Here is a 56,627-nt window from a genome sequence, read left to right as displayed (position 1 = left end):
CGAATCCCGTCGGGCCCCGACGCGTCCACGTCCTGCGTGGTCGCCTTTCGGGTGCTCTTGTCGGCCATGGGTCCATCCGACTCCTGTGTGACCGCTGACACAAGGGCGAGGTCGGATCAGGGTGGCGCGTCGGGGTGGATGCTGCGCGTCTCGCGCCGCCGGCTGCGGCTGGTGAACCACGAGGTGGGCCTGATGGGCGGCACCAGCTTGGCGATCGAGAGCGCCGCGTAGGCCACGGTGTTGATGGCGACGAACGTCATCAGCACCAGGAAGGCCTCGGACCGCATCACGCTCTCCGGGATCGGCGAGAAGCCGAGCACGAGCCCGGTCATCGCGCCACCTTCTCGGCCGCCGCGGCGTGCTGCACGTGGGTCCACCTGGCCTGCTTGTTGAGGGAGATGTCGACCACGCCCTTGACGTAGACGAGCTGGAGGAAGGCGTCGAAGAACAGCTCCGGGAAGAGCGCGAGAGCGACCAGCCGTGCCTTCCAGCCGCCCCGCCACACCGTCACGACCCGCTCGGCCATGAAGAGCAGGCCCAGGCCGAGCCAGAACGTGAACCACACCCAGCGGTCGGTGGCCAGCAGCGTGACGCCGAGCAGGGCGAAGTAGGACCACAGCGCGAACACGCCGTACCCGATGCCGAGCTGCTGGGCCCGGTAGCGGATCGTCTGGGGCGTCACCCCGTAGGCGCCGAGGTTCTCCAGGGCGCCGCGCTGCCAGCGCAGCCGCTGGTGCCAGAGCAGGCGCCAGCTCGGCATCAGCTCGGTGACGACCGTGCACTCGGACGGCGACACGGTCAGGGCCCCCAGCGACTTCAGGGCGATGGTCAGCTCGTTGTCCTCGGTGAGCGCTGCGGTGTCGTAGACGTCGCCCTCGATGCCGGGGATCGTCTGCCCGCGCTCGGCGGCGACGGTTCGCAGGGCGCGCGGCCTGAACATCGACGCCGTGCCGGTCAGGACGAACACCTTCCCGCGCCGCCGCCGCAGCTCGCGGCCGTAGCGGATGTACTCGTTGCGCTGGAACTGCCCGATGAGCCCGTGCCCGTCCTCGCCGTAGAACACGCCGCCGACCGCCATCAGGCCGCGGTCGTCGGTGAACCGGCGGATCGCGGAGGCGAGGAACCCCGGGTCCAGCATGGTGTCGGCGTCCATCACCATCACCACGTCGTTCTCGCCCTGGCCGGGGAGCAGGTAGCGCAGGGCCTGGTTGAGCGCACCGCCCTTCTTGTGCGTGTTGCCCACCGTCTCGAAGACCTCGGCGCCGTGGGCGCGGGCGATCTCCACCGTCCGGTCGGTGCAGTTGTCCGCGACGACGACGACCCGGTCCGGGGGCGGCTGCTGCTGGGCCAGGGAGCTCAGCGTGCCCGGGAGAGACGCCTCCTCGTCGTGCGCCGGCACGAGGACCGTGACGGTGACCTCGCCGTCGAAGCGGCCCTTGGTGTCGGCCATGACGACGCGCGGCGCGAGCGGCAGCCCGCGCGAGTTCGTCGACCGCCGGTAGGTGGTGATCACCCGGTACTCGAGGAAGCCCAGGCCGGCTGCGCAGATCAGCGCGACCGCGATCGCCACCAGCAGCACCCGCGCCGACGGCCCCTGGGTGTCGTAGATGACGTGCCAGGCGCCGAAGAGCACGCCCCGGTGCTGCTCGGTCCGCGGACGCTCGGAGTGGGCCACCGCCAACCAGAGCACGAACGCTGCCAGCCCGGTCAGACCCAACACGATGAGCCCGACCCATCGCTCCAGACGGTTCCTCACGACTGTCGAACGTAGCAACCGGCAAAGGGTGACGCCGTTTCGGGGAACTGGGTCGACGAAGGAGGCCGACCGGCAGGGTCAGCGCTGCCCGGGAACCACGTGGGGGCCCTCCGGGGGCAGCCCGGCGAGCACCCGGTCGGCGGGAACCGGCCCGCCGAGCAGGTTCCCCTGGCCGAGGTCGATGCCCAGGCGGCGGGCCGTCTCGAGATGCACAGGGGTCTCGATGCCCTCGACGACGACCGTCGTGCCGAGCTCGTGCAGCATCGCGACGGTGTGGCGCAGCATGACCAGCCCGCGCTCGCCGAGCTGCAGGAACGCCCGGTCCAGCTTGACCCACGTCCACTCGCAGCGGGCCAGCAGCCCCAGCCGCGACGCGCCTGCGCCGAGGTCGTCGATGGCCAGGCCGATGCCGCCGGCGGACAGGAGCGCCAGGGCCCGGTCCTGCTCGGCGCCCCAGGCCTCGATGTCCCCCCGCTCGGTGATCTCGACGACCAGGTTGACCGGAGCCGACCGACACCGATCGACGAGCCAGCGCAGGTAGGCGCTGTCCGGACGGAGCTGTTCGTACTCCAGGTTGAGCGAGATGACGACCGTGCGGCCGAGCCGGCGCGACACGGCCGTCCCTGTCCTCATCGCCTGTTCGGACACCTGCCGCATCACCGGGTCGAGCGCGCCGGTGCGGGTCGCCGAGCTCACGACCCGCTCCGGGCTGACGGTGCCGTGCTCGGGCAGGCGGCCGCGCAGCAGCGCCTCCCAGCCGACCGGCCGGCCGGTCGTGAGGTCGACCACCGGCTGGTAGGCGACGTCGAGGCCCTGCTGCAGCAGGCCGCCGACGATCTCGTCGTCGCTCGGCGGTTCGGTTCCGGGCACGGGGGGAGCCTAGGGCCGGCGTACGGCTAGTGCTGGTAGGTCCCGACCAAGATGGCCCGCGCGGCGGTCTTGAAAGCGAGGTTGAACCCCACGACCGCTGGGGTGACGTCGCCCTCGACCCCGAGGGACTCCTCGGTGACGGCGTGCACCACGAAGTAGTAGCGGTGCACCTGGTCGCCCGGCGGCGGGGCGGCCCCGCCGAAGTCCTTGGTGCCGTAGTCGTTGCGGACGTGGAACGCGCCGTCGGGCAGCGTGTCGTCGCTGGCGCCGGCACCGGTGTCGAGCGAGGTGACGTCGGCGGGGATGTCGACGACGATCCAGTGCCAGAACCCGCTGACCACGGGCGCATCCGGGTCGTAGCAGGTCACCACGTAGCTCTTGGTGCCCTCCGGACCGGGCTCCCAGGACAGCTGCGGCGAGGTGTTGCCGCCTTCGTAGACCTGGGCCTGGTCGAGCGGCTGGCCGGCCGTCACGTCGGTGCTCGTCACGGTGAACGAGGGGACGACGGGAAGGAGCTCGTACGGGTCGGGCTTGACCGGGCGGTCGAGAGACATGGCACTCCTGGGATCGGCTGGATACGTCCTTCCGACGATAGCCACTGACCCCGGGCGTCAGCGAGCCTCGCGTCCGGCCCGGCCGGGGCTCAGTCGGCGGCGCCGGTCGCCCCGGCGCCGCAGGTCACGGGCCAGCCGGCGGTCGCCGTGGTAGAGGATGCCGGCCCAGTCGATCGGTCCCGGCTCGCGCGCCGGGCCGGCGGGCCGCGCCTGCCGCTTCGGCACCATCAGCCAGTTGACGAGGCCGAGGCCGAGGTCGACCACCGAGTTGCCGACGCCGATGTAGGCACGGATGGCGCCGGCGGCCAGCACCGCGTTGAAGACGGCGAAGGCGAGGTTGCCCCAGTCCCCGTGGTGATAGCTCCGCCAGGCGGTGAGCAGCGAGTAGAGGACGATCAGGTAGGGCACGAGCACGAACAGCGCGGGAGCGGCCGTCCGCTTGCGCACCTTCGGGGTCCGGGCGAACGGGATCTTCTCGCCGCTGAACGCCTGCTGGACCGACTTCAGGACGCCGGCCAGGTTGACCGGAAGGAGCACCAGGTTGAAGCCGTAGATCCGGAACACGTCCAGGTAGCGGTGACCGCACAGGCGCAGGTCGCTGGCCATCGCCAGGAAGTAGGGGAGCGCGGCGCCGAGGACGAGCGGGCTGAGCAGCCGGCCGTCGTACGGGTAGAAGAGGAGCAGCAGCAGCCCGAAGCTCGCCCAGGCGATGGACGCCATGTAGTTGAAGCGCAGGCTGAGCTCGGCCAGGCCGATCGGGTTGCCGTCCCGAGCACGCGGACGGCGCTGCAGCCAGAACTTCGGGAAGATCAGCAGGCCACCGTTGGCCCACCGTCGGCGCTGGACGACGAGGGACCCGAAGTCGGGCGGCGTCGCGCTGTAGCTGAGCCGCTCGGGGTAGTTCACGAGCCGCCAGCCGGCCGCGGCGATGTCGACGCTCGACTCGGTGTCCTCGATGACCGTGCGGTCCTGGATGTAGGTCTTGATCTCGTGCCCGCCGACGGTCTCGACCTGCACGATGTCCTCCAGCGCACGCCGCCGGATCACCGCGTTGGCACCCACCCAGAACGTCGCGTCGTAGTAGGTCATCCCCTGGTGGAGGATGTGCTGGATGTCGGTGGTGGCGCCCGCGATCCGCTCGATCCGCGTAGGGGCCCCGCGGAAGGACGAGTACGGCGTCTGGACGATCGCCACGTCGTCGTTCTCGGGCTGCTCGAGGAAGTAGACCAGCCGCAGGCAGTAGTCCCGCAGCAGCTGGGAGTCCGCGTCGAGCGTGAGGACGTACTCGGGCAGCGGCACGTCCCGGTCGCCGGGGAGGGTGGGCTCGCTGTCCGGCACCCTGACCAGCATGACGCCGGCGGGGGAGTCGGTCGGCCGCCAGACGCCGCCCATCAGGCCGAGGTAGGCGTTGATGTTCATCGCCTTGTTGGCCTCTTGGGAGAGCGACGCGTAGCGCTTGCGCTCGAACGACTCCACGCGCGCCTGGAAGATCCACACCAAACGACGGTGCAGCTCCCGGACCCGCTCGGCGGGCACCGGGGCCGCCTGCTCGATCGCGGCGGTGAGCGCGAGGTGGCTCAGGCGCAGCTCGCTGGCGAGCCCGGCGAGCACCTGGTCGACGTAGAACTCCGCGACGTGGTCGGCGACCAGCTCGGCCGCGGCAGCGCGCTCGAGCCACTCGGCGGCGTCGAGGTAGGCGTCGGCCACGTGCCTGACCGACTCCAGCGGGGCGAGCTCGTCGTCGAGGTCCTGGAGCGCGAGCTCGTAGGCGGCGGACGCCGCGGCGTGTGGCTCCGCGAGCCGCTCGTTGATCTCGTCCACCAGCGCGCGCGTGGCGTCGAGCCGCGCGGCCGATGCCTCGTCGGTGGGACTCGGCGGGTCGTCGAGGAGCAGGACCACGCGCAGGTCCGGGTACTCCTGGAGCGCCGCCGACCAGAGCGTCAGCCGGACGACCTCCGGCTCCTCGGCGTAGGAGGGCACGAGAACCGTCAGCGACCCGTGGGCAGCGGTGAAGTGGGCGTCGAGCAGTCCTCGCGGGACGCGCTCGTGGGCGCGGAAGCGGCGCAGCGCGCCCTGGCGGGCGACGAGGTACATGAGCGCGGAGAAGGTCAGCGCGGTCACGACGACGACGTAGGAGATCGCCTCCATCGTGAAGCGGAAGTCGCCGCCGCGGTCGAGGAACTGGCGCAGCACCGTCGAGACGACGTACGCGAACCAGAAGAGCACGGTCGCCACGATGGCGATGCGTCCACGGGTGAGCGTCGCCGTGGTCGGGCGCGCATGGACGATCGACATCGGCTCGGAGCGCCGCTCGGCGCCCCACTGCCGACGCGGCGCCGTCGTCGTAAGGCTCACTGCGACTCCTTCTCGGTGCTGCTGCCCCGGGCACGGTAGTCAACGACGAACCTTCGCGTTCGGTGAACGCGACAAGTGCCTCCCATGCCACACTGCGGACGCTGCCTCTTGTGGGGGAGGTGAGCGAGGGCGAGGGGACCATGGGGCAGTTCGAAGGACGCCGGCTGTCGTTGACACGCACGGCGGTGCTGGTGGTCGCGGTGGGGGCTGTCGTCTTCGCCTCGATGTCCGGCTGGAGATGGTTCCAGGACGCGCGGGCCGCGTCGGACGCCACGGCGTGGTTCGGGGGGTACGTCGACGTCACGGCCACCCCGACCTACGAGTTCGAGGAGCCGTCCGCACGGGCCGGCCGCAACGCGGTGCTGGCGTTCGTCGTGGCGGACCCCGGGTCCGCGTGCGAGCCGTCGTGGGGAGCCGCCTACAGCCTGGACGACGCGGCCCGCGACCTCGACCTCGACCGCCGCGTCGCCCGGCTGCGTCAGCGCGGGGGAACCGTGGCGGTGTCCTTCGGCGGCGCGCTCAACGACGAGCTCGCCGTCGCGTGCACCGACGCCGACGACCTCTACGACGCCTACCGGAGCGTCGTGAAGCGCTACCACGTGCGCACCGTGGACGTCGACGTCGAGGGCACCGCACTCGACGACCGGGCCGCGACCGAGCGCCGCGCGGCCGCCCTGGCCCGCCTGCAGGACAGCGACGACGTGACCGTGTGGCTGACGCTTCCCGTCGACCCGAACGGTCTCACCGAGGCGGGCCGCAGCCTCGTCGCCGCCACCTTGGCGGCCGGGGTGGACGTCGCCGGCGTCAACGCGATGACGATGGACTTCGGGGCCAGCAGGGACGTGGACGACACGGTCGGCGACGCGGCGGCCAAGGCCCTGTCCGCCCTCCACGGGCAGGTCGGGCACCTCTACGACGAGGCCGGGCAGGGGATGGGGCCGGCGACCGTGTGGCGCCACGTCGGCGCCACGGTCATGATCGGCCAGAGCGACGTCGCCGGGGAGGTCTTCGGTCTCGCCGACGCCGAGCAGGTACGCCGCTTCGCGGCCGCCCACCAGGTCGGGCGGCTGTCCCTCTGGTCGCTCAACCGCGACCGCGAGTGCGGCCCGAACTACCCCGACGTCTCCATCGTGTCCGACGCCTGCAGCGGCGTCACGCAGGAGAAGGGGCAGTTCGCCGCCGTGCTCGGCAACACCTTCGACGGAGCGCCCGACCGGAGCCCCTCGATCATGCCGAGCGTGACCCCGAGCGTCACCCCGACCGACGACCCGTCCAGCAGCCCCTATCCCGTCTGGCAGGCGCAGAACGCCTACCGCGCCGGCGAACGCGTCGTCTGGCACCGCAACGTCTACGTGGCGAAGTGGTGGACCTCCGGCGACACGCCTGACGACCCGCTGGTGGCCGACACCGTCTCGCCGTGGCGGCTCGTCGGGCCGGTGCTGCCGGGCGAGACGCCCGAGCCGCGCCCCAGCCTGCCCGCGGGGACCTATCCGGGATGGCGGATCCAGGCGGTTTACCGGGCCGGCGACCGGGTGATGCTCGACGGCATCGCCTACGTCGCCCAGTGGTACACCCAGGGCGAGTCTCCGGACGCCCCCTCGACCGTCGACAAGCCGTCGCCGTGGCGTCCGCTGACCGACCAGGAGGTCCTCGCGGCCATCGCGGGCAGGCCGTCCGCCACCCCCTGACGCGGCCTGACGTCCCCTAGCGCGAGCCGGTGACGCCGCCTCTGGCGTCCGCGAGCTGGGAGGGTGGTCGGGGTGGACCGGCCGCACCCCTGAGAATGGGCACGTGGACCTTCCTCCCTACCCGTCCGGTCTCAGGCTCGCCGGCCGTCGCGTCGTCGTCGTCGGCGGTGGCCACGTCGCGCAGCGCCGCATCCCGGCGCTGATCGCCGCCGGGGCCCAGATCGAGGTCGTCTCGCCGCACGTCACGCCGGCCATCGAGGGGATGCTCGGGTCGGGCGAGCTGCGCTGGACTCCGCGCGGCTTCGAGGCCGCCGACCTCGACGGGGCGTGGTACGTCGTCTGCGCGACCGCCGACACGGGCGTGAACGAGGCCGTGAGCGCGGCGGCCGAGGCGCGGCGGATCTTCTGCGTCCGCTCCGACGACGGCCTCGCGGCGACCGCCTGGACCCCCGCCGTCGGCCGCCACGGCGGGGTCACCGTGGCCGTGCTCAGCAACCGCGAGCCGCGCCGGTCGGCGACGGTCCGCGACGAGATCCTCGCCGGGATGCGTGACGGCACCCTCGACGCCCGCCACGACCGGCCCCGGACGCCGGGCGTCGTCCTCGTCGGCGGCGGCCCGGGCGACCCGGACCTCGTGTCCGTCGCCGGCCGGAAGGCGCTGATGGAGGCGGACGTCGTCGTCGCCGACCGGCTCGCGCCCCGCGAGCTGCTCTCCGAGCTCCCCGCCGACGTCGAGCTCGTCGACGTCGCCAAGCTGCCCCGCGGCCGCTCGGCCCTGCAGGAGGAGATCAACCGGGTCATCGTCGAGCGTGCACTGGAGGGGAAGTCGGTCGTCCGCTTCAAGGGCGGCGACAACTTCGTCTTCGGGCGTGGCTTCGAGGAGGTGATCGCCTGCCGGGAGGCGGGCGTCCCGGTCACGGTCATCCCCGGGCTGACCTCGCCGGTCGCCGTACCCGGCATCGCGGGGATCCCCGTCACCCACCGCGGCGTCACCCACGAGTTCACGGTGATCTCCGGGCACCTGCCGCCCGGCCATCCGGAGTCGCTGACGAACTGGTCGGCGGTCGCCGGTCTCAGCGGGACGCTGGTGCTGATGATGGCGGTGGAGAACGCTCCCGCGATCGCCGCCGCCCTGCTGTCCGCGGGCAGGCCGGTGGCGACCCCGGTCGCGGTCGTGTGCGACGGGACCATGCCGACCGAGCGGACCGTTCTCGCCACGCTCGGCACCCTGGCCACCCGGCTCGAGGAGGAGGCGGTCAGGCCGCCGGCCGTCATCGTCATCGGCGAGGTGGTCCGGGTCGCGCACCCGGAGGCGTTCTGACCCGATCCGCTCGATCGCGGGACTCTTCACGACATCTGGTCATTGACGCGACGGCCGGGCCGGGAGTTGTGTGAGACCCGGCTCTGAGCGAGCCCATGACTCGGGAGGTCTCGGTGTTCCGTCGCGCCACGCCTGTCGCCCTGTTGGTCTCGGCCCTCCTGGCCGTCCCGACCGCCGCCGTCGCGGGTCACGGACACGCCGAACGGCCACCCGCGCCTTCCTCCGGCTCGAGCCACGACCATCCGGTCGTGCTGTTCGGAGCCGACGGCATGCGGCCCGACCTCATGCAGAAGTACGCCCGCGAGGGTCGGATGCCGACGTACGCCTCGCTCATGCGACAGGGCGCGACCGGCGCCAACGGCCTGACGCAGGGCTTCCCGCCCAACACCGGCCAGGGCTGGTACACGCTCGCGACCGGCGCGTGGCCCGGCGTGCACGGCAGCACCAACAACACGTTCTTCGACAACCGGCAGCCGTTCACGGCGAGCGACTCCTTCTCGTTCCACGGCAACGGGGCCGGCCCCGGCACCGACCCGACCAACGTCCTCGAGGCGCAGTCGGTGGCCTCGGCGGCGGAGGCCGCCGGCAAGACCGTCGCCCAGGTCGACTTCACCGGCGGGCTCAACGCCAACATCAACGGCCCGACCGTCGACTACGACACCTTCTACTCCACCCGCGGCGTGCTCGAGACCCCGGCCGACGCGACGAAGCAGGCCGGGGCCGCGAAGTTCGGGCTGAGCTATCAGGTCGCGGCCTTCACCCCGGCGACCGGCTGGAGCAACGTGCCGGCGAGCGCACGGCCGGCGCAGCAGACCCAGCTCCTGGTGAAGTCGAGCTCCGCCGCGGTGAACCCGGATCGCGTCTTCGACGTCTACGTGTACGCCGCCGGGGCCGGTGGCTACGACCGGGCGCTGCTCGTCCCGGCCGGTGACGGCAAGGACGGCGGCCAGGCCGCGGCCACCCTGGTGCCCGGGAAGTACAGCCCGGTCAAGATCACGCTGACCGGCGCCGCCGCGGGCGAGACCGCCGGCTTCTACGTCAAGCTCATGACGCTGGCGCCGGACCTGTCGAGGTTCGGTCTCTACTTCACGTCGGTCACCCGCGCCAACGCCCACTGCGCGACGGCCGCGTGCGACGCCCTGCCGGCCGGTGCGCCTGGAGAGGACAAGCTGGCCAAGTACATCAACGACCACCTGCCGCCCGCCGTCTTCGGCGACTTCGCGCCGGAGGAGTCGGGCCTCGTCGACGAGGACACGTGGTTCGAGCAGACCGTCGGCCTCAACCACGCGTACGAGTCGGCGGTCCTGAAGTACGTCCTCACCGAGCTGCAGCCCGACACCGACGTGCTCCTCGCCGGCACCGACGAGACCGACGAGGTGAGCCACCAGATCATCGGACTGCTGACCCGCACGGCGCCCGACGGCTCGTCGAACCCCTACTACGACCGCGTCAAGGGCACCGGCCCGCGCGACGGTCGGATCCAGCAGCGCGAGGCCTACCTCGCCGGCGCCTACGCGAGCGCCGACGCACAGCTCGGCCTCGTCCGCCGCTACCTCGGCAGCGACGCCGACATCCTCGCCAGCGCCGACCACGGCTTCGCCCCGCAGTGGCTGGCGATCGACGGCGCCCTGCCGCTCAAGCAGCTCGGCCTGCAAGACGTCGAGCAGACCGGCAACTGTCGGCCGGCCGCGGCGAGCGCCCCCGGCGGCACGGTCGCCAAGCAGTGCGAGGCGGGCGGTACGTCCCAGATCTACCTGTCCCTCAAGGGTCGCAACCCGGACGGCGTCCTCCCTGCAGCCGACTACGGCGCGACCGTGCAGCGGATCGTCGACGCCTACCGCTCGCTCACCGACCCGGCGACCGGGCAGGAGATCATCGAGAAGGTGCTGACCAAGGCGCAGATGGCCGACGTCGACGGCTCCGACTCGCTCAACCCGACGCGCACCGGCGACGTCGTCGTCATCGCCAAGCCGCCGTACCAGTTCGACGGGGCGACGGTGGGCACGCTGGTGGCGCCCTCGCTGTTCTTCGGCCAGCACGGCTACCTGCCCGACCAGGTCGACCTGGCGCACAACATCAACATGCACGCCGCCTTCGTCGCCGGCGGGCCCGACGTCGCCCACCGTGACGCCGTCACGGGTGTCCGGGCGGTCGACCTCGCGCCGACGCTGGCGGTGCTCGGCGGCTTCGACCCGCCGCTGCAGGCGCAGGGCCGGGTGCTCACCTCCATCCTGAAGCGCGGCCAGAGGTACGTCACCGGTCAGCTGCTCGGGATCAACGACGTCCACGGCAACATCACCGGGAAGGGCCTCACCCAGACCGACCCGTTCACCGGGGTCAAGGACGCAGCGGGCGGGCTCGGGGTGCTGGCGACCTACCTGAAGCAGGCACGCGCGGAGGAGCGGAACACGGTCACCGTCGAGGCCGGGGACATGGTCGGCGCGAGCCCGCCGGAGTCGGCGCTCCTGCGCGACAAGCCGACCCTCGACGCGCTCGACCTCATGCACGTCGACGTCGGGACGCTCGGCAACCACGAGTTCGACCGCGGTGTCCCGGAGATGCTCAGGCAGGTCAACGGCGGCCGGTCCACCGTCGACCCGAGCGTGCGGTTCGACGGGCTGGACTTCCCGGTGGTCGACGCGAACGTGATCAGCAACGCGACCGGCCGCCCGCTGCTCCGGCCGTACGTCGTCCGGCGCGTCGGCGGCGTCCCCGTCGCGTTCATCGGCGCGACCACGGTGACCACCCCGTCCATCGTCACCACCGGTGGCACCGACGGCGTGCACTTCACCGCCGAGGCCACCGCCATCAACGGGTACGTGCGCCAGCTGCAGCGCCAGGGCGTGCATGCGTTCGTCGCGGTGATCCACGAGGGCGGCACCCAGACCACCTACCCGGTGGGAACCGTCGGCGACCCGATCGCCGCCATCACTCGCAAGCTCGACCCGGCCGTCAAGGTCGTCATCGCCGGGCACAGCCACACGGTCCTCGACGCCAGGATCGGCGGCCGGCTCGTCGTGCAGGCGTCGTCGTACTCGCGGGCCTTCGACCAGGTCCACCTCCTGCTGGACCGACGGGCCGGCACGATCGCGGCGAGCTGGGGCAGGGTGCGGATGGCCTGGCAGGCCCAGCCGCCCCGCTCGACCGACCCGCTCGGCACGCCGGTGACGCCCGACCCGCGGGTGCAGGCGGTCGTCGATGCAGCGGTCCAGGCGACGAACCCGGTCACGCAGGAGGTGATCAACCACGCGGCCGCCGACGTCCCGTCGCAGCGGGAGGGCGGCGCCACCCCGGCGGGGGAGTCGCCCGCCGGAGACCTGATCGCCGACGCGCAGCGCGCCTACGCCGGAACCCAGCTCGCTTTCGTGAACACCGGGTCGGTGCGGGCCGGCCTGCTCGCGGGCCCGGTCACCTACGGGGCACTCTTCACGATGCAGCCGTTCCAGGACGACTACCTCGACACGTTCACGCTCACCGGTGCCCAGGTGTGGGACCTGCTCGGCCAGCAGCTGGCCGCCGGGACCGGTGGGATCATGCAGGTCTCCGGCCTGCACTTCACCTACACCGGGACGCAGGTCGCCGGCTCGATCACCGGCGTCTGGCTCGGCTCGCCGGGAGACAGCTCGACACCGATCCCGGACTCGGACTCGGTGACCTACACGGGCACCGCGAACTCCTTCATGGTCGGCGGTGGTGACGGGTTCACCGTGCTCGAGAAGGCCGGCGACATCGTCCAGACCGCCGACGCCGAGCTGGTGCCGCTCGTCGCCTACGTCCGGGGACTCAGCGATCCCTTCACCTACGCCACCGACGGACGGATCGCGATCGGCTGAGCGGCGGGTCCTGGCAGCGCCAGGCTCACTGCCACTTGAACAGCTTGACGGCCAGTGGCGTGAGCACGACCGTCCACGCGACCATGGCGACGATCTGGACCCACGGGAAGGTGTCGCCGCCGAACCAGCCGTACGACATGAGCTGGGAGGCCGCCCCCACCGGCGTGACACGCGCGACCTCGTAGAGCCAGGTGCCGGGCTCGCTGACGGTGAAGATGCCGGCGGTGAGGAGGAGCGGGAAGATGATGACGTTGCCGATGGCCGTACCGGTCGAGGCCCGGGCCACGCGGGCGGAGATCAAGGAGCCGAGCGCCATCATCGCGGCCATGCCGAGCACGAACCCGAGCACCACCATGGCGACGTTGTCCGGTCGGACGATCTTGAACAGGGCCGACGTGACGACCACGGCGATCAGCGCCCCGGCCAGTGCCATCGCGACGTTGATCATGAAGTGCGCCGCGAACATCGACTGCGGGCGCATGGGGGTGGCCGAGAACCGCTTCAGGATGCCCTTCTCGCGGAAGCCGCCGAAGGTGGCGGGCATGACGAGGAGTGCGGTGATCGCGATCGGCACGGCGAGCATCGCCGGCAGGATGACGTTGATGACCGCGACGCCGTAGAACGGCGTGCCGGCCCAGGTGTCGCCGGTGGCCAGCTCGCGCAGCTCCGGCGCGATCGCCGCCTGGCCGAGGAGCAGCACGGTCGGGAACAGCAGCACCCAGAACAGCTCGCTGCCTCGCAACCAGACCTTCCCCTCCGCCAGGACGAGGCGCCCGAAGCCGCGCGTGCGCAGCGCGGAGATGCCGGCCCGCTGCGAGCGGATCGCGGTGCTCATCGTCGCGCACCCTTCTTGGTGGTCGAGGCCGTCCCGGGCCTGGGCGTGAGGGCGACGAAGACGTCCTCGAGGCTCCGCGCGTCGTCGACGGAGTCGATCAGGTCCTGCGGAGATCCTTCGGCGATGATGCGGCCGTGGTCGATGATGATCACCCGGTCGCACAGTCGCTCGGCCTCTTCCATGAAGTGGGTGACCAGCAGCACGGTGGCGCCGGCCTCGCGCTCTCGTCGGACCACGTCCCACGTCGTACGACGTGCCTGCGGGTCGAGGCCCGTGGACAGCTCGTCGAGGATGGCGATCTGCGGGTTCCCGACCAGCGCCAGCGCGATGGACAGGCGCTGCTTCTGACCGCCGGAGAGGCTCTTGTACCGGGCGTCGCGCTTGTCCCTCAGGTCGAGCACGCTGAGGAGATCCTCGACGTCGGCCGGTGCCTCGTAGAAGCTCGCGAAGAGCGTGAGCGCCTCACGCACGGTGATCTTGTCGTGGAGGCCCGCCTCCTGGAACTGGACGCCGACGTGCTCCCGGATGAGCTCCGGTTGCGCTTGCGGGTCGATGCCGAGGAGGCGGATCTCGCCCCCGTCGGCTCTGCGCAGGCCGGCGACGCACTCGACGGCGGTCGACTTGCCGGAGCCGTTGGGGCCGAGGATGCCGAAGATCTCGCCGGCCGCCACGGAGAAGGAGACGTCATCGACCGCCACCTTCCGGCCGTAGGCCTTCGTGAGGTGGTGCACCTCCAGGATCGGGTTCGACATGGGTCTCCTTGCGCCGTTGCACGTCGATGGGTCGGAAGGCTGCACACACGGAAGAGACCACTCCACGGTACGCCACCGCGGAGCGCGGGCGCCCCTGATCCAACCCGGAGCGGGATCAGGGCCGGTGCTCGAACGGCCCCAGCCGGAGGGTGGTGAGCATGCCGACGTCGAGTGCGTCGTCCTCCCCGGCAGGCAAGCCGGTGATGCGGGCCGGCACCCGGACCGGGACCTGGCCCGACGCGAGCTGGACCACGAGGAGCGAGGCCCGCTCGGCGTCGTGACCGGCCAGCTCGCCGGTCCACTCCACCAGCGCCTGGGCCTGGTCGCCGGGCGCCAGCACCACGGGCTCGCTGACGCCCGAGGTCGACGTACCCCTCTCGACGGTGAGGGTGAAGCGGTGCCCCCGCTCGCCCCGCGCACCGACGCCCGGCACCCCCGCCACGACGCAGGTGCGTGAGGACGCGTTCGTCACGACCAGGGAGGTGTAGCGGTGCCCGAGTGCCGCGTCGAAGCCGGACAGCACGGCCCCGACGTCGGCGGTCCTGCAGCTCTTCGGACCGTCCGGGGTCGAGGCGCGAGTGCGCAGGAGCTTCGTCAGCGCCGCGTCGGACAGCGCGGCGGCCGGCGCCGGCGGCGGGCCGTCGGGAGTCTGGTCCCACCCCGACGAGAGCTCCGACTCGCTCGGTGGGCCGGCGCTGAGCGGCGGCCGATCCGGAGCGGGCGTCGCTGTCCTCCCGGGCGCTGCCGAGGTGTCGGACCCACAGGCGGTCAGCGTGAAGATCGCCCCGAGCGCAGCGGCCGCCACGGCGTAGGTCGGTCCCCGATCGAGCACGCGCGCGACTCTAGGGCGCCGGCGCCGATGGCGCGGAACCCGGGTGGATGGGCACCGAGGGGCATGACTCGGGCCGAAGCGAGACGACTGCTCACCGTCGGGCACGGAACCGCGACGCCGGCGCAGCTGCTGGCGCTGCTCACCGACCTCGGCGTCGAGCTGGTCGTCGACGTACGCCGCTTCCCTGGGAGCCGGCGCGACCCGTCGATGGCTCGGGACGCGATGAGCGCGTGGATGCCGGCGGGAGGGGTGCAGTACGACTGGGAACCCCGGCTCGGGGGCCGCCGGCGACTGCGGTCGGGACAGGACGATGCCGTCGACGACTGGTGGCGCGTGCCTGCCTTCCGCGCGTACGCAGCCCACATGCGTACCGAGGAGTTCAGGCTGGGGCTGGCCGCGCTGCTGGCACGGGCCGGCGGTGCCGCCACCGCGGTCATGTGCAGCGAGACCCTGTGGTGGCGGTGTCATCGCCGTCTGATCAGCGACGCGGTGGTCCTGCTGCACGGGTGGCCGGTGTGGCACATCGGCCACGACGCCGGGCTGACCGCCCACGTCCCGCCTTCGAGCGCGAAGGTGGTCGCCGGAGACCTCTACTACGGCGTCGGCGAGATCGTCGATTGACCGACCGACGAGGCCGATGACGGGATACTGCGAAGGCGCGAGGCGGGGTACCCGGGCTGACGGCTCGAGTGTGGAGGGGGTCACATGCAGAACGGCTACCCGGCTGATGCCGCTGAAGCGGCACAGCGAGCCCAGGAACGCGCGGGCTGGTCGGACCGGATGCTGGTGGCCCAGTGCCTCGTGCACCTGTGGACCCACGAGTCGACGCTCTACGACCAGGAGTGCTTCGCCGCGGTGGCCGCCGGCCTCCGTGGCCTGCCGAGCGACGCCTCGGACTCCGAGCGGGTCGCGGTCGTGACCGAGCGCCTCGAGATGTGTTTCGGATACTTCGGATCCGAGTGGCTCGACGGGGCCCTGGTCCGCCAGCCGTCGTTGACCGCCGAGGAGGCGGAGCGCGTCATCGCCGGATTCCCGGTCGCGCGGCCGGGCGGCCGGGTCACCGACCCGCGGACCGGCCGGCGGGCGCGTGGCGCCATGACGCCCGAGGAGCGCCGCGCGCGCCGGCGCCGAGCGGTGCTGATCGTCGCGGCCACGTGGGCGGTCATGGTCGCGATCGCGGTCGTCGTCGTCCTGCTGACCGCGGTGTGAGGCCGCCGGTCAGCGCCGAGCGGTCACGTAGCAGGCCACGGCGGTCGCGGCGGCGACGTTGAGTGAGTCCACGCCGGCGGACATCGGGATGATCGCGCGCCGCGACGCCGCCTGTTCCCAGTGGGTGGAGAGCCCGTGCCCCTCGGAGCCGAGGACCAGCGCCACCTTGTCGAGGCCGGCGACGGCCGACTCGATGTCGACCGAGTCGGGCGCAAGCGTCAGCGCGACGGTGGTGAAGCCGAGCGACTCGAGCGTGGGGAGGGCGTCGTACCAGTCGGGCAGCCGCGTCCACGGCACCGAGAAGACGGTTCCCATCGCGACCTTGATCGAGCGGCGGTAGAGCGGGTCGGCGCAGCGCGGCGCGAGCAGCACGGCGTCGAAGCCCAGCCCCGCCGCACAGCGGAAGATCGCGCCCACGTTGGTGTGGTCGACGATGTCCTCGAGCACCAGGACCGACCGTGCAGCCATGAGCACGGACTCCAGCGACGGCAGCGGGCGTCGGGCCAGCGAGGCCAGCGCGCCGCGGTGCACGTGGAAGCCGGTCACCTGCTCGGCGAGCGCCTCCGAGACGACGTAGCAGGGCGCGTCGGACGCCTCGAGTACGTCGGCCAGGCCGGCGAGCCACCGCGGCGCCATGAGGAACGACCGCGGCGTGAAGCCGGCCTCGACAGCCCGGCGTACGACCTTGGCGCCCTCGGCCAGGAAGAGGCCCTCGGCCGCCTCGATCGACTTGCGGAGCTCGACGTCGCGCAGGTCGCGGTAGTCGGCGAGCCGCGGGTCGTCGGGGGAGTCGACGTCGACGAGCTCTGCCATCAGGTAGCCATGACTGACATCAGGCGGACTCGGAGGCCGGCCATGAGGGCGGGAAGTCGGCGGCCAGCTTCTCGTGCTCCTTGCGCAGCTTCTTGCGGTTGCGGTCGGAGATCCGGTCACCGAAGACGGTGCCCTGGGTGTGGTCGGTCTCGTGCTGCAGGCAGCGCGCGAGGAGCCCGTCGCCCTCGAACATCACCGGCTCGCCGGTGAGCCCGACGCCGTCGACGCGGGCATGGTCGGGGCGCGCGCAGGACACGAACGCGCCCGGGTAGGACAGGCAGCCCTCGAGGTCGTCGTCGAGGACGCGGTCGCGGCCCTCGGGGAGCGTCACCACGGGATTGCAGACGACGCCGGCCCACCGCTCGCCCGACTCGTCGGGGCAGTCGAAGACGAACATGGCGACGTCCTCGCCGATCTGGCACGCGGCGAGGCCGACCCCGTCGGCGGCGTACATCGTGGCGACCATGTCGGCCGCGAGCCGGCGGAGCGTGTCGTCGAAGACCGTGACCTGCTGCTGCGGCCGGTGCATGACGTCGGTGCCCCAGCGGGTCATCGGGCGGACGGTGCCGCCCTCGGGAAGCGGGCCGTACGGCGTGTGCTCGGGTGCGTTCTCCGGGTCAGGCATGGCCGGCAGCCTACCGGCGCGGACTCGTGTGACCTGCCGCACCCCGGTGACTGTAGACCGGTGTGTAACTCGTAGTTACAGTAGCCGCATGTCCCTCCTGAACAATCTCAAGGGCGGTGGCCGCCACGGCGTGCCGTCCGCAGAGAGCCGCGACCCCATCGGGTACCTCGTGGCAGGTCTCAACCGGCTCGCCCAGAGCGACCTGCTCGACCGGGTGGGGCTGCGCAAGCAGGCAGAGCAGGCGGTCTTCACGACCACGAGCAGCGGCTTCAAGGTGGTCGCCGCCGCCGGGCGCCGGTTCAAGAGGGCCGGCACCAGCGGCAAGCCCGGCGCACGCGTGCCGGGCGCGAGCGGCGACGGCCTCTTCGACCTGACGCCGACCGAGGAAGAGCAGATGCTCGTCGACGTCGTCACCGACTTCGCGACCGAGCTGCTCCGCCCGGCCGCGGCCGCGGCCGACGACGCCTGCAGCACGCCGGAGGAGGTCCTGTCGTCGTCGCTGGAGATCGGGCTGCCCATCCTGGGCGTGCCGGAGTCGCTCGGCGGCATCGCGGAGACGCGTTCGGCCGTCGCCGGCACCCTGGTCGCCGAGGCGCTCGCCCACGGGGACCTGGGGCTGGCCGTCTCGGTGCTGGCGCCGGGCGCGGTCGCCACGGCACTCGCCCTGTGGGGCAGCGACGAGCAGCAGCAGACCTACCTGCCGGCGTTCACCGAGCCGTCCGAGAAGGGCGTGCCGGCGGCGTCGCTCGCGCTCGCCGAGCCGGCGGTGCTGTTCGACGTCCTGGCGCCGAGGACCACCGCCGTGCGGCGGGCGAGCGGCTACGTGCTCAACGGCACCAAGGCGCTCGTCGCCCGCGGCTCCGACGCCGAGCTCTTCGTCGTCGGAGCGCAGCTCGACGGGCGGCCGGTGCTGTTCCTCGTCGAGTCCAGCACGCCGGGCCTGGCCGTCGAGGGCGACCCCGCGATGGGCGTCCGTGCCGCCGGGCTGACCACACTGACGCTCACCGACGTCGAGCTCGCCGAAGGGTCCGTGCTCGGCGAGACCGACGGGTCGACGTACGCCGAGTGCGTGCGCTTCTCGCGGCTCGCCTGGTGCGCACTGGCGCTGGGCACGGCGCAGGCGGTGCTCGACTACGTGACGCCCTACGTCAAGGAGCGGCAGGCGTTCGGCGAGCCGATCGCGCACCGCCAGGCGGTGGCGTTCATGGTCGCCGACATCGCGATCGAGCTGCAGGCGATGCGGCTGGTGACCTACAAGGCGGCCTCGCTCGTCGCCCGCGGCAAGGACGCGACACGGGAGATCGCGCTGGCCCGCAAGCTGTGCGCCGACAAGGGCATGAAGATCGGCCTCGACGGCGTCCAGCTGCTCGGCGGCCACGGCTTCGTCAAGGAACACCCCGTCGAGCGCTGGTACCGCGACCTGCGCGCGATCGGGATCATGGAAGGTGCGGTGCTCGTCTGATGCCGATCAATCTCGACGATCCGAAGCGGTTCCGACCGCTGCGCGAGCAGGTCCACCAGGTCGCGATGAACATGCTGCGGCCGATCTCGCGCAAGTACGACCGCGCCGAGCACGAGTACCCCAAGGAGCTCGACATGCTCGCGGCCATGGCCGACGGGCTGGAGCAGTCGGGGACGTCGGAGGGCGCCGGCGCGGCCGGCGTACGGCGGACCGACGACGGCTCCACCGGCAACCGCAACGGCTCCAACCTCGCCTCGGTGATGACCGTGGCCGAGATGTGCTGGGGCGATGTCGGGCTGCTGCTCTCGATGCCGCGCCAGGGCCTCGGCAACTCGGCCATCGCGAGCGTCGCCGACGACGAGCAGCAGGAGCGGTTCAAGGGCACGTGGGCCTCGATGGCGATCACGGAGCCGGCGTTCGGCTCCGACTCGGCGCAGGTGTCGACGACGGCGGTGAAGGACGGCGACCACTACGTCCTCAACGGCGAGAAGATCTTCGTCACCTCCGGTGAGCGCTCGGACGCGGTCGTCGTGTGGGCGACGCTCGACAAGTCGCTCGGCCGGGCGGCGATCAAGTCCTTCGTGGTCCCGAAGGGCACGCCGGGCCTGAAGGTGGAGCGGCTGGAGCAGAAGCTCGGCATCCGCGCCTCCGACACCGCGGTCATCACGTTCACCGACTGCCGCGTGCCCGCCGAGAACCTGCTCGGCAGCCCCGAGGTCGACACCAAGCAGGGCTTCGCGGGCGCGATGGCGACGTTCGACAACACCCGCCCGATCGTGGCCTCGATGGCGATCGGCTGCGCCCGCGCCGCCCTCGACCTGACCCGCGACCTGCTGGAGAAGGCAGGGGTCGTCGTCGACTACGACCGCCCGGCGGTCACCCAGTCGGCCGCCGCCGCGAAGCTCCTCCAGCTCGAGTCGGACTGGGAGGGTGCCTACCTGCTCATGCTCCAGGCGGCGTGGATGGCCGACAACCAGAAGCCCAACTCCCTCGAGGCTTCCATGGCCAAGGCCAAGGCGGGCCGGGTCGGCTCCGACGTCACGCTCTCCTGCGTGGAGCTGTGCTCGACGGTCGGCTACGAGGAGCACGAGCTGCTCGAGAAGTGGGCGCGCGACTCCAAGATCCTCGACATCTTCGAGGGCACCCAGCAGATCCAGCAGCTGATCGTCGCGCGCCGGGTGCTGGGCATCACGTCGGCCGAGCTGAGGTAGCCCTTAGGGTCGCCGGCATGACACTCCTCGTCGTGTCGGCGACCCCGCAGGAGGCGGCGTACGTCCCCGGCGGAGCCGCGGTGCTCGTCACCGGCATCGGGAAGGTGCCGGCCGCCGCGGCGGTCGCGCGTGCGCTGGCCTCCGACGGCGGCATCGACCAGGTGGTCAACATCGGGTCCGCCGGAGCGCTCCACGACCACCTCGAGGGACTGCACGAGATCGGCAGCGTGCTCAACCACGACCTCTCCGCCGGCCTGCTGCGCCAGCTCGGCGTCGACCCGCAGGAGTGGCTCGACCTGCCCGCCGACGGGCTCCGCCTCGCGACCGGCGACCTGTTCGTGACCGACCCGGTCGTGCGCGCGGGCCTCGCCGCGGTCGCCGACCTCGTCGACATGGAGGGGTACGCCGTCGCGTGGGCCGCGCAGCAGGCGGGCGTGCCCGTCCGGCTGGTCAAGCACGTCTCCGACCGAGCCGACGAGGCGTCGATGGACTGGCCGCAGCTGGTCGACGTCAGTGCCCGGGCGCTCGGGGCGTGGCTCGCCGACCACCTGTGACGGGGCGCCCCGGCGCTCTGACTGTTCGTCGAGGTATGCAGACGAATGCGCACCTCCCCGGCGGAGTTCCGCACGGGAAGTGACGACTCGGCTGCATACCTCGACGAACAGTCACGCCCCCGGGCAGCCACCCGGACGCGCAGCCTCAGTCCTTCCGCTGGTCGCTCGCCTTGCGGAGCGTGTCGGTCTCCTTCTTGATCCGCTTCGTCGTGGACGGGTCCATGAGCGGCTCCGTCCCTGGCTGCTGCAGGTCGGACTCGCCCGTGGCGGGGTTGAACCCCGGTCCCGCGCCCGTGGTCCCGACCGGCGTGGTCACCTCGATGTCCTCGTCCGTCGGCTGTACGGCGGGCGAGGGGATCTCCTCGTCGTCGCCGGCCGCCGTCACGCTCGACGGCTCCGTGACCACCTGCTCGCGCTGAGGCGCCGACTCGGCGGGAGTCTCCGGGGTCTCGACCGATGCCGCAGCGGGGACGTCGGCAGGGACGTCGGCGGGAACGTCGGCGGGGGCCTCAGCCGCGGCACCGCCTCCGGCGTCGCTCGCTGCATCGGCCACCGGATCGCCCTGCCTCTTGGCGGTCATCCGCTGCGCGGCGGGCGCCGGCTCGGCGACCGCCTCGTCCATGTTCACGACGACCGGGTGCTGCTCCGGCCGCAGGCCGCTGACGACCGTCCCGAGCAGGCCGCGACCCATCGCGGCAGCATCGGCGACGGTACGGCGCGGGTGGCGAACCACCTGCAGCGAGACGTGGGTGACGGCGCGCACCGCGCCGAGGGGTGTCTTGACCGGATGGACCATGTGAATCATTCCTCCACTCGGGGATCGCTCCAGTACCCGCTCGGTCCACCCCCACGCGTGGCCCGAAGGCGCGATCAGGGCAGGATCACGGCACCGCCGGACGGGTCGGCGAGCAGGTGCGCGGGCGCCTTCAGGCCGGCGTCCGCGAAGGCGTCGTCGAGGGCGGCGACCACCCGGTCGACCTGCGTCGACGGCACGATCGCGACGATGGAGCCGCCGAACCCGCCGCCGGTCATCCGGGCGGCGTCGGCGCCCGACGCGACGGCGGTCGCCACGGCGAGGTCGAGCTCCGGCGTCGAGATCTCGAAGTCGTCGCGCATCGAGGCGTGGGAGGCGGCGAACAGCTCGCCGAGCCGGGACCAGTCGGCCGAGGCGAGTGCCTCGACGGCGAGCGGCACCCGCGCCGTCTCCGTGACGACGTGCCGGGCCCGGCGCGCGACCCGTTCGTCGGTGAGCCGGGTGACGTCGTCGAGCGTCGCGTCACGAAGGGTCGCGACGCCCAGCGCGCGAGCCGCCTCCTCGCAGTCCTGCCGGCGCGTGCCGTAGCCGCCGTCGGTCAGCTCGTGCGAGACCCGGGTGTCCGTGACCAGCACCCGGCGGTCGTCGAGTGCGAGCTGCACCGTCTGGTGGGCGTGGGCGGTGAAGTCGATGAGGAGCGCGGTACCGGCCTCGGCGAACACCGAGATCGTCTGGTCCATCCCGCCCGTCGGCGCGCCGGCGACCTCGGTCTCGGCCTTGATGCAGGCGTCGACGACCGCGCGCCGGGTCGCGAGGTCGGGCTCCACGCCGAGCAGGCCGAGGACGGCGAACGCGACCGAGCACTCGATCGACGCGGAGCTGGACAGGCCCGCGCCGAGCGGGACGGTGCCGTGGACGTGGAGGTCGAGGCCCGGGACGTCGAACCCGGCCTCGCGCAGCGCCCACAGCACCCCGCCGGCGTACGACGCCCAGCCGGTCACCCGCCCGGGCGCGAGGTCGTCGACGGTGCCGCTCCAGGTGTCGCCCGCCTGTGCGCTGGAGAGCCGGACCCGGTCGTCGTCGCGCCGTACGGCCGCCGCGGCGGTGGCGTGGGGGAGTGCGACGGGGAGGACGAGACCCCCGTTGTAGTCGGTGTGCTCGCCGATGAGGTTCACCCGCCCGGGCGCCCAGCCGACCACGGTGGCGGTGGCCCCGAGGCGGTCCAGCAGGCCGCGCTCGGCGCGTGCGGACAGCTCGGCGGGGGTGGCGGGACTCGGCAGGCTCATGCCGGACAGCGTAGGGAGGTCACCGACGCGAGGAGTTGGCGGTCCGACCGCGGACGATGCCGACGAAGGTCTGGGTGCGCTCGTCGTCGCGATCGACCGCCCATGCCAGCCCGACGGTGGTCGGCTCGACGTCACGCACGGGCAGGTGCACGACGTCCTTGCGGTGGAACAACCGGGCGACCGACATCGGCACGATCGCGATCCCGGTGCCGGCGGCGACCGTCTCCACGGCGTCCTTCTCGCTCATCGGCGGCCAGGCCAGCTGCTCGACCCGAGGCGTCCAGCCGGAGCGATGTGGCAGCACGAGCTGCTCCTCGGCGAGCTCGTCGAGGGTGACCTCGTCCGCGAGCGAGAGGTAGTGCTCGCGCCCAAGGACGACGACCGGCACCTCCTCGTAGAGCTTGATCAGGTGGAGCCCGTCACGATCGACCGGCAGTCGCACGATCGCCATGTCGACCTCGCCGCCCCGCAGGGCCGGCTCCTGCTCCGCCTCGGTGAGCGGGACGACCTCGAGCCGCTCCTTCGAGCGCTCGCGCCAGGTCCGGGCCCACTTGTCGGGCGTCGCCCCTGTCACGAAGCCCAGCCGGAAGGTCACGTCCCCGATCCTAGGGTCAGCCCGTGGCGCCGAACTGCTCGACCCTGATGGCGTCGGCGCGCACGCCCGCCTCGCCGAGCAGCCGCGTCGCGTACGACGCGAAGCCGACGGAGCCGCAGACGTAGGCACGCTCGGCGCCGGCGACGAGCGGCTCGAGCTCGTCGAGGTACGGCGGCGCCGCGACCCGTCCGTCGAGGTTCTCGCGGGTGAGGGCGACGAACGCGCCGGCCGCGCGGAGCTCCTCGGAGTAGGGGAGGGACGCCAGGCTGCGCCCGACGGCGCACACCCGGATCAGGCGCTCGGCGCCGATCCTGCGTGCGTGTCGCAGCATCGAGACGAACGGCACCACGCCGGTCCCACCGCCGAAGCAGACGACGGGTACGTCGCCGCTCCAGGTGAACCAGCCGCCGATCGGCCCCCGCAGCTCGAACACGTCACCCGGGCGGGCCTCGTCGTGCAGGAAGCCGGAGACCTCGCCGCCGGGCAGGCACTCCACCATCAGCTCGAGCAGCGGGTCGCCCGGGTCGGAGGCGACCGAGTAGGACCGCGACGCCGTGTAGCCGTCCTCGGCACGGAGCCGCAGCACGTAATGCTGGCCGGGCAGGTGGTCGACCCGGTCGGGCACGTCGAGCCGCAGCCGCACCAGCCGGTCGTTGCGGTCCATCTCGACGAGGGTGCCGGTCGTCCATCCACCGGCCGGGGCGCGCGTGTCGACGAGCTCGCCGGTCACGGGTCGCCCTGGTAGCGCTGCTCGAGCCACGGGTCGCCGCGGTCGTGGTAGCCGTTCTGCTCCCAGAAGCCCGGCCGGTCGCGATCCATCAGCTCGAGCCGGGTGACCCACTTGGCCGACTTCCAGAAGTAGAGGTGCGGCACCAGCAGCCGGACGGGGCCGCCGTGCTCCACGGGCAGCGGGCGGCCGTCGTACTCCCAGACGAGCCAGGCCTTGCCGCCCCGCACGTCCTCGAGCGGGAGGTTCGTCGTGTAGCCGGTGGTGGAGTGCGCCATGACGAACGCCGCCTCGGGCCGCGGCCGCGCGATGTCGAGCAGCGTGTCGACACTGACCCCGCCGAACGTCACGTCGAGCTTGGACCACGTCGTGACGCAGTGGATGTCGCCGAAGTACGTCGACCCGGGGAGTGCGTGGACGTCGCGCCACGACCACGTGTGGGGGTTCTCGACGAGCCCGTCGACGGTCATCGTCCACTCGTCGGGCACGAGGTGCGGGGTGACCTCGGCGGTCAGCGTCGGCCAGTCGGCGCCGGTGTCGTACTGGCCCGGCGGCAGCCGGTCGGGGCGCCCACGACGGGGACGGCCCGAGAATCCGCGGGTGATCGGCACGGGCTCACGGTATCGGTCCGGGGCCATACCCAGAATGGGTGATCGACCAGCGGTCGACGTAACCGCTCACGAGCGGCCCCGTTAAGACACCAGAGCGGCGGACTGGACGATGGGGCGCCCGGGCCGCCGCTCGCGGATCGGGTCGGTCAGCGATGCGCCAACGCTGGCGCCGCGGCCGGCCCGGTCCGACGCCCGTGAAACCGGCTCAACCCGGCCCGCGGCCTGCCGATCAGGGACGCGTGCCCGACCGTCCGCCCCCGGAGCCCCTGCGTGCCCACGCCTGGGTGGTCCCCGCGCTGTCCGAGTCCGCGGAGCCGGCGGAGGACGAGGCGGCCCTCGACGCGACCGTCGAGGTGACGGTCGACGGCGCGGATGCCGTTCCCGAGATCGTCGAGGCCTTCGACCCGATCGACACCCACGGTGAGTTCGCCCAGCGCGTCCGGGAGCGCGTCCGTGTCGCGCGTTACGTCCACAGCCTGAAGCGGGTCGTCCACTCGCCGAGCGAGCTGGCGCGCGGCCGGGAGATCGAGCAGTCCGCCGCGGTGTGGGTGCCGATCCTGACCTTCGCGGTCACCGCCGTGTGCGCCGTGATCGTGGTGCTCATCGCGACCACGATCGCCGGCCGTCCCGACCACGGGTTGATGTCCGACGCGCTCGTCGCGGCCGCGACGGTCGGGTTCCTCGTCGCCGGGTTCTCGACGCTCGACCGGTCCCAGGACTACTTCGACGCACGCCGCCCGGGTGGGCGGCTCATCCGCACCGACCTCGCCGACGCCTACGAGACCGTCCGGGACGGCGCGGCGGTGCTCGTCGAGCTGGGCGTGCCGCCTGCGGCGCTGTCCCGCGTGGCGGACCTGCTGCCCCAGGCGGAGCGGCTCGTGGACTTCCTCGTGCAGTACGAGGCGGGTGGCGGCGTGGTCCGCCGCCACCCGGCCTACGACCAGCTCATCCTCATGGGCGCCGAGGTGACCGTGCTCACCGACATGGCCGAGGAGCGCCTCGGCCGGCGCTCGTCCCGCCGCCGCGACCGGCAGGTCGACTCCCAGCGCGTCGAGAACGCTGTGGACGAGGAGACCCTGACGCCGTTCGACACACTGGCGGACCTGGTCGCGATGCTCGGTCCGGACCTGCCGGGGCAGCGGTTCCCGACGCCGTACGGGCGCTGACCGGGGCTCAGCTGAGCTGGCCGCCGTAGCTCGGCAGCTTGAAGCCACGCTCGAAGCTCCCGCCGATGAGGTCGGTGCGGCTGTTGCCGACGTTCGCGGTGATCGTCCATCCCCGCCGCGAGATCAGGGTGCGGCAGCGCTGCTTGCTGTGGACGAGGCGCTCTCCGTGCTGGCGGCCGCACATGCCGGTGATGGGGTAGCCCGCTCGTCGCAGGACGGGGCGGACGCCGGGCAGCGTGTCCTGGTAGCGGCCGGTCACGAAGAAGACCCCGTAGCCGAGGCTGCGGGCGTGCTGGGCGAACCGGAGGGTGCGGCGGACCGGGCGGGGCCAGGCGTAGTGGGTGGCGATCGAGGTGTTGTCGATGTCGAGGACGATCGCCAGCCGCGCGTGCGGCTGCTGCACGCGCCGGGCGATGAAGGCGTCCGACCCCCGCATGGCCTGGCGTACGTCGGCCCGCCACACCGCCTTGCTCGGCAGCGCCGCGGCCTCGGCCGGCTGCGCGGCCAGCACCAGGACGATCATGGTCACCAGGGCGAGGAGTGCTCGTGCCATGGCCTCGAGGCTAACGGGTGCACGGGCTTTCCCCGCCAGGTCAGGCCGGGTGTCCGGCCTCGATGTCGGCCGCGTCCTCGAACGTCAGCAGGTCGCCGCCCGGTCCCGCCGCGAGGGCGATCGGCGCGAGCAGGTGACCGATGTGGTCGCCCAGCGGCACCCGCTCCAGGATCCGGCCGACGACGTACCGCGGGCACTCGTCGAGCAACGGCACCCCGCCCGGCCCGTCGTGCCAGCCAACGTCGGCGAACTTGTCCACCTCGTCGCCCGTCTCGCCGCCGAACAGGGCCGCGAGGGGGTGGTCGCGACCGTCGAGCACGTGCACGGCGAGCAGGTCGGCCGTCAGTGCGACGGCCGTCGTCCGGTTGGTCTCGGAGAGGCACACGAGCAGGCGCGGCGGGTCGATGCTGGCCTGCGTCGTGAAGCCGACGAGACATCCCGCCCGCTCCCGGCCGTCGGTGGTGGTGACGACGAAGACGGGGTAGTCCAGACCCTCGAGGAAGGCGTCGAACGCCTCGGTGTCGAGGGATGTCGGTGAGGTGGCCACCCGCCGATCGTGACACGCCGGTCCAGAGACGGCGGTTTCATCCAGGCTCCCGCGGGGCACGTCTTCGGTGGCCTGCGCGGGTGCGGGCGCAAGCGGGGTCCCCGCGTCAGGGACGACCGGCAGGGTGCCGGCCGGGTGCGAGGGCGCCCGCGGAGGTAACCCGATGAAGCGAATGGCGAGCACCGTCGCCGTTGCGGCGCTGGTGCTGGGAGGGACCGCCTACGGCAGCAGCGCGCTGACGCACGGGCGGTCCGACGACGAGGCGGCCCTCGCGGCCGCACGGAAGGCGCCGAGCCGGGGCATCGAGGCCCGGGTCAACGCCCTGCTGGCGCGGATGACGACCCAGGAGAAGCTGCAGCAGGTGCAGCTGCTCTCCGACGGCCAGATCACCGACGCCGACGCGAAGGCGGGCGTCGGCGGGGTATTCAGCCTCACCGACCCGGCGAAGATCGACCACTACCAGCACATCGCGGTCGAGCAGTCACGACTGCACATCCCCATCCTGTTCGCCTACGACACGATCCACGGCTACCGGACCGTCTTCCCGGTCCCGCTGGGCGCGGCGAGCTCCTTCGACCCGTCGGTCGCGAGCACCGACGCCTCGATCGGCGCCCGTGAGTCCGCGACGGTCGGCATCAAGCAGGTCTACAGCCCGATGGTGGACGTCTCGCACGAGCCGCGCTGGGGCCGCATCGTCGAGGGCAACGGCGAGGACCCGTACCTCGGCTCGGTGATGGCGGCCGCCCGCGTCACCGGCGCCCAGGGGCCGCGCTACAGCGCGCCCGACAAGGTGGTGACCAGCGTCAAGCACTTCGTCGCCTACGGCCAGCCCGAGGGCGGCCGCGACTACAACACCACCGACATGTCCGAGCAGCGGCTGCGCAACCTCTACCTGCCGCCGTTCAAGGCGGCGGTCGACGCCGGCGCCGACACGGTGATGTGCTCGTTCAACGCCATCAACGGCGTGCCCGGGTGCGCCAACAAGCACACGGAGACCGACATCCTCAAGCACGAGTGGGGCTTCGACGGGTTCATCGAGAGCGACTACACGGCCGTCGCCGAGACCCGCGCCTGCCCGCCGGTGAAGCCGGACTCGGGCCCGTGCGGCCACGGCACGGCCGCGGACGGTCCGGAGGCCGGAGCCAACGCGCTGATGGCCGGCACGGACTCGGAGATGGTGAGCACCAACATCCGCGACTACGGCGCGCAGCTGCTGGCGAGCGGCCGCATCAGCAGGTCGCGGCTCGACGACGCCGTACGCCGGATCCTGCGGGTGAAGTTCCGCGCCGGCCTCTTCGAGCACCCCTACGTCGACCAGACCCGCGCGACCGACCCGGCGAGCTTCGTCACCGCCTCGGACCGGGCGGCTGCCCGCAGGGCGGCCGGCAGGTCGATGGTGCTGCTGAGGAACCAGGGCGGCACGCTCCCGTTCAGTGCCGCGAAGAAGACGGCTGTCATCGGCCCGCTGGGCGACGACCAGCACGACATGCTCGGTCCGTGGTGGGGCCAGGGACGTGACGCGGACGCCGTGTCGCTCTACACCGGCCTGAAGGCCCAGAACCCCGACACGACGTTCACCCAGGGCTGCACGCGCAAGAACGTCGACCCGCCGGACGCCCAGGACGACGACGCTTGCAGCAGCGCCGACCTCGCCGCGGTGACCGCGGCTGCCCGGTCGGCCGACCAGGTCGTGCTGGCGCTGGGGGAGACGCGGGAGATGAGCGGCGAGGCCAACTCCCGCTCCGACATCTCCCTGCCGGGCGACGAGCAGAAGATCATCGACGCCGTGAAGGCGACGGGGAAGCCCTTCGCCGTGGTCCTCTTCAACGGCCGGCCGCTGACCCTCGAACCGGTCGTGGCGTCCTCGCCGGCCATCCTCGAGGCGTGGTTCCCGGGCATCGAGGCTGGCAATGCGGCCGCCGACGTCCTGTTCGGCAAGGTCGACCCGGGCGGCAAGCTCCCGGTGTCGTTCCCGCAGCGGGTCGGGCAGATCCCGATCTACTACAACCACGAGCCGACCGGTCGCCCGTGCGACGTCACGCAGAAGTACGTCTCGCGCTACCGCGACCTGCGCACGTGCGACCCGTTGTTCCCGTTCGGCTTCGGGCTCAGCTACACGACGTTCGAGGTCTCGAACCTGACCCTGAGCCGCACGTCGGTGAGCCCGCACGGTCGCCTGACCGCATCGATGAAGGTCACCAACACCGGCAGCCGGGCCGGTGACGACGTCGTGCAGCTCTACCTGCACGACCCGGTGGCCAGCATCTCCCAGCCGGTCCGTCGGCTGCGGGGCTTCGAGCGGGTCACGCTGGCGCCTGGGGCGTCGCGGACCGTGACCTTCACGGTCGACCGCAGCGACTTCGGCTTCTACGACAACAACGGCAGGTACGTCGTCGAGCCGGGGCAGATCGACCTCTACGCCGGTGACTCGTCGACGGCGACCCTGACGAAGTCGTTCACGGTCACCGGACACTGACCGGCCGGCCCGCCACGCTCGAGCGCCTCGGCCACCCCTGGGTGGTCGAGGCACTCGAGCCTGACCGACCCACCCTGAGAATTGGCCAATACCCGCCTCGGATGTGTTGTGCTGGACCCTGTCTCGGGGACCATGTGGTATCCCGTCCATCCATCTCGGAGCACCTCATATGACACTCGACGCGCCGCACGACCAGGACCAGGTGAGCGACCACCTGATCGAGCTCGGCCGGATCGGCAAGGTCGTCGGCAACGCGCTCCTCATGCTCGGCGAGGCAGTTCTCGCACCGACCCTGATCCTCTACGTCGCGATGCGCACGGTCGGCGCCGTGCCCGGGCTCGTCGGCGTGATCGCGTGGTGCCTGCTGACCGTGCTGGTGCGCCGTGCGGTCGGCGCGCGGCTGCCCTCGACGATGCTGATGATGCTGGGGGTGCTGGTGCTGCGCACGGGGCTCGCGCTGGCCACCACGAGCGTCTGGATCTACCTCCTGCAGCCGGTGGCGGCCTCGCTCCTGATGAGCATCGTCTTCGCCGGCTCCGCACTCCTCGGCCGACCGATCACCCAGCGGCTGGCGCAGGACTTCGTGCACCTCCCCGAGCGACTGCTGGTCGACCCGCGGGTGCGGCGGATGTTCATCGAGGTCGCCCTGATCTGGGGTCTCTCGCGGGCGCTGGATGCGGCCCTGAGCCTCGGCTCGCTGCACTTCGGCGCCGACTTCGCCGTCCTGGCCCGCGGCGCGCTCTCCATCGGGCTCACCGCCCTCTCCATCGGCGCCTGCACCTACTGGGGGTGGCGTCGCATGCGCGCGATCCCGGGCGTCCGGTTCAGCTTCGGCGCCTCGACGGTCGCCGCCTGAGGCGTCGCGCCACGACGAAGCGAAAGGGCCCCGGATCAGTGATCCGGGGCCCTGCATTCGCGTGCGCGAGGGGGGACTTGAACCCCCACCCACTATACGTGGACTAGCACCTCAAGCTAGCGCGTCTGCCTATTCCGCCACCCGCGCGAGTGCGATGAGAACGTTAGCAGCGTGACGTCCGGGACACGAATCGGGGCCCCTCCCAGTCGCCTTCCCATCGATAGTGTCCGGGTGTGCTGACCTGGATCCGCGGCTACCAGCGCGCCTGGCTGCGGGGCGACGTCCTCGCCGGGGTCACCGTGACGGCCTACCTGGTGCCGCAGGTGATGGCCAACGCCGAGCTGGCCGGCGTACCCGCCGTCGCCGGTCTGTGGGCGGCCATCGGCGCCCTGCTCGGCTACGCGCTGCTCGGCACCGGCCGCCTGCTGTCGCTCGGCCCCGAGTCCACGGCGGCGCTGATGACCGCCACGTCGCTCGCCGCCGTGCCGGCTGACGAGCGGCCCGCGTTCGCCGCCGCCCTCGCCGTGGCGACGGCCGGCTGGTGCCTCGTGGCCTGGCTGGGGCGGCTGTCCGCGCTCGCCGACCTGCTGTCCAAGCCGGTGCTCGTCGGCTACCTCACCGGCATCGCGCTCATCATGATCCAGTCGCAGCTGGGCGATGTGCTCGGCATCGACGTCGAGGGCGACGGCTTCTTCCCCGAGGTCTGGTACGCCGTCACGCACCTCGGGGACGCCCATGGACCGACCGTCGTGCTCGGTCTCAGCGTGCTCGTCGCGATGCTGCTGGCGGCGTGGCGCTGGCCGAAGGCGCCGGTGGCGCTGCTCGGGATGCTCGGCGCGACGGCCGCCGTGGCGCTCCTCGACCTGCGCGACCGCGGCGTCGAGGTCGTGGGCGAGATCCCGGCCGGCCTGCCACCGGTCAGCGTGCCGCACATCCCGCTCGACGACCTGCGCCAGCTGCTTCCAGCGGCGCTCGGCGTCGCGTTCGTGACCTTCACCGACACGATCCTCACCGGGCGAGCGTTCGCCGAGGGCCACGTGCAGCCGGACCCGCGCCGCGAGCTGTTGGCGCTCGGCGCGGCGAACCTGGGCGCCGGGCTGCTCCACGGCCTGCCGTCCAGCAGCAGCGGCTCGCGGACGGCCATCGCGGCGGCCGTCGGCGGGCGGTCGCAGCTGGCCGGCGTCGCCACGCTGGTCGGCACGATCGCCGCCGTACTGCTCGCCCGTCCGGTGCTCGAGCAGTTCCCGACGGCGGCGCTCGGCGCCGTCGTCGTCTACGCGGCGGTCCGGTTGGTCGACGCGCGCGAGCTCATCCGGTTCGGGCGCTTCCGGACCAGCGAGCTGGTCCTCGCGCTCGGGACGACCGGTGCTGTCCTGGTCACCGGTGTCCTCGAGGGCATCCTGGTCGCGATCCTCCTGTCGGTCGCTGACCTGCTCCGCCGGGTCGCGCGCCCGCACGACGCGGTCCTCGGCTTCGTCCCCGGGATCGCGGGCATGCACGACGTCGACGACTACCCGCTGGCCGCGCCGGTGCCCGGCCTCGTCGTCTACCGCTGGGACTCGCCGCTCTTCTTCGCCAACGCGGAGAACTTCCGCACCCGGGCACTGGCCGCCTACGACGAAGCGAGCTCCCGGCCCGGCGGCGTGCGCTGGTTCGTCCTCAACTGCGAGGCGATCGTCGAGATCGACGTGACCGGCTCCGACGCCCTGGAGGACCTGCGCCGCGAGCTGACCGACCGGGGTGTGGTCGTCGGCCTCGCGCGCGTCAAGCAGGAGCTGCTCGGCCAGCTGGCCACGACAGGCCTGCCGGAGCGCATCGGCGCCGAGCTGGTCTTCCCCACGCTGCCCACGGCCGTGGCGGCCTACCGCGTCGCGACCGGTGGGTAGGTTGGCCCCATGGCTGAGCCGATCGAAGCGTCCGTCGACCCCGCCGGAGAGGTCGTCGACCTGTGCCGTGAGCTGATCCGGATCGACACGAGCAACTACGGCGACGGATCGGGGCCGGGGGAGCGGAAGGCGGCCGAGTACGTCGCCGCGCTGCTCGACGAGGTCGGGATCGAGTCGCACCTGCACGAGGCGTTCCCGGGCCGCACCAGCGTGATCGCGCACTGGGGCGGGGCATCGACCGGCTCGACCGGGGGCCAGCGGACGGACGGACTGCTCGTGCACGGGCACCTGGACGTCGTACCGGCCGAGGCGTCGGACTGGCGGTTCGACCCGTTCGCGGCGGAGGTCCACGACGGCTACGTCTGGGGCCGGGGCGCGGTGGACATGAAGGACTTCGACGCGATGGTGCTCAGCGTCGTCCGTGCGCGGCAGCGGGCCGGGCGCGTGCCGGAGCGCCCGATCACGCTCGCCTTCCTGGCCGACGAGGAGGCCGGCGGCCACCAAGGCTCCGAGCAGGTCGTCCAGGACCTGCGCGACCGGTTCGACGGGATCACCGAGGCCGTCGGTGAGGTCGGCGGCTTCTCCACCACGGTCCGCGGTCGGCGGATGTACCTCATCGAGGCCGCCGAGAAGGGCATGGCCTGGATGCGCCTGACCGCCCGCGGGACCGCCGGGCACGGGTCGATGATCAATCGCGACAACGCCGTCACGCGACTCGCGGCGGCCGTGGCACGGATCGGGGCGCACGAGTGGCCGGTCCAGCTCACGCCGACGATGGAGACGCTGCTCGCGTCGGTCGCCGAGCTCGCCGGCACCGAGGCGACGCCTGACAACGCCGAGGACCTGGTCGCCGAGTTCGGCCCGGCCGCCCGCATGATCGGCGCCACTCTCCGGCACGTCGCCAACCCGACCATGCTGGGCGCGGGCTACAAGGTGAACGTCATCCCGACCGAGGCGATCGCGCACGTCGACGGCCGCTTCCTGCCCGGCCACGACGACGAGTTCTTCGCCACGCTGGCCGAGCTCTGCGGCGAGGGCGTCGACATCGACTTCATCACCAACCAGCGGTCCTGGGAGTCGCCGTACGCCGACACCGCGATCTCGGACGCCATCAGCAGGTCGCTGCTGGCCGAGGACCCCGACGCGCTGGTCGCGCCCTACCTGATGTCGGCCGGCACCGACGCGAAGCACTTCGGCAAGCTCGGGATCCGGACATACGGGTTCGCCCCGCTGCGCCTGCCGGAGGACCTCGACTTCACCGCCCTCTTCCACGGCGTGGACGAGCGGGTGCCGGTCGACGGGCTCGAGTTCGGTGCCCGGGTGTTCGACCGGTTCCTCGATCTCGCCTAGGCGGTCCTGACCGCTCGGATGATCTTGCGCCGCAGGATCACCCGGCGCTTGCCGTCATGGCCGATCCGCACCCGGTCGAGCACCCAGCCGCCCTGCTCCGCGCGCTCGACGAGCAGCTTCCGGACGACGTTGCGGGGGAAGTCGCGCGGATACGTGACCGTGTCGAACTCCCATTCCACTCCGGGGCGGGGCGGGCGGCGGTCGACTGCGGTCATCTGGTTCCTCCTCGTGCCTACTCTGCGGAGACGTCGTCGAGTGCGGCGGCGAGCTCCGGGGGAAGAGTGAGCTCCTCGACGGCGAGGGCCACCCTCAGCTGCTCGGCGGTCCGGGCACCGATGATCGGCGCCGTCACGCCGGGGCGGTCGCGCACCCACGCGAGCGCCACCTGCAGTGGTGCCCAGTCCAGCCCGTCGGCCGCCTTGAGCACCGCTTCCACGATGCCACGGCCCCGGTCGTCCAGGTAGGAGTCGACCCGCCCGGCGAAGTCGCGATCGGCACCGCGGGAGTCCGACGGCGTCCCGGTGCGGTACTTGCCGGTGAGCACGCCGCCCGCCAGCGGCGACCAGGCCAGGAGGCCCATCCCGTTGGCGGCCGCGGCCGGCAGGACGTCGTACTCGATCTCGCGGGCGAGCAGCGAGTACTGCACCTGGGTCGACGCGAGCGTCGCCCGGCCGGGCACGGCCCGCTGCCAGGCGGCGGCCTGCGCGGTCTGCCAGCCGGCGTAGTTCGAGATGCCCACGTAGGACGCCCGGCCCGAGGTGAGCGCGAGGTCGAGGGCGGTCAGGGTCTCCTCGATCGGGGTCTCGTCGGACCAGACGTGGACCTGCCACAGGTCGACGTGGTCGGTGCCGAGCCGCTTCAGCGAGGCGTCGAGCGCGCTCAGCAGGTGGCCGCGAGAGGTGTCGATGGAGCGCTGCCCGCCGCGCCGGGAGATGCCGGCCTTGGTGGCGAGCACGATCTCGTCACGCGCGACGACGTCGCCGATGAGCGCGCCGACCATCGACTCGGCGCGGCCGTCGACGTACCCGGCCGCCGTGTCGACGAGCGTGCCGCCGGCCTCGGCGAAGGCGATGAGCTGGTCGCGGGCCTCGTGCTCGTCGGTGGCTCGACCCCACGTCATCGTGCCGAGTCCCAGGCGGGAGACCTTCAGACCGGTGGCGCCGAGGGAGCGATGCTGCATGGGCGAGAAGATAGTCCCCGTCTCCGGCGGTCAGCCGCGCGGCTCGCGGGTCCTCATCAATTCCTCAGGCTCCGGCCCCTAGGCTCTGTGCCCGACAGCACTGCCGCCGACGCGGCATGCCCATCGGAAAGGCGGCACATGAACTACCTCGAGGCCGTGATCCTCGGCGTCGTGGAGGGCCTCACGGAGTTCCTCCCCGTCTCCAGCACCGGTCACCTGACCATCGCGGAGAAGATGCTCGGGCTGGAGATCGACGACGAGGGCGTGACCGCGTTCACCGCCGTCATCCAGATGGGGGCGATCGCCGCGGTGATCGTCTACTTCTTCAAGGACATCGTCCAGATCGTCGCCGGCTGGTTCCGCGGGCTGGTCAAACCGGAGCTGCGGGGCACGCTCGACCACCGGATGGGGTGGTACGTGATCGTCGGCTCGATCCCGATCGGCATCGTCGGCTTCCTGGCGAAGGACGTCGTCTCCGGACCGCTCCGCTCCCTGTGGTGGGTGGGCATCGGGCTCGTCGTGTGGAGCGGCGTGATGGTGTTCGCAGAACGGGTCGGTCGGCAGACGCGGGGCGAGAAGCGGCTCTCGATGCGGGACGCCATCGTCATCGGCCTGGCCCAGTGCATCGCGCTGATCCCCGGCGTCTCCCGCTCGGGCGCCACCATCTCGACCGGCCTCATGCTCAACCTCGACCGCGTCACCGCGACCCGGCTGAGCTTCTTCCTCTCGATCCCCGCGCTCACCGCGGCCGGCCTCTACGAGCTCAAGGACATCCCCGGCTCTGGCATCGGCCTCGGCCCGACGCTCGTCGGCACGCTGGTCTCCTTCGTCGTCGCGTACGCCGCCGTCGCCTGGCTCCTGAAGTTCGTCGCCCACCACTCGATCGTCGCGTTCGTGCCCTACCGCGTCGTGCTCGGTGGCCTGCTGCTGGTGCTGCTCGCCAGTGGGGTCATCACCGCGACGTAGGGGCTCGCCGCCGTTGGGCGGTGACTGGTCAAGCGTCCGGGCTCGGCTGACGGTCGATGGCTCACCGCCCGGCCCGGCCTACAGCCACCCCGACTTCTTGAAGAAGACCCAGAGCCCGACGACCGACGCCGCCATCAGCAGCAGCGCCCCGGGATAGCCGAACGACCAGCCGAGCTCGGGCATGTGCCGGAAGTTCATGCCGTAGACCCCGGCGATGAAGGTCGGTACGACGACCAGCGCGGCGCCCGCCGAGATCTTGCGCATGTCGTCGTTCTGCTGGACGGAGATCTGCGCCAGGTGTGCCTCGAACGCCGACGACAGCAACGACTCGAGGCCCTCGGCGAGCTCGCTGGCCTGGTTGAGGTGGTCGAGGATGTCGCGGAAGAACGGCTGGATGTCGGGGTCGACCATGGGCACGGCCCCGGTGGAGAAGCCGCGGATCGGCTCCTTGAGCGGGACGACCGCGCGGCGGACCTCCGCCAGCTCTCGCTTGAGGGTGTAGATCCGGGCGGAGTCGCTGGTCCGCTCGGTCGAGAAGACCGACGTCTCGACCTCGTCGACGTCCGTCTGGAGGTCGGCGAGGACGCTCATGTAGCCGTCGACGACCCGGTCCGCGACCGCGTAGACGGCGGCGGACGGACCCTGCGCGAGCTTCCACGGGTCCGCCTCGACGCCGTGCCGTGCGGTCTCCAGGGTCGCCCCGCGGCCGTGCCGGACGGTGATGACGAAGTCCTCGCCGACGAAGAGGTTGATCTCGCCGGTCTCGACCTGGTCGTCGATGTCGACGTACCAGAGCGTCTTGAGGACGAGGAAGATGCTGTCGCCGTACCGCTCGAGCTTGGGCCGCTGGTGCGCGTTGACCGCGTCCTCCACGGCCAGCGGGTGGAGCTCGAAGGCCTCCGCGACCTCGCTGAGCTCCCGCTCGCTCGGGGCGTAGAGACCGAGCCAGACGAAGTCGCCGGGTTCCTTGATGCCGGCCCGCATCTTGTCGTACTCGTGGGGGTGGCACCCGAGATCGACCCGGCGGCCGCCGGAGTAGAGGGCGCTGTCGACGATCACGTGGTCAACGCTATTCCACCGGTGCGCGCTGGCTACGCTGGCGCGCATGGCCACGGTGATCCTCGTCCGACACGGCCGCACGACCGCCAACGCGTCCGGGACGCTGGCGGGCCGGCTCCCAGGCGTCAAGCTGGACGAGGCGGGCGCCGGACAGGCAGTGCGGACCGGGGAGCGGCTCGCCGTGGTCCCGCTCGCCGCCCTCGTCACCAGCCCGCTCGAGCGCTGCCGGCAGACGGCCCGTGAGATCCTCGCCCGCCAGGCGCACGACCCGTCCCGCGTCACGGAGAAGGGTCTGTCCGAGTGCGACTACGGGGAGTGGCAGGGCCGGCCCCTCAAGGAGCTCGCCAAGGAGCCGCTCTGGAAGCTCGTCCAGTCGCAGCCGTCCGCGGCCGTCTTCCCCGGCGGCGAGTCGATGCAGGCCATGCAGGCCCGCGCCGTGGCCGCCGTACGTCGGCACGACGCCCTCGTCGAGGCGGAGCACGGTCCCGGGGCGGTGTGGGCGGCGGTCAGCCATGGGGACGTCATCAAGTCGGTGCTCGCCGACGCGCTGGGGATGCACCTCGACCTCTTCCAGCGGCTCAACGTCGACCCCGCATCGGTCTCGATCATCCGCTACACCGCCTCGCGGCCGTTCGTCCTGGCGACCAACACCCACGCCGGCGACCTGTCCTGGCTGGCGCCACCGAAGAAGGACGGACGCCGCCGGCGGGCGTCCGGAGGACCCTCCGGCGACGCGGCCGTGGGTGGCGGCGCGGGCCCCTCCTAGCACCGCCTAGGGTTGTCGCATGCCGTCCGTCGTCCACAGCTTCGACCCGCCCGAGCGCTTCGTCGCGGGCACCGTCGGCGAGCCGGGCTCGCGCACGTTCTTCCTGCAGGCCAAGTCCGGCCGGCAGATGGTCAGCGTCGCGCTCGAGAAGCAGCAGGTCTCCCTCCTCGCGGAGCGGGTCGACGAGCTGCTCGACGAGGTGACCGGCCTGGCGGAGGGTGTCGTGCCGGCGGTCGCGCCGTACGAGCTCGACGACAACGACCCGCTCGAGCAGCCGATCGAGGAGGAGTTCCGCGCCGGCACCATGACTCTCTCGTGGGACCCGGGCGACGAGCGCGTCGTCATCGAGGTCTTCCCGGTCGACGACGCGGTCGCGTTCGTGTCCGAGACCGAGGAGGGCGAGCAGCAGATCGAGGTCGAGGAGCCCGAGCCGGAGGAGGTGCTGCTCATCCGCATCACCCCCGGACAGGCCCGCGCCTTCGCCAAGCGCGCCCAGCAGGTCGTCTCCGCCGGACGTCCGGACTGCCCGTTCTGCGGTGGACCGGTCGACCCCGCGGGGCATCTGTGCCCGCGGGCCAACGGCTACCGTCGCCGGGATCCCTGAGCGGCGGGTGACGACCGGGTGAGCGCGGAGCTGTGCGAGGGGGACCTGGTCCTGCGCGGACGCGTGCTGCCCGCTTCGAACCTCACGTTCGTGGGCGCCCTCCGCTCGACGTCGGGGGAGGATCTCGAGGTCGTCTACAAGCCGATCCGCGGCGAGCGGCCGCTCTGGGACTTCCCGGAGGGCAACCTGGCCCACCGCGAGGTGGCCGCCTACCTCGTCTCCGAGGCGCTCGGCTGGGACGTCGTGCCCGAGACGTGGTTGCGTGAGGGCCCGCACGGCACCGGCATGGTCCAGCGGTGGTGCCACGTCGACGAGACCCAGGCCGCGGTCACGATCGTCCCCGAGGGCGAGGTCCCGGCCGGCTGGTGCCACGTCTTCGACGGCTACGGGGCCGACGACGAGCCCGTCTCGCTCATCCACGAGGACACCGCGGCACTGCGCCGCATCGCCGTCTTCGACGTCGTCGTCAACAACGCCGACCGCAAGGGCGGACACGTGCTCGAGATGCCCGACGGCCACCGCTACGGGATCGACCACGGCATCTGCTTCCACAGCGAGCCCAAGCTCCGCACCGTGCTGTGGGGCTGGGCGGGCCAGCCGCTGACGGCGCAGGAGCGGGACGGCGTACGCGGGCTCCGGACCCGGCTCGACGGCGACCTCGGTCGCGCGCTCGAGCCCTACCTGTCGGTCTGGGACGTCGAGGCGCTCGCCGACCGCTGCGACGCGCTGCTCGCCCGAGGCGTGCTGCCCCAGCCGGGGACCGGCTGGCCGTCCGTCCCGTGGCCCCCGTTCTGAGGCTTAACAACACCCCGCAAGTAGAGTTCGCGTCATGCGCGCCTGGACCACTCCCGACGTTCCGTCCCTCGCCGTCCGAGGCCCGGAGGTCGCGCTGCACGACACCGCGTCCGGTGCGTTGACCCCGGTGGTCCCACAGGATCCCGACAACACCGCGCGCCTCTACGTCTGCGGCATCACGCCCTACGACGCCACGCACATCGGTCACGCCGCGACGTACGTCGGCTTCGACCTGCTCAACCGGGCCTGGCGCAACGCCGGCCACTCGGTGGTCTACGCGCAGAACGTCACCGACGTCGACGACCCGCTGCTCGAGCGTGCGGACAAGGTCGGCGTCGACTGGGTGGAGCTGGCCGAGCGGGAGACCGAGCTCTTCCGCGAGGACATGGAGGCGCTGCGGGTCCTCGCGCCGACGTACTACACCGGTGCCGTCGAGTCGATCCCGCTCGTCATCGCCCTCATCGAGCGGCTGCAGGCCGCCGGCGCGGTCTACCGGGTCGACGACGACCTCTACTTCTCCGTCACCGCCGACCCCGACTTCGGCGCCGAGTCGAACCTCACCCGCGAGCAGATGCTCGAGATCTTCCCCAACCGGGGCGGCGACCCGGAGCGGGCCGGCAAGAAGGACCCCCTCGACTGCGTGCTGTGGCGCGCCGAGCGACCCGGCGAGCCGTCGTGGCCGTCGCCGTTCGGCCCCGGCCGGCCCGGCTGGCACATCGAGTGCGCGGCGATCGCCCTCGAGCACCTCGGCGGCTCCTTCGACGTCCAGGGCGGCGGGTCCGACCTCGTCTTCCCGCACCACGAGATGTCGGCCGGCCACGTCCACGTCGCCGGCGACGCCTTCGCACGGGTCTACGCCCACGCCGGGATGGTCGCCTACGACGGCGAGAAGATGTCGAAGTCGAAGGGCAACCTGGTCTTCGTCTCGGCGCTGCGCAACAGCGAGATCGACCCGATGGCGATCCGCCTGGTCCTGCTGCGCCACCACTACCGCTCCGACTGGGAGTGGACCGACGCGCAGCTCTTCGACGCGGTCGACACCGTCGGGCAGTGGCGCAGGGCGCTCTCGCTGGGCCGCGGCGCACCCGCCGGCCCGGTCGTTGAGGACGTGCTCGAGGTGCTCGCCGCGGACCTCGACGCCCCGGCGGCGGTCGAGCTCGTCCAGGGCTGGGTCGACGCGACGCTCGGCAGCGACGGCCTCGCCGACACCAGCGACCCCACCGCTGCGGCGACGATCCGCGACCTGCTCGACGCCGCCCTCGGCCTGCGGCTCTGAGCCGGGGCCTGAGCCAGGCTCGGGGCCACGCTCGGGGCCAGGCCGGGGGCCTAGCCGTCTTCCTGGCGGCGTTTGAGGTAGCGCTCGAACTCCCGGGCGATCGCCTCGCCTGACGCCTCGGGAAGATCGGTGGTGTCCCGTGCCTCCTCGAGACCGCGGACGTACTCGGCGACGTCCTCGTCGTCCTCGGCCAGCTCGTTGACGCCGCGCTCCCAGGCCTGCGCGTCCTCGGGCAGGTCGTCGAGCGGGATCGACACCTCCAGCAGCTCCTCCAGGCGCGTGACCAGCGCCAGCGTTGCCTTGGGGCACGGCGGCTGGGCGACGTAGTGCGGCACGGCCGCCCAGTAGGACACCGCCGGCATGTCGATCTGCTCGCAGGCGTCCTGGAAGACGCCGACGATGCCGGTCGGGCCCTCGTACGACGACATCTCCAGCTTGAGCCGGTCGACGATGTCGGGCTCCGTCGCGGTGCCGGAGACCGGGATCGGCCGCGTGTGCGGCGTGTCGGCGAGCAGCGCCCCGAGCGTGACGACGAGCGCACCGCCCAGCTCCTCGACGGCGGCCAGGATCTCGGCGCAGAACTGCCGCCAGCGCATGTTCGGCTCGAGCCCGCGGATCAGGATGACGTCGCGGTCGAGATCCGGGGGAGAGGCGATCGCGATCCTCGTCGTGGGCCAGGTGATCCTGCGCATGCCGCGCTCGTCGCTGCCCGTGTAGGGGCGATTGACCTGGAAGTCGTAGTAGTCCTCGGGATCGATCTCGCCGATGACCCTGGCGCTCCACACCTTCATCAGGTGGTCAATCGTCGCGGAGGCGGAGTCCGCGGCGTCGTTCCAGCCCTCGAACGCGGCGATCACCACCGGGTCCACGAGCTCGGAGGTCTGCTCGATCTCGATCACGCATCCACCCTAGTCGCGCCGGGATTCACCATCGGGGAACGGGCGGTGGAAGGATCGGGTGGCGATATCACCATTCGGCGACCCGGTCCACGAGGTGGACGGCATCCGTAGCCTGGAGTGCGCCGGATCCCTGAGAGGAGCCCCATGACCGAGCCGACGCGTGATCATCGTCCCGATGCGACCGAGGCGCTGCGCGCCACGATGCGCGAGCGGATCATGGTCATCGACGGCGCCATGGGCACCGCCATCCAGCGGGACCGGCCCGACGAGGCCGGCTACCGCGGCGAGCGGTTCAAGGGCCACCAGAGCGACCTGATCGGCAACAACGACCTGCTGACGCTCACCCAGCCGGACATGATCGCGGCCATCCACCGCGAGTACCTCGAGGCGGGCGCCGACATCCTCGAGACCAACACGTTCAACGCCAACGCGGTCTCACTCGCCGACTACGGCCTCGAGGAGCTGGCCTACGAGCTCAACCACGAGTCGGCCCGGCTCGCGCGCCGCGTGGCCGACGAGTTCGCCACGCCCGACAAGCCGCGGTACGTCGCCGGCGCACTCGGACCGACGACGCGGACCGCGAGCATCAGCCCCGACGTCAACGACCCGGGCGCGCGCAACGTGTCGTTCGAGCAGCTGGTGGCGGCGTACACCACGGCGGCCCAGGGCCTCGTCGACGGCGGCGCCGACCTCCTCCTCATCGAGACGATCTTCGACACGCTGAACGCCAAGGCGGCGATCTTCGCGGTCGAGACCCTCTTCGAGACCGAGGGCCGGCGCTGGCCGGTCATCATCTCCGGCACCATCACCGACGCCTCCGGCCGGACCCTGTCCGGCCAGGTCACCGAGGCGTTCTGGGACTCGGTCCGGCACGTCAGGCCCCTCGCGGTCGGCCTCAACTGCGCGCTGGGCGCCAAGGAGATGCGCCCCTACATCGCCGAGGTGGCCCGCCTGGCCGACACGTTCGTGTCGTGCTACCCCAACGCCGGGCTGCCCAACGCCTTCGGCGAGTACGACGAGGGGCCGGCCGAGACCGCCGGCCACCTGCACGACTTCGCCGGTGCGGGGTTCGTCAACATCGTCGGCGGCTGCTGCGGGACGACCCCCGCCCACATCGCCGAGATCGCCAAGGCGGTCGACGGCCTGCCGCCCCGTCAGCCGAGCACCGTGGAGCCGGCCATGCGGCTCTCGGGCCTCGAGCCGTTCACGGTCACCGAGGACAGCCTGTTCGTCAACGTCGGCGAGCGGACCAACATCACCGGCTCCGCGCGGTTCCGCAACCTGATCAAGGCCGGCGACTACGACACCGCCCTCTCGGTCGCCGCGCAGCAGGTCGAGAACGGCGCCCAGGTCATCGACGTCAACATGGACGAGGGCATGATCGACGGCGTCGCCGCGATGGACCGCTTCCTCAAGCTGGTCGCGTCCGAGCCGGACATCAGCCGCGTCCCGGTGATGATCGACTCCTCCAAGTGGGAGGTCATCGAGGCGGGCCTGCGCAACGTCCAGGGCAAGCCGATCGTCAACTCGATCTCCCTCAAGGAGGGCGAGGAGAAGTTCGTCGCGCAGGCGCGCCTGTGCCGCAAGTACGGCGCGGCGGCCGTGGTGATGGCGTTCGACGAGGACGGCCAGGCCGACAACCTCCAGCGCCGCCAGCAGATCTGCCAGCGCGCCTACGACATCCTCACCCAGCAGGTCGGGTTCCCGGCCGAGGACATCATCTTCGACCCCAACGTGTTCGCGGTCGCGACCGGCATCGAGGAGCACGCCACCTACGGCGTCGACTTCATCGAGGCGGTCCGCTGGATCAAGCAGAACCTGCCCGGCGCCAAGGTGTCGGGCGGAATCTCCAACGTGAGCTTCTCGTTCCGCGGCAACAACCCGGTCCGCGAGGCGATCCACGCGGTGTTCCTGTTCCACGCGATCGAGGCCGGCCTCGACATGGGCATCGTCAACGCCGGCGCCCTGGTCACCTACGACCAGATCGACCCTGAGCTGCGCGACGCCATCGAGGACGTCGTCCTCAACCGCACCGACGACTCGCTGGCCGCCACGGAGCGCCTGCTGGGCCTGGCCGAGCAGCACCGGGGGAGCGGCGAGCAGCAGGAGGCGGCGGCCGAGGAGTGGCGCGACCTGCCGGTCGGCGAGCGGATCACCCACGCCCTGGTGAAGGGCATCGACGGGTTCGTCGAGGACGACACCGAGGAGCTGCGCCAGGAGATCGCCGCGCGCGGCGGCCGCCCGATCGAGGTCATCGAGGGCCCGCTGATGGACGGCATGAACGTCGTCGGCGACCTGTTCGGCGCCGGCAAGATGTTCCTTCCCCAGGTCGTCAAGAGCGCCCGCGTCATGAAGAAGGCGGTCGCCTACCTCATCCCGTTCATCGGGGAGGAGAAGGCGACCAACCCCCAGCTGGCGACCCAGAAGGAGTCGAACGGCACCATCGTCATGGCGACGGTGAAGGGCGACGTCCACGACATCGGCAAGAACATCGTCGGCGTCGTGCTCCAGTGCAACAACTACGACGTCGTCGACCTCGGCGTCATGGTGCCTGCTCAGAAGATCCTCGACACCGCCGAGGAGGTCGACGCCGACATCATCGGCCTCTCGGGCCTCATCACGCCGTCGCTGGACGAGATGGTCAACTTCGCCTCCGAGATGCAGCGGGTCGGCCTTGACATCCCGCTGCTCATCGGCGGCGCGACGACCTCCCGGGCGCACACGGCGGTCAAGATCGACCGGGCGTACGACGGCCCGGTGGTGTGGGTCAAGGACGCGTCCCGGTCCGTCCCGACCGCCGCGGCGCTGCTCAGCGCCGAGCGGCGTCCGGCCCTGATGGCCGAGGTCAAGGCCGACTACGACGCGCTGCGGGCCCGGCACGCGCAGAAGTCCGAGCGGCCCTCGCTGACCTTCGAGAAGGCCAAGGCCAACGCGACGCCGATCGACTGGTCGTCGTACGTCCCGCCGGTGCCGAAGACGCCCGGTGTGCACACGCTCTCCGACTACGACCTGGCCGAGCTGCGGGAGTTCATCGACTGGCAGCCGTTCTTCAACTCCTGGGAGATGAAGGGCAAGTTCCCCGACATCCTCAACAGCCCCACCCACGGTGAGGCCGCCACGAAGCTCTACGAGGACGCCCAGGCGATGCTCGACACGATGATCGCGGAGAAGTGGGTGAGCGCCCACGGCGTCTACGGTCTCTTCCCGGCCGCCTCGACCGGCGAGGACGTCATCGTCTATGAGGACGACCGTGCCACGGAGCGAGCCCGCCTATTCGCACTGCGCCAGCAGGGCGAGCACCGCGAGGGGATCCCGAACCGGTCGCTGGCCGACTACGTCGCACCGGTAGACGCCGGTCTCGAGGACTGGGTCGGGGCCTTCGCCGTGACAGCCGGCATCGGGCTGCCCGAGAAGGTCAAGGAGTTCAAGGACGCCCTCGACGACTACTCGGCGATCCTGCTGGAGTCGCTCGCCGACCGGCTGGCGGAGGCGTTCGCCGAGCGCCTGCACCAGCGGGTGCGCACGGAGTTCTGGGGCTACGTCTCCGAGCCCGACAAGACGAACGACGACCTCATCGCCGAGCGCTACCAGGGCATCCGGCCGGCGCCGGGCTACCCGGCCTGCCCGGAGCACACCGAGAAGCGCACCATCTGGCAGCTGCTCGACGTGGAGGCCGCGACCGGCATCGAGCTGACCGAGAGCATGGCGATGTGGCCCGGCGCCTCGGTCTCGGGCGTCTACTACAGCCACCCGCAGTCGCAGTACTTCGTCGTCGGCCGGATCGGCCGCGACCAGGTCGCCGACTACGCGGCCCGCAAGGGCTGGACGCAGGCGGAGGCCGAGCGGTGGCTGTCGCCCAACCTCGGCTACGACCCGGAGGACTGATGCCGGCACAGGCCGAGGTCGGACCGGAGCAGTCCGCGAAACCGCCCGCCGCCGTCCTCTGGGACATGGACGGGACCCTCTGCGACACCGAGCCGTACTGGATCGAGACCGAGTTCGCGCTCGCGGAGCGGTTCGGCGCCGAGTGGAGCAAGGCCGACGCGCTCGAGCTCGTCGGCAACGACCTGCTCGAGTCGGGCCGCTACATCCAGCGGCGGATGGGTCTGGCGATCTCTCCCGAGGAGATCGTCGAGCTCCTGCTCGACGGCGTCGTCGAGCGGATCGAGCGCGCGATCCCGTGGCGCCCCGGGGCCCGCCAGCTGCTGGACTCGCTGCACGAGGCAGGCGTGCGCTGTGCCCTGGTCACGATGTCGTGGCAGCGCTTCGTGGCGCCGGTCCTGCGGCAGCTCCCGCCGGAGACCTTCCACGTCGTCGTGACCGGCGACCAGGTCGCGTTCGGCAAGCCGCACCCCGAGCCCTACGAGACGGCGGCCGCGGCCCTGGGCGTCGCTCCCGGCGACTGCCTGGCCATCGAGGACTCCAACACCGGCGCGAAGTCGGCGGAGGCAGCCGGCTGCACGGTGCTCGTCGTCGAGAACCACGTCCCGGTGCTCGAGGGGCCGCGCCGCGTCTTCCGCGACACGCTGGAGGGGCTCACCGCCGACGATCTGGGAGCCCTCCTGCTGCGCTGAGCGGCGGTCGGGCATATCCTCTCCACTGAGCCTGTTCCTCAGGCGCACCCGACCAGGGGCTCACAAGGCCAGGAGCCGCGTTCTCGCGGCCGCTCGTCGGGACCATTGCTCGACAGCCCGCACGGGCGACGTCGTCGCGAGGAGTTCGGACCCCGTCGACGACGGGACAACGCAGACGTCACGCGTTCGCGTGACACAGGAGGAGTTCGCTTGGCCGCTCAGGGTCAGCGCCAGTCCGGCCGTACGCGGTCCGGCCAAGGCCGTCAGGCACAGGGCCGCGGCCGGCGCCAGCACGACGACGCCGGTCTCATCCCCGTGCTCGCCAAGGCGGTGCGCGAGGTCGAGTCCGGGGTGCAGCGCGGTCGCTCGGAGCGCACGCGGTTCCAGGTCGTCGCGCTGCTGGTCCGCGAGGAGCGCGCCCGGCTCAAGGCCGACCCCGACCTCTCCGAGAACTCACGTGCCGCCGAGCTGAAGCGGCTCGACGGCATCGCGAGCATCCTCGCCCAGACGGCGGCGCGTGACACCTCTCTGTTCGCGCTGCTCGCGGAGGACGCGGAGCAGACCGACGGGACGGTGCGGCTCAAGCGCGAGCTCCAGCTCGCCGCCGGGCTCGAGCCGGACCCGGAGCCCCGGGAGCCGGTCAGGCAGTTCTCGTCCGTCGTACGGACCGAGCGCCAGGTGGTGCCGCAGTCGGTGGCGCGCGCCCAGCTCATCACCCCGTTCATGGCGCCCGACTTCACGGCCGCCCCGCCGCGCGCCGAGTCCCGCCGCCTCGTCGGGTGGGAGCTCATCGGCCCTCTGCTCAACTCCTTCGAGCACCCGGCTCCCGGCGTCTCCTCGTGCATGGAGCTGCCGACCTCGCGCCCGTCCGTCCTGCTCCCGCCCGGGATGTCGCTCATGGGCCACCAGTCGCAGCTGATCGCCTCGGTGGCCGAGGGACACCGCACGTTCCTGCTGGCGGACGAGCCGGGCCTCGGCAAGACGGCCCAGTCGCTGCTCGCCGCCCAGGCGGCCGACGCGTACCCCCTCCTCGTCGTCGTGCCCAACGTCGTCAAGACCAACTGGGCCCGCGAGGCGAGCCGCTGGACGCCCACCAAGACCGTCAGCGTGGTGCACGGCGACGGCGACGACGTCGACGGGTTCGCCGACATCATCGTGCTCAACTACGAGATCCTCGACCGCCACGTCGGGTGGATCGGCGACCACGGCTTCCGCGGGATGATCGTCGACGAGGCGCACTTCATCAAGAACAAGAAATCTCAGCGCTCCCAGCACGTGCTCGAGATCGCCGAGCGGGTCCGCCAGCGGGTGGCCCGGCCGCTCATGATGGCGCTGACCGGGACGCCGCTCATCAACGACGTCGAGGACTTCCTGACGATCTGGCAGTTCCTCGGCTGGGTCACCGACAAGTCGCCGCGGCCGGCGTTGATGGCGAAGCTCGAGGAGACGGGGATGACACCCGCCGACTTCGGCTTCTACCCCGCCGCCCGCCAGGCGGTCGTCGACATGGGCATCGTGCGCCGTCGCAAGGTCGACGTCGCCGCCGACATCCCCGCCCGGCGCATCGCCGACCTGCCCGTCGAGCTCGACGACGCCGACAGCCGCTCCATCAAGTCCGCGGAGCGCGAGCTCGCCGTCCGTCTGGTCAAGCGCTACGACTCCGCGATCGAGGCACGCCGGGAGCACCGGGGCGTCGAGGTCGACGGCATCGACCACGAGCTCGTACGGCGGGTCGCCGGCTGGGAGCTCTCCGACGGCGACGACTCGACGGCCGGCGACAACATCTTCGCCATGGTGCGCCGCATCGGCCAGGCCAAGGCCGGGCTGGCCGCCGACTACGCGGCCCAGCTCGTCCGCAGCGCCGGCAAGGTGGTGTTCTTCGCCAAGCACCTCGACGTCATGGATGCCGCCGGCGCGGTCTTCGCCAAGCGCGACATCCGCTACACCGAGATCCGTGGCGACCAGAGCTCCTCGGCGCGGACGAAGGCCATCGACGCGTTCGTCAAGGACCCCGAGGTCGGCGTGATCGTCTGCTCGCTCACGGCTGCCGGCGTCGGCATCAACCTCCAGGTGGCGTCCGACGTCGTCCTCGCCGAGCTCTCGTGGACCGACGCAGAGCAGACCCAGGCGATCGACCGCGTCCACCGCATCGGCCAGACCGAGCCCGTCACCGCCTGGCGGATCATCGCCGCCCAGACGATCGACGCCCGGATCGCCGAGCTCATCGACAGCAAGGCCGGCCTGGCCGCCGTGGCGCTCGACGGTGCGACCGAGGAGCAGGTCACCACGACCGACATCCGGCTCGAGGCGCTCGTCACCCTGCTCACCGAGGCGCTCGTGGCCCGGGGGGACGCCTCCGCCGAGCGGTGAGCCATCAACCGTTGGTGCGGGCGGTTCGGTTGACCACTCACCGCCCACCCGGCGCAAAACGAAAAAGACCTACGACGCCATCTCGATCAGCGTGCGGACGGTGTTGAGGTTGCGCGCGGTGGTCGGGATCTTGCCGAGCGCCCGCAACAGCTGGGCGTCCTTGAGCTGGGCCCGGCCGGCGCCGGCGGCGTAGCGCAGGTGCAGCTCGCGTCCGACGACCTGCCACCGGTCGTCGCCTGTGGGTACGGCGGCCGCTGCCTCCACCGCCTCCGCGGTCGGGGCGGACAGCATGAAGGAGATGTAGGAGTACTTCGGCTCGAGCACCTCGAAGGGATGGGCGTCGAGCGCGGCGACCATCTCGTCGCGGGTCCGCGAGATGGCCTCGCGGAAGTAGCCGAACCGCTCCTGGATCGTCGACTCGAGGGCCCGGTCGAACGCGTCCGGGTCGCCGGGCACGTCGGCGACGAGGTTGCCCGAGGCGATGTAGGTCGCGACGTCGCTCGCGCCGAGGTCGGCGGCGATCGCCTTGAGGTCGCTCATCGGCAGCTTGGCGCCGCCCACGTTGACGGCCCGGATGAGGACCACCCGTCGGGTCACGGCGCCGGCGCCGGGTTCGCGCTCGCGAGCGCCGCGGTCGCAGAGGGCAGCGGGGGAGGTGTACCGCCGAACGCCGGACACAGGCTCTGGTGCGAGCACCAGGCGCAGAGCCGGCCGGGGTTGGGGCGCCAGTCGCCGGACTCCTGAGCGCGCCGGATGGCCTCCCAGATGGCCTCCACCTTGCGCTCGGTCGCGCGCAGGTCGCCCTCGTCCGGCTGGTAGCGCAGGATCTCGCCGTTGCCGAGGTAGATCAGCTGCAGCATCGTCGGTACGACGCCACGGGTCCGCCACAGCACGAGGGCGTAGATCTTGAGCTGGAACAGCGCCTTGGCCTCGAACATCTCGCCGGGGGACCGGCCGCTCTTGTAGTCGACGATCCGGACCTCGCCGGTCGGCGCGATGTCGAGACGGTCGATGAAGCCCCGGAGCAGCAGCTTGGAGTCGAGCACGGCCTCGACGTAGAGCTCGCGCTCCGCCGGCTCGAGCCTGGTCGGGTCCTCGAGCGTGAAGTAGCGCTCGATCACGTCGCGGCACGAGGCCAGCCAGCGGCCGAGCTCGTCGGCCTCGCCGAAGAGCTCGGCGATCTCGGGCTCCGCCTCCCGCAGGCCGTCCCAGGCCGGCCTCAGCAGGTCGTGCGCCCTGACGACGGTCCGGTCGGCGGCCGGCAGGTCGAAGAGCTCCTCGAGCACCTTGTGCACCACCGTGCCGCGGACCGCGTCCACCGAGGGCGGCTCCGGGAGCTTGTCGATGGTGCGGAAGCGGTAGAGCAGCGGGCAGGCGAGGAAGTCGCCGGCCCGGCTCGGCGAGAGAGCGCCCAGCACGTCGACGCCGTCCACCGGGGTGGACAGCTCCTCGGCGGGGGAGACGCTCGTGGTGCTCATGACCAGCACCCTAGGCGAGCCCGGGGACAACCGAGCGCAACCGGCTCGGGGTGTGCCGGGTCCGGCGGTCGTCGTCCCGATAGGCTCGCTGCGTGTCGTCGCCCTCCCAGATGCCCGGGCCGGGCTCCGAGCCCACGCCGCGCCCGCCGGGCACGTTCAAGGTCGGCACGCTCGCCGGCGCCGACGTCCTGGTGTCGAGCTCGTGGTTCCTGGTCGCCGGGATGATCGCGATCCTCGTCGCCCCACGTGTCGACGAGGTCGAGCCGGGCCTCGGCGCGTGGAAGTACGTCGCCGGGCTCGCGTTCGCCGTCATCCTCTACGGCTCCGTGCTGCTGCACGAGGCGTCGCACGCCGCCGTGGCCCGCCACTACGGCTACCCGGTCAGCTCCATCACCATCCACTTCCTCGGCGGCGCCACCGCGATCGAGGGCGAGGCACGCCGGCCGCGCGAGGAGTTCTGGATCGCGGTCGTCGGCCCACTCACGTCGCTGGCCATCGGGGGAGTGGGCGTCGCGCTGCACGCCCTCGAGCCCACCGGGCTCCTGCTGATGGCGGTCGAGGGCCTCGCCTGGGCCAACCTGTTCGTCGGCGTCCTCAACCTGGTGCCCGGCCTGCCGCTCGACGGCGGCCGGGTCCTCAAGTCGGCCGTCTGGGGGATCACCCGCAACGTCCACCGCGGCACGATCGCCGCCGGCTGGATGGGGCGCGTCGTGGCCGTGCTCGTCCTGTTCTGGCCGATGTTCCAGAGCGACGTCCTCGGCTGGCGGGTCGGCATCTTCGACTACGTCTTCGCGTTCATCGTCGCCATGTTCCTGTGGAGCGGAGCGTCCGCGGCCATGGCGTCCGCACGGCTCCGGAGCCGGCTGCCGATGCTGGTGGCACGCAAGCTGGCCCGGCGTACGCTCGCCGTCCCGGACGACCTGCCGCTGGCCGAGGCCGTACGCCGTGCCCAGGAGGCGCAGGCCGGCAGCATCGTGACCGTCACCAGCGACGGACGGCCGGTGGGCGTCGTCAACGAGGCCGCGCTGCTCGCGACCCCGGAGGACCGGCGGCCGTGGGTCGCCACGTCGAGCGTGGCTCGCACGCTGACCGCCGGCCTGGCCCTCCCCGCCGACATCGACGGCGAGCAGCTCATCCAGGCGATCACCCAGACACCGGCCGCGGAGTACCTGCTCATCGAGCCCGACGGCTCGATCTACGGGGTGCTGTCGACGGCCGACGTGGATGCGGCATTCCGCGCCGGCGGCAACTAGATTCCGGGGTCATGCCGGAGACCCCTGACACGCCAGGCGCGACGAGCGACGTCCCCCAGGAGGCGTGGTCGGGCGTCCACCGCGGCCCGCTGCGGGCCGGCGAGTGGGTCCGGCTGACCGACGCCAAGGGACGCAAGCACAACTTCGAGCTCGTCCCCGGCAAGCGGTTCTTCTCCAACAAGGGCCACCTCGACCACGACGAGCTCATCGGCCGTGAGGAGGGCTTCACGGTCACGTCCTCGGTCGGCGGGGAGTACCTCGTCTTCCGCCCGCTGCTCAGCGAGTTCGTCGTGTCCATGCCGCGGGGCGCGGCCGTGGTGTACCCGAAGGACGCCGCCCAGATCGTCGCGCTGGCCGACATCTTCCCGGGTGCGCACGTCGTCGAGGCCGGCGTCGGCTCCGGCGCGCTCACCTGCTCCCTGGTCCGCGCGGTCGGGCCCTACGGCCGGGTCCTGTCGTTCGAGCGGCGCGAGGAGTTCGCCGACGTCGCCCGCAAGAACGTCACCCAGTTCTTCGGTGCCGAGCCGCCGTCTTGGACGCTCACGCTCGGCGATCTCGCCGAGGAGCTGCCCGCGACCGGGGCGCGGTGCGACCGGCTGATCCTCGACATGCTGGCGCCGTGGGAGTGTGTCGACGCGGCGGGCGACGCGCTGCGCGCCGGCGGCATCCTGTGCGCGTACGTCGCCACGACGACCCAGCTCTCCCGGTTCGTCGAGACCGTCCGCGTCCACGGCGGCTTCACCGAGCCGCAGGCCTGGGAGTCGCTCGTGCGCGACTGGCACGTGGAGGGCCTCGCGGTCCGGCCCGGCCACAAGATGATCGGGCACACCGCCTTCCTCGTGACCGCCCGGCGACTCGCGCCTGGGGAGCGGCCCCCGCGCAAGACCCGGCGCCCGGCGCCGGGCGCCTACGGCCCGGACTACACCGGACCCCGGCCGGCGGACGCCCCGGTCGCCGTACCGCCGCCGGACGAGACGCCGGAGGACTGATCACCGGTGACGTGGGTACCTCAGCCTTCCGGCTGATCCCGGCCCGTGTCCGAATGGTGACGACACTGCGGAATCTCCACTTCCGTAGCCCTCGCCCGCGGGTAGGGTCGAGGTGCACAGGAGGTGGCGCAGATGTCGACATCCGATGGTTTCTCTGCAGCGAGCGGGCGTGACCGCCACGAGCTGGAGGGTCAGGTGCGGTTCCTCGAGGCCGAGGTCCGCGACCTGAGGCAGCGCCTGGGCGAGGTGCCCGGGCAGTCCCGTGGGCTCGAGCTCCGGCTCGCCGACGCACAACGCTCGCTCGCGGCCGTGACGGCCCAGAACGACCGGCTGGCCCAGACCTTGCGCGAGGCGCGCGACCAGATCCTGAAGCTCAAGGAGGAGGTCGACCGGCTCGCCCAGCCGCCGGCCGGCTTCGGCACGTTCATCGCCCGCAACGACGACGACACGATCGACGTGTTCACCGGCGGACGCAAGCTGCGGGTCAACGTCTCTCCCAACGTCGACCTGGACGCTCTCCACCGCGGCCAGGAGGTCATGCTCAACGAGGCGCTCAACGTCGTCGACGCGCTCGACTACGAGACGGTCGGCGAGGTCGTGATGCTCAAGGAGCTCCTCGCCGACGGCGAGCGTGCGCTCGTCATCGCCAACGCCGACGAGGAGCGCGTCGTGCGGCTGGCGAAGCCGCTGCTCGACGACCCGCTGCGCGCCGGCGACTCACTGCTGCTGGAGCCGCGCTCGGGCTATGTCTACGAGAAGGTCCCGAAGTCGGAGGTCGAGGAGCTCGTCCTCGAGGAGGTCCCCGACATCGCCTACGAGTCGATCGGTGGCCTCGGCAACCAGATCGAGGCGATCCAGGACGCGGTCGAGCTTCCCTACCTCTACCCGGAGCTCTTCAAGGAGCACCAGCTCAAGCCGCCCAAGGGCGTGCTGCTCTACGGTCCTCCGGGCTGCGGCAAGACGCTCATCGCCAAGGCGGTCGCCAACTCGCTGGCCAAGAAGGTCGCCGAGCGCACGGGCGCCGAGGGGAAGTCCTACTTCCTCAACATCAAGGGCCCCGAGCTCCTCAACAAGTACGTCGGCGAGACGGAGCGGCACATCCGCCTGGTGTTCCAGCGGGCGCGTGAGAAGGCGTCCGCCGGCACGCCCGTGATCGTGTTCTTCGACGAGATGGACTCGCTGTTCCGCACCCGCGGCACGGGCGTGTCCTCCGACGTGGAGAACACGATCGTCCCCCAGCTGCTGTCGGAGATCGATGGCGTCGAGGCGCTGGAGAACGTCCTGGTCATCGGCGCCTCCAACCGCGAGGACATGATCGACCCGGCCATCCTGCGTCCCGGGCGCCTCGACGTGAAGATCAAGATCGAGCGTCCCGACGCCGAGGGCGCCCGCGACATCTTCAGCAAGTACCTCACGTCCGACCTGCCGCTGCACCCCGACGACCTCACCGAGTTCGGCGGCTCCACCCAGGCGACCGTCGAGGCCATGATCCGGGCGACCGTCGAGCGGATGTACCAGGAGTCCGAGGAGAACCGCTTCCTCGAGGTCACCTACGCCAACGGCGACAAGGAGGTCCTCTACTTCAAGGACTTCAACTCGGGCGCGATGATCCAGAACATCGTCGACCGGGCGAAGAAGATGGCGATCAAGGCCTTCCTCGACGCCGACGCCGACGACAGCCAGAAGGGCCTGCGCGTCAGCCACCTGCTGCAGGCCTGCGTCGACGAGTTCAAGGAGAACGAGGACCTGCCCAACACGACCAACCCCGACGACTGGGCCCGCATCTCCGGCAAGAAGGGCGAGCGGATCGTCTTCATCCGCACCCTCATCACCGGCAAGCAGGGCACCGAGCCGGGTCGGTCGATCGACACCGTCTCCAACACCGGGCAGTACCTCTAGCCCACGCCGAACCACCCGAAAACGGTGGCTCCTGCGCACGCGCGCCGGAGCAGGATGAGCCATTCCGGCCCAGGAGGCAGCCATGTGGTTCATCGGGATGTTCATCATCATCAGCGCCGTCTTCGCGTTCCTCGCGTGGAGGATGGATCAGAAGCACAAGACGTCGGTCGACATGGGCTACCACGCCGGCGTCGACAAGCAGATCGCCGAGACGGTGTTCGGCGACGACCGGTGGGACCGCGGCCCGGGCGGCGAGCTGCGGCCATGACGCCGATGCGCGCGACGTCCTGACGCGTGGCCGGCGTGGACCCGCGAGCCGACGCTCTGGAGCGCGCCCACCGGCACGCCGTGGACTGGCTGTCGTCGCTCGTCAAGCGCCCGGTCCCGCCCTCGGCGACCGCCGACGAGGTGGCCGACGCGCTCGGCCGCGAGCTTCCGGACGGCCCCACCGACCCGGGTGAGGTCGTCGACCTGATGGCCGGCGCCTGCGAGGCCGGCCTCACGGCGATGCCGTCGGGTCGGTTCTACGGGATGGTCATCGGCGGCAGCGCCCCCGCCGCGCTCGCGGCGGACTGGCTGGTCGCCGCCTGGGACCAGAACAGCGCGATGCGAGCTCTGACACCGGCGACCGCAGCCCTCGAGGAGGTCGCGGCCGCGTGGCTGCTCGACCTCCTCGGCCTCCCCGCCGACGCCGCGGTCGGGTTCCCGACGAGCGCGACCACGGCGAACCTGACCTGCCTGCTCGCCGCGCGCGACCGGGTGCTGCGCGAGGCCGGATGGGACGCGGCCACCCAGGGCCTGACCGGTGCGCCGCGGGTGCGGGTGCTGGTGGGCGCCGAGGTGCACGAGAGCGTGCTCTACGCGCTGCGCTACCTCGGGCTCGGCGCCCCGGAGACGGTTCCGGCCGACCGGCAGGGCAGGCTCGACCCGGACGCCCTCGTCGCCGCCCTGCGCCCGGGCGAGCCGACGATCGTCGTCCTCCAGGCGGGCAACGTCCACTCCGGCGCCTTCGACCCGTTCGGTCCGGCGATCGCGGCCGCGCAGGCAGCGGGCGCCTGGGTGCACGTGGACGGCGCGTTCGGGCTGTTCGCCGCGGCGGCGCCGAGCCTGCGGCACCTGACCGCCGGGATGGAGGACGCCGACTCGTGGACGACCGACGCGCACAAGACGCTCAACGTCCCCTACGACTGCGGGATCGCTGTCGTGCGCGACGCCGCGGCGCTCCGCGCGGTGACCGGCAAGACGGGTGACTACCTGCCGTTCGGGGCCGTCGCCGAGCCGACCGACCGCGTCCCCGAGCTCTCCCGCCGGGCGCGCGGCGTCCCGGTCTGGGCGGTGCTCCGCTCGCTGGGGCGCAGCGGCGTCGCTGACCTGCTCGAGGGGTTCTGCCGCCACGCGTCGCTGACCTGCTCGAGGGGTTCTGCCGCCACGCGTCCCGGTTCGCCGACGGCATCCGCACGCTCCCGGGTGCCGAGATCCTCAACAACGTCGTCTACACGCAGGTGTGCGTGGCGTTCGGCGACGACGAGCGGACGCAGGCCGTCACCCGGGCGGTCCTCGCCGACGGCACGGCTTGGATGTCCGGCTCGCGCTGGCGCGGCCGTGCGGTCCTCCGGGTCTCGGTCAGCAACTGGTCCACCACCGACGACGACGTACGCCGGGCCCTGGACGCCCTCACCCGAGCGGCTGCGTCCGTCTGAGCCGTGAGGGCGCCGCCGCGGTCACAGCGCGCGGCCGAGCAGCAGGCTGCCCGCGTCCTCGACCAGGGTCTCGAACCCGAGGTGCCGGTAGAAGCCGATCGCGCGCTCGTTGGCGCGGGCGACGCCCAGATGGACCCCGCGCGCGCCCTCCACCGCGAAGCGGGCCAGGATCCGGTCCATCAGCAGCCGGCCGACGCCACCGCCCTGCGCCCGGGGGAGCAGGTCGATGTGGAGGTGGGCGGGGTAGGCGCTCACGACCCGGTCCGGCGCGAGCGGGGGATCGTGGATGAGCCGCCGCAGCCGGTCGTCGGGGGACCGTACGTGTGCGCCCGGGTCCGGGTGGGTGGCTCGCAGTGCCGGCCACCAGCCGGCCTCGCAGGCGGCCTCGAACGCCCTGGTGTCGGCGGCCCCGAGGACGTAGCCCGCGACGCCCTGCTCGTCCACGGCGACGTAGCCGAGACCCTCGGGGAGCGCGAGGTAGGGGCCGGCGTAGACGGCCCCCAGCAGGACCGGGTCCGTGTAGAGCGGCGTGGCGTCGGCGCCGGAGTCGCCCGTGCGCAGGCAGATGTCGTAGCAGTCAGCCCGGTCCTCCGGTCCCGCCTCACGCATCCGGAGCGCCACCTCAGGCCGCCTCGGTCACGTCCGCCACCGTCGCGCCGAGCGCCTCCAACAGCTCGCCGGCGTCGACGGTGAGTCCCACGCCGTGGGCGCCCCCGCCGATCGAGATCGTGCCCGCGACCAGCGTGTCGGCGACCACCGGCCAGCTCGTCGAGGCGCCCAGCGGCGTGATGGTGCCGCGCTCGTAGCCGGTCACCTCGAGCGCGACGTCGGCGGGCGGCATGGACAGCCGGTTCACGCCGAGCAGCGCGCGCAGCTTCGGCCAGGCGATCTCGCGCCCGCCCGGCACGAGGACGAACCGGTAGTCGCCGTCGGACACGCGGACGACCATCGTCTTGACCAGCTGGCGCGGCTCGATCCCGCGCGCAGCCGCGGCCTCCTCCAGGGACCTGACCGGTCCGTGGCGGGTCACCTCGAAGGAGAGCCCGAGCTGCTCGGCCGCGGCGGCCGCCCGGGCCGCGCCATCACTCGTCATGCCGCCAGTCTGCCGGGCCGTGCCGTCAGACGTCGCGCAGGAACCACACCTTCGCCATGTTGAACACGCCGAAACAGGCCAGCCCGATGGCCACCGCCAGGAGCAGGTAGGGGCCCGCGGGCGCGTCGCGCAGGGTCGTGAGCGCCTCGTCCAGACCGCCCGACTTCTTCGGGTCGTGGGTCGCGGCCGCCCACACGACGAGTCCACCGACGATGCCGAAGGCGATCCCGCGGGCGACGTACCCGGTCC

The 56,627-nt window shown here is 72.0% G+C and carries 53 protein-coding genes and 1 tRNA gene (2 of these 54 running past the window's edge); 26 read left to right on the top strand and 28 right to left on the bottom strand.

The features are described 5' to 3' along the window. The 6 genes from QDS12_RS16325 to QDS12_RS16300 form a co-directional block, all read right to left on the bottom strand. Positions 1–68, bottom strand: the start of a protein-coding gene (locus QDS12_RS16325; protein WP_279880804.1) for an elongation factor G-like protein EF-G2. It extends 2,017 nt beyond the left edge of the window; the window shows 68 of its 2,085 coding nt (coding positions 1–68); it begins with the start codon at positions 66–68; the stop codon falls past the left edge of the window. A gap of 48 nt (positions 69–116) precedes the next feature. Continuing rightward, the gene (locus QDS12_RS16320) at positions 117–332 is read right to left on the bottom strand and encodes a hypothetical protein (protein ID WP_279880803.1); all 216 of its coding nucleotides are present in this window, start codon (positions 330–332) and stop codon (positions 117–119) included. Continuing rightward, complete coding sequence (locus QDS12_RS16315) at positions 329–1,756, bottom strand: glycosyltransferase family 2 protein (protein WP_279880801.1); 1,428 nt, start codon at positions 1,754–1,756, stop codon at positions 329–331. The genes QDS12_RS16320 and QDS12_RS16315 overlap by 4 nt, the downstream gene beginning before the upstream one ends. 78 nt (positions 1,757–1,834) lie before the next feature. Further along, entirely contained in the window at positions 1,835–2,626 is a 792-nt protein-coding gene (locus QDS12_RS16310; protein ID WP_279880799.1) for an EAL domain-containing protein, read from the bottom strand. A 26-nt stretch (positions 2,627–2,652) separates the two neighbouring features. Then, a complete protein-coding gene (locus QDS12_RS16305; protein WP_279880797.1) occupies positions 2,653–3,180 on the bottom strand; it encodes a YbhB/YbcL family Raf kinase inhibitor-like protein in 528 nt (175 codons plus the stop codon). 57 nt (positions 3,181–3,237) lie between these two features. Further along, entirely contained in the window at positions 3,238–5,535 is a 2,298-nt protein-coding gene (locus QDS12_RS16300; protein WP_279880795.1) for a glycosyltransferase family 2 protein, read from the bottom strand. Positions 5,536–5,654: 119 nt separating this feature from the next. On the opposite strand from QDS12_RS16300, the gene QDS12_RS16295 reads away from it, so the two are divergent. From QDS12_RS16295 to QDS12_RS16285, 3 genes are all read left to right on the top strand, one after another. Further along, positions 5,655–7,223, top strand: coding sequence for a hypothetical protein (locus tag QDS12_RS16295; RefSeq protein WP_279880793.1), 1,569 nt, complete (start codon positions 5,655–5,657; stop codon positions 7,221–7,223). 103 nt (positions 7,224–7,326) lie between these two features. Continuing rightward, a complete protein-coding gene (gene cobA, locus QDS12_RS16290; protein WP_279880791.1) occupies positions 7,327–8,544 on the top strand; it encodes a uroporphyrinogen-III C-methyltransferase in 1,218 nt (405 codons plus the stop codon). Positions 8,545–8,639: 95 nt separating this feature from the next. After that, positions 8,640–12,377, top strand: a complete 3,738-nt coding sequence (locus tag QDS12_RS16285; RefSeq protein WP_279880788.1) for a 5'-nucleotidase C-terminal domain-containing protein — start codon at positions 8,640–8,642, stop codon at positions 12,375–12,377. Positions 12,378–12,402: 25 nt separating this feature from the next. On the opposite strand, the gene QDS12_RS16280 is transcribed toward QDS12_RS16285, so the two are convergent. The 3 genes from QDS12_RS16280 to QDS12_RS16270 all read right to left on the bottom strand — a co-directional run bounded on the left by QDS12_RS16280 (position 12,403) and on the right by QDS12_RS16270 (position 14,796). Beyond that, entirely contained in the window at positions 12,403–13,212 is an 810-nt protein-coding gene (locus QDS12_RS16280) for an ABC transporter permease (RefSeq protein WP_279880786.1), read from the bottom strand. After that, complete coding sequence (locus tag QDS12_RS16275; RefSeq protein ID WP_279880783.1) at positions 13,209–13,964, bottom strand: ABC transporter ATP-binding protein; 756 nt, start codon at positions 13,962–13,964, stop codon at positions 13,209–13,211. The genes QDS12_RS16280 and QDS12_RS16275 overlap by 4 nt, the downstream gene beginning before the upstream one ends. A gap of 115 nt (positions 13,965–14,079) precedes the next feature. Next, positions 14,080–14,796: a DUF4232 domain-containing protein gene (locus tag QDS12_RS16270; protein ID WP_279880781.1), complete on the bottom strand. Its 717-nt coding sequence runs from the start codon at positions 14,794–14,796 to the stop codon at positions 14,080–14,082. Positions 14,797–14,859: 63 nt separating this feature from the next. On the opposite strand from QDS12_RS16270, the gene QDS12_RS16265 reads away from it, so the two are divergent. Next, positions 14,860–15,417 carry a DUF488 domain-containing protein gene (locus QDS12_RS16265; RefSeq protein WP_279880779.1) on the top strand — a complete coding sequence of 186 codons (558 nt, stop codon included), beginning with the start codon at positions 14,860–14,862 and terminating at the stop codon, positions 15,415–15,417. 84 nt (positions 15,418–15,501) lie between these two features. Beyond that, positions 15,502–16,005, top strand: coding sequence for a hypothetical protein (locus QDS12_RS16260; protein WP_279880776.1), 504 nt, complete (start codon positions 15,502–15,504; stop codon positions 16,003–16,005). A gap of 9 nt (positions 16,006–16,014) precedes the next feature. On the opposite strand, the gene QDS12_RS16255 is transcribed toward QDS12_RS16260, so the two are convergent. Then, the gene (locus QDS12_RS16255; protein WP_279880773.1) at positions 16,015–16,818 is read right to left on the bottom strand and encodes an RNA methyltransferase; all 804 of its coding nucleotides are present in this window, start codon (positions 16,816–16,818) and stop codon (positions 16,015–16,017) included. Between the two features lie 19 nt (positions 16,819–16,837). Further along, complete coding sequence (gene def, locus QDS12_RS16250) at positions 16,838–17,443, bottom strand: peptide deformylase (protein WP_279880771.1); 606 nt, start codon at positions 17,441–17,443, stop codon at positions 16,838–16,840. Between the two features lie 88 nt (positions 17,444–17,531). Here def and QDS12_RS16245 point away from each other — a divergent pair, with 88 nt between their 5' ends. The 3 genes from QDS12_RS16245 to QDS12_RS16235 are packed head-to-tail and all read left to right on the top strand — an operon-like array spanning position 17,532 to position 20,670. After that, positions 17,532–18,905 carry an acyl-CoA dehydrogenase family protein gene (locus QDS12_RS16245; protein WP_279880769.1) on the top strand — a complete coding sequence of 458 codons (1,374 nt, stop codon included), beginning with the start codon at positions 17,532–17,534 and terminating at the stop codon, positions 18,903–18,905. Beyond that, on the top strand, positions 18,905–20,116 hold the full coding sequence (locus tag QDS12_RS16240) for an acyl-CoA dehydrogenase family protein (RefSeq protein WP_279880766.1): 1,212 nt from the start codon (positions 18,905–18,907) through the stop codon (positions 20,114–20,116). Before QDS12_RS16245 ends, QDS12_RS16240 begins: the two co-directional genes overlap by 1 nt. Before the next feature lie 17 nt (positions 20,117–20,133). Further along, entirely contained in the window at positions 20,134–20,670 is a 537-nt protein-coding gene (locus tag QDS12_RS16235) for a nucleosidase (protein WP_279880764.1), read from the top strand. 145 nt (positions 20,671–20,815) lie between these two features. Here QDS12_RS16235 and QDS12_RS16230 read toward each other — a convergent pair whose 3' ends face one another. From QDS12_RS16230 to QDS12_RS16210, 5 genes are all read right to left on the bottom strand, one after another. Continuing rightward, a complete protein-coding gene (locus QDS12_RS16230) occupies positions 20,816–21,466 on the bottom strand; it encodes a hypothetical protein (RefSeq protein WP_279880761.1) in 651 nt (216 codons plus the stop codon). Between the two features lie 74 nt (positions 21,467–21,540). Beyond that, entirely contained in the window at positions 21,541–22,710 is a 1,170-nt protein-coding gene (galK, locus tag QDS12_RS16225) for a galactokinase (protein WP_279880759.1), read from the bottom strand. Positions 22,711–22,729: 19 nt separating this feature from the next. Beyond that, positions 22,730–23,305: a LysR family substrate-binding domain-containing protein gene (locus QDS12_RS16220; protein WP_279880757.1), complete on the bottom strand. Its 576-nt coding sequence runs from the start codon at positions 23,303–23,305 to the stop codon at positions 22,730–22,732. Between the two features lie 16 nt (positions 23,306–23,321). Continuing rightward, positions 23,322–24,035: an FAD-binding oxidoreductase gene (locus QDS12_RS16215; protein ID WP_279880755.1), complete on the bottom strand. Its 714-nt coding sequence runs from the start codon at positions 24,033–24,035 to the stop codon at positions 23,322–23,324. Continuing rightward, positions 24,032–24,643: a sulfite oxidase-like oxidoreductase gene (locus QDS12_RS16210; RefSeq protein WP_279880752.1), complete on the bottom strand. Its 612-nt coding sequence runs from the start codon at positions 24,641–24,643 to the stop codon at positions 24,032–24,034. The genes QDS12_RS16215 and QDS12_RS16210 overlap by 4 nt, the downstream gene beginning before the upstream one ends. A gap of 239 nt (positions 24,644–24,882) precedes the next feature. Between QDS12_RS16210 and QDS12_RS16205 the strand changes: the two genes are divergently transcribed. Next, positions 24,883–25,809, top strand: a complete 927-nt coding sequence (locus QDS12_RS16205) for a hypothetical protein (RefSeq protein WP_279880749.1) — start codon at positions 24,883–24,885, stop codon at positions 25,807–25,809. 7 nt (positions 25,810–25,816) lie between these two features. On the opposite strand, the gene QDS12_RS16200 is transcribed toward QDS12_RS16205, so the two are convergent. Together QDS12_RS16200 and QDS12_RS16195 are read right to left on the bottom strand one after the other, a co-directional pair. Continuing rightward, complete coding sequence (locus QDS12_RS16200) at positions 25,817–26,362, bottom strand: HAD family acid phosphatase (RefSeq protein WP_279880747.1); 546 nt, start codon at positions 26,360–26,362, stop codon at positions 25,817–25,819. A 40-nt stretch (positions 26,363–26,402) separates the two neighbouring features. Then, positions 26,403–26,909: a flavin reductase family protein gene (locus tag QDS12_RS16195; protein ID WP_279880745.1), complete on the bottom strand. Its 507-nt coding sequence runs from the start codon at positions 26,907–26,909 to the stop codon at positions 26,403–26,405. 163 nt (positions 26,910–27,072) lie between these two features. Here QDS12_RS16195 and bglX point away from each other — a divergent pair, with 163 nt between their 5' ends. Together bglX and QDS12_RS16185 are read left to right on the top strand one after the other, a co-directional pair. Continuing rightward, the gene (gene bglX, locus QDS12_RS16190; RefSeq protein WP_279880743.1) at positions 27,073–29,385 is read left to right on the top strand and encodes a beta-glucosidase BglX; all 2,313 of its coding nucleotides are present in this window, start codon (positions 27,073–27,075) and stop codon (positions 29,383–29,385) included. 169 nt (positions 29,386–29,554) lie between these two features. Further along, positions 29,555–30,241 (top strand): hypothetical protein, encoded by a 687-nt coding sequence (locus QDS12_RS16185; protein WP_279880741.1) that lies wholly within the window; start codon positions 29,555–29,557, stop codon positions 30,239–30,241. A 62-nt stretch (positions 30,242–30,303) separates the two neighbouring features. Here the strand turns inward: QDS12_RS16185 and QDS12_RS16180 are convergent. Next, positions 30,304–30,388: transfer RNA gene (locus QDS12_RS16180), tRNA-Leu, on the bottom strand. A gap of 86 nt (positions 30,389–30,474) precedes the next feature. Between QDS12_RS16180 and QDS12_RS16175 the strand changes: the two genes are divergently transcribed. Together QDS12_RS16175 and QDS12_RS16170 are read left to right on the top strand one after the other, a co-directional pair. Beyond that, positions 30,475–32,127: a SulP family inorganic anion transporter gene (locus tag QDS12_RS16175; protein ID WP_279880739.1), complete on the top strand. Its 1,653-nt coding sequence runs from the start codon at positions 30,475–30,477 to the stop codon at positions 32,125–32,127. A gap of 9 nt (positions 32,128–32,136) precedes the next feature. Further along, positions 32,137–33,477: a M20/M25/M40 family metallo-hydrolase gene (locus QDS12_RS16170; RefSeq protein ID WP_279880737.1), complete on the top strand. Its 1,341-nt coding sequence runs from the start codon at positions 32,137–32,139 to the stop codon at positions 33,475–33,477. On the opposite strand, the gene QDS12_RS16165 is transcribed toward QDS12_RS16170, so the two are convergent. Both QDS12_RS16165 and QDS12_RS16160 read right to left on the bottom strand, forming a co-directional pair. Then, complete coding sequence (locus QDS12_RS16165; protein ID WP_279880735.1) at positions 33,474–33,692, bottom strand: DUF5703 family protein; 219 nt, start codon at positions 33,690–33,692, stop codon at positions 33,474–33,476. The two genes, QDS12_RS16170 and QDS12_RS16165, sit on opposite strands and share 4 nt — an antisense overlap. A 17-nt stretch (positions 33,693–33,709) precedes the next feature. Next, the gene (locus QDS12_RS16160; RefSeq protein WP_279880732.1) at positions 33,710–34,657 is read right to left on the bottom strand and encodes an aldo/keto reductase; all 948 of its coding nucleotides are present in this window, start codon (positions 34,655–34,657) and stop codon (positions 33,710–33,712) included. A 138-nt stretch (positions 34,658–34,795) separates the two neighbouring features. On the opposite strand from QDS12_RS16160, the gene QDS12_RS16155 reads away from it, so the two are divergent. Beyond that, positions 34,796–35,623, top strand: coding sequence for an undecaprenyl-diphosphate phosphatase (locus QDS12_RS16155; protein ID WP_279880729.1), 828 nt, complete (start codon positions 34,796–34,798; stop codon positions 35,621–35,623). 78 nt (positions 35,624–35,701) lie between these two features. On the opposite strand, the gene corA is transcribed toward QDS12_RS16155, so the two are convergent. Further along, positions 35,702–36,682: a magnesium/cobalt transporter CorA gene (corA, locus tag QDS12_RS16150; RefSeq protein ID WP_279880728.1), complete on the bottom strand. Its 981-nt coding sequence runs from the start codon at positions 36,680–36,682 to the stop codon at positions 35,702–35,704. A 46-nt stretch (positions 36,683–36,728) separates the two neighbouring features. On the opposite strand from corA, the gene QDS12_RS16145 reads away from it, so the two are divergent. From QDS12_RS16145 to mshC, 4 genes are read left to right on the top strand one after another with little or no spacing between them, the layout of a single operon-like run. After that, positions 36,729–37,448 carry an MSMEG_4193 family putative phosphomutase gene (locus tag QDS12_RS16145; protein WP_279880727.1) on the top strand — a complete coding sequence of 240 codons (720 nt, stop codon included), beginning with the start codon at positions 36,729–36,731 and terminating at the stop codon, positions 37,446–37,448. 19 nt (positions 37,449–37,467) lie between these two features. Further along, positions 37,468–38,052, top strand: a complete 585-nt coding sequence (locus tag QDS12_RS16140; RefSeq protein WP_279880725.1) for a DUF3090 domain-containing protein — start codon at positions 37,468–37,470, stop codon at positions 38,050–38,052. Positions 38,053–38,070: 18 nt separating this feature from the next. Continuing rightward, positions 38,071–38,847, top strand: coding sequence for an SCO1664 family protein (locus tag QDS12_RS16135; RefSeq protein WP_279880724.1), 777 nt, complete (start codon positions 38,071–38,073; stop codon positions 38,845–38,847). A 34-nt stretch (positions 38,848–38,881) separates the two neighbouring features. Further along, positions 38,882–40,123 (top strand): cysteine--1-D-myo-inosityl 2-amino-2-deoxy-alpha-D-glucopyranoside ligase, encoded by a 1,242-nt coding sequence (gene mshC / locus QDS12_RS16130; protein WP_279880723.1) that lies wholly within the window; start codon positions 38,882–38,884, stop codon positions 40,121–40,123. A gap of 50 nt (positions 40,124–40,173) precedes the next feature. Here the strand turns inward: mshC and QDS12_RS16125 are convergent, their stop codons facing one another. Continuing rightward, positions 40,174–41,022, bottom strand: a complete 849-nt coding sequence (locus QDS12_RS16125; RefSeq protein WP_279880721.1) for a PAC2 family protein — start codon at positions 41,020–41,022, stop codon at positions 40,174–40,176. 144 nt (positions 41,023–41,166) lie between these two features. On the opposite strand from QDS12_RS16125, the gene metH reads away from it, so the two are divergent. From metH to QDS12_RS16110, 3 genes are all read left to right on the top strand, one after another. Continuing rightward, on the top strand, positions 41,167–44,907 hold the full coding sequence (gene metH / locus QDS12_RS16120) for a methionine synthase (protein ID WP_279880719.1): 3,741 nt from the start codon (positions 41,167–41,169) through the stop codon (positions 44,905–44,907). Beyond that, the gene (locus QDS12_RS16115) at positions 44,907–45,596 is read left to right on the top strand and encodes an HAD family phosphatase (protein ID WP_279880717.1); all 690 of its coding nucleotides are present in this window, start codon (positions 44,907–44,909) and stop codon (positions 45,594–45,596) included. The genes metH and QDS12_RS16115 overlap by 1 nt, the downstream gene beginning before the upstream one ends. Before the next feature lie 210 nt (positions 45,597–45,806). Beyond that, positions 45,807–47,966, top strand: a complete 2,160-nt coding sequence (locus QDS12_RS16110) for a DEAD/DEAH box helicase (RefSeq protein WP_279880715.1) — start codon at positions 45,807–45,809, stop codon at positions 47,964–47,966. A gap of 69 nt (positions 47,967–48,035) precedes the next feature. On the opposite strand, the gene QDS12_RS16105 is transcribed toward QDS12_RS16110, so the two are convergent. Next, entirely contained in the window at positions 48,036–48,563 is a 528-nt protein-coding gene (locus QDS12_RS16105) for a DUF1697 domain-containing protein (RefSeq protein WP_279880713.1), read from the bottom strand. Beyond that, a complete protein-coding gene (locus QDS12_RS16100) occupies positions 48,560–49,444 on the bottom strand; it encodes a RecB family exonuclease (RefSeq protein ID WP_279880711.1) in 885 nt (294 codons plus the stop codon). Before QDS12_RS16100 ends, QDS12_RS16105 begins: the two co-directional genes overlap by 4 nt. Before the next feature lie 92 nt (positions 49,445–49,536). Here QDS12_RS16100 and QDS12_RS16095 point away from each other — a divergent pair, with 92 nt between their 5' ends. The 5 genes from QDS12_RS16095 to QDS12_RS16075 all read left to right on the top strand — a co-directional run bounded on the left by QDS12_RS16095 (position 49,537) and on the right by QDS12_RS16075 (position 55,292). Next, positions 49,537–50,697: a site-2 protease family protein gene (locus QDS12_RS16095; RefSeq protein ID WP_279880709.1), complete on the top strand. Its 1,161-nt coding sequence runs from the start codon at positions 49,537–49,539 to the stop codon at positions 50,695–50,697. Positions 50,698–50,708: 11 nt separating this feature from the next. Next, entirely contained in the window at positions 50,709–51,686 is a 978-nt protein-coding gene (locus QDS12_RS16090; RefSeq protein WP_279880707.1) for a tRNA (adenine-N1)-methyltransferase, read from the top strand. 132 nt (positions 51,687–51,818) lie between these two features. After that, the gene (arc, locus tag QDS12_RS16085) at positions 51,819–53,585 is read left to right on the top strand and encodes a proteasome ATPase (RefSeq protein WP_279880705.1); all 1,767 of its coding nucleotides are present in this window, start codon (positions 51,819–51,821) and stop codon (positions 53,583–53,585) included. Between the two features lie 82 nt (positions 53,586–53,667). Further along, a complete protein-coding gene (locus QDS12_RS16080) occupies positions 53,668–53,853 on the top strand; it encodes a hypothetical protein (protein ID WP_279880704.1) in 186 nt (61 codons plus the stop codon). Between the two features lie 35 nt (positions 53,854–53,888). After that, positions 53,889–55,292 carry a pyridoxal-dependent decarboxylase gene (locus tag QDS12_RS16075; protein WP_279880703.1) on the top strand — a complete coding sequence of 468 codons (1,404 nt, stop codon included), beginning with the start codon at positions 53,889–53,891 and terminating at the stop codon, positions 55,290–55,292. Positions 55,293–55,306: 14 nt separating this feature from the next. Here the strand turns inward: QDS12_RS16075 and QDS12_RS16070 are convergent, their stop codons facing one another. The 3 genes in view from QDS12_RS16070 to QDS12_RS16060 are tightly spaced (at most 25 nt apart) and all read right to left on the bottom strand, a layout consistent with a single transcriptional unit that may run on beyond the window. Beyond that, on the bottom strand, positions 55,307–55,894 hold the full coding sequence (locus QDS12_RS16070; RefSeq protein WP_279880702.1) for a GNAT family N-acetyltransferase: 588 nt from the start codon (positions 55,892–55,894) through the stop codon (positions 55,307–55,309). A 13-nt stretch (positions 55,895–55,907) separates the two neighbouring features. After that, positions 55,908–56,378, bottom strand: coding sequence for a YbaK/EbsC family protein (locus tag QDS12_RS16065; RefSeq protein ID WP_279880701.1), 471 nt, complete (start codon positions 56,376–56,378; stop codon positions 55,908–55,910). 25 nt (positions 56,379–56,403) lie between these two features. Then, positions 56,404–56,627, bottom strand: the 3' end of a protein-coding gene (locus tag QDS12_RS16060; RefSeq protein ID WP_279880700.1) for a DUF1206 domain-containing protein. The gene runs 607 nt beyond the window's last position; 224 of the gene's 831 nt are visible here — the last part of the coding sequence; its start codon lies off the right edge, out of view — the gene reads right to left on this strand; its stop codon occupies positions 56,404–56,406.

Origin of the sequence: Nocardioides sp. CER19, from assembly GCF_029846275.1 — a bacterium.
GTDB lineage: Bacteria > Actinomycetota > Actinomycetes > Propionibacteriales > Nocardioidaceae > Nocardioides.
Note: the sequence above shows the minus strand (reverse complement) of the source record. Positions and strands in the feature narration are given on the sequence as shown.

Excerpts from the sequence above, each read along its gene's own strand:
- metH (WP_279880719.1), top strand. The coding sequence starts at position 41,167 with ATGACCGAGCCGACGCGTGATCATCGTCCCGATGCGACCGAGGCGCTG.
- QDS12_RS16200 (WP_279880747.1), bottom strand. The coding sequence starts at position 26,362 with ATGGCACGAGCACTCCTCGCCCTGGTGACCATGATCGTCCTGGTGCTG.
- def (WP_279880771.1), bottom strand. The coding sequence starts at position 17,443 with ATGCCTGACCCGGAGAACGCACCCGAGCACACGCCGTACGGCCCGCTT.
- mshC (WP_279880723.1), top strand. The coding sequence starts at position 38,882 with ATGCGCGCCTGGACCACTCCCGACGTTCCGTCCCTCGCCGTCCGAGGC.
- QDS12_RS16285 (WP_279880788.1), top strand. The coding sequence starts at position 8,640 with ATGACTCGGGAGGTCTCGGTGTTCCGTCGCGCCACGCCTGTCGCCCTG.
- QDS12_RS16280 (WP_279880786.1), bottom strand. The coding sequence starts at position 13,212 with ATGAGCACCGCGATCCGCTCGCAGCGGGCCGGCATCTCCGCGCTGCGC.
- QDS12_RS16170 (WP_279880737.1), top strand. The coding sequence starts at position 32,137 with ATGGCTGAGCCGATCGAAGCGTCCGTCGACCCCGCCGGAGAGGTCGTC.
- galK (WP_279880759.1), bottom strand. The coding sequence starts at position 22,710 with ATGAGCCTGCCGAGTCCCGCCACCCCCGCCGAGCTGTCCGCACGCGCC.
- QDS12_RS16230 (WP_279880761.1), bottom strand. The coding sequence starts at position 21,466 with ATGGTCCATCCGGTCAAGACACCCCTCGGCGCGGTGCGCGCCGTCACC.
- QDS12_RS16255 (WP_279880773.1), bottom strand. The coding sequence starts at position 16,818 with ATGGCAGAGCTCGTCGACGTCGACTCCCCCGACGACCCGCGGCTCGCC.
- QDS12_RS16245 (WP_279880769.1), top strand. The coding sequence starts at position 17,532 with ATGTCCCTCCTGAACAATCTCAAGGGCGGTGGCCGCCACGGCGTGCCG.
- QDS12_RS16235 (WP_279880764.1), top strand. The coding sequence starts at position 20,134 with ATGACACTCCTCGTCGTGTCGGCGACCCCGCAGGAGGCGGCGTACGTC.
- QDS12_RS16160 (WP_279880732.1), bottom strand. The coding sequence starts at position 34,657 with ATGCAGCATCGCTCCCTCGGCGCCACCGGTCTGAAGGTCTCCCGCCTG.
- arc (WP_279880705.1), top strand. The coding sequence starts at position 51,819 with ATGTCGACATCCGATGGTTTCTCTGCAGCGAGCGGGCGTGACCGCCAC.
- QDS12_RS16320 (WP_279880803.1), bottom strand. The coding sequence starts at position 332 with ATGACCGGGCTCGTGCTCGGCTTCTCGCCGATCCCGGAGAGCGTGATG.
- QDS12_RS16100 (WP_279880711.1), bottom strand. The coding sequence starts at position 49,444 with ATGAGCACCACGAGCGTCTCCCCCGCCGAGGAGCTGTCCACCCCGGTG.
- QDS12_RS16065 (WP_279880701.1), bottom strand. The coding sequence starts at position 56,378 with ATGACGAGTGATGGCGCGGCCCGGGCGGCCGCCGCGGCCGAGCAGCTC.
- QDS12_RS16080 (WP_279880704.1), top strand. The coding sequence starts at position 53,668 with ATGTGGTTCATCGGGATGTTCATCATCATCAGCGCCGTCTTCGCGTTC.
- bglX (WP_279880743.1), top strand. The coding sequence starts at position 27,073 with ATGAAGCGAATGGCGAGCACCGTCGCCGTTGCGGCGCTGGTGCTGGGA.
- QDS12_RS16145 (WP_279880727.1), top strand. The coding sequence starts at position 36,729 with ATGGCCACGGTGATCCTCGTCCGACACGGCCGCACGACCGCCAACGCG.
- QDS12_RS16155 (WP_279880729.1), top strand. The coding sequence starts at position 34,796 with ATGAACTACCTCGAGGCCGTGATCCTCGGCGTCGTGGAGGGCCTCACG.
- QDS12_RS16275 (WP_279880783.1), bottom strand. The coding sequence starts at position 13,964 with ATGTCGAACCCGATCCTGGAGGTGCACCACCTCACGAAGGCCTACGGC.
- QDS12_RS16185 (WP_279880741.1), top strand. The coding sequence starts at position 29,555 with ATGACACTCGACGCGCCGCACGACCAGGACCAGGTGAGCGACCACCTG.
- QDS12_RS16165 (WP_279880735.1), bottom strand. The coding sequence starts at position 33,692 with ATGACCGCAGTCGACCGCCGCCCGCCCCGCCCCGGAGTGGAATGGGAG.
- QDS12_RS16260 (WP_279880776.1), top strand. The coding sequence starts at position 15,502 with ATGCAGAACGGCTACCCGGCTGATGCCGCTGAAGCGGCACAGCGAGCC.
- QDS12_RS16240 (WP_279880766.1), top strand. The coding sequence starts at position 18,905 with ATGCCGATCAATCTCGACGATCCGAAGCGGTTCCGACCGCTGCGCGAG.
- QDS12_RS16115 (WP_279880717.1), top strand. The coding sequence starts at position 44,907 with ATGCCGGCACAGGCCGAGGTCGGACCGGAGCAGTCCGCGAAACCGCCC.
- QDS12_RS16305 (WP_279880797.1), bottom strand. The coding sequence starts at position 3,180 with ATGTCTCTCGACCGCCCGGTCAAGCCCGACCCGTACGAGCTCCTTCCC.
- QDS12_RS16090 (WP_279880707.1), top strand. The coding sequence starts at position 50,709 with ATGCCGGAGACCCCTGACACGCCAGGCGCGACGAGCGACGTCCCCCAG.
- QDS12_RS16265 (WP_279880779.1), top strand. The coding sequence starts at position 14,860 with ATGACTCGGGCCGAAGCGAGACGACTGCTCACCGTCGGGCACGGAACC.
- QDS12_RS16070 (WP_279880702.1), bottom strand. The coding sequence starts at position 55,894 with ATGCGTGAGGCGGGACCGGAGGACCGGGCTGACTGCTACGACATCTGC.
- QDS12_RS16140 (WP_279880725.1), top strand. The coding sequence starts at position 37,468 with ATGCCGTCCGTCGTCCACAGCTTCGACCCGCCCGAGCGCTTCGTCGCG.